Annotated in this window: 41 protein-coding genes and 1 riboswitch (2 of these 42 only partly in view); of the genes, 24 read left to right on the top strand and 17 right to left on the bottom strand. The window is 72.7% G+C overall.

From position 1 onward, the window contains the following. On the top strand, positions 1-941 hold the 3' portion of the coding sequence (locus ACFZAT_RS23185) for a WD40/YVTN/BNR-like repeat-containing protein (RefSeq protein WP_391266461.1). 148 nt of this gene lie to the left of the window's left edge; only the last 941 of its 1,089 coding nucleotides appear in the window; the start codon falls outside the window, past its left edge; it ends in the stop codon at positions 939-941. Between the two features lie 10 nt (positions 942-951). On the opposite strand, the gene ACFZAT_RS23180 is transcribed toward ACFZAT_RS23185, so the two are convergent. After that, positions 952-1,629 carry a uracil-DNA glycosylase gene (locus ACFZAT_RS23180; protein ID WP_391266459.1) on the bottom strand — a complete coding sequence of 226 codons (678 nt, stop codon included), beginning with the start codon at positions 1,627-1,629 and terminating at the stop codon, positions 952-954. Positions 1,630-1,714: 85 nt separating this feature from the next. Here ACFZAT_RS23180 and ACFZAT_RS23175 point away from each other — a divergent pair, with 85 nt between their 5' ends. Both ACFZAT_RS23175 and ACFZAT_RS23170 read left to right on the top strand, forming a co-directional pair. Next, entirely contained in the window at positions 1,715-2,725 is a 1,011-nt protein-coding gene (locus ACFZAT_RS23175; RefSeq protein ID WP_391266456.1) for a BadF/BadG/BcrA/BcrD ATPase family protein, read from the top strand. A 138-nt stretch (positions 2,726-2,863) separates the two neighbouring features. Then, a complete protein-coding gene (locus ACFZAT_RS23170) occupies positions 2,864-3,787 on the top strand; it encodes a sirohydrochlorin chelatase (protein ID WP_391266453.1) in 924 nt (307 codons plus the stop codon). Positions 3,788-3,850: 63 nt separating this feature from the next. Here ACFZAT_RS23170 and ACFZAT_RS23165 read toward each other — a convergent pair whose 3' ends face one another. Continuing rightward, positions 3,851-4,897 carry a beta-propeller fold lactonase family protein gene (locus ACFZAT_RS23165; protein WP_391266451.1) on the bottom strand — a complete coding sequence of 349 codons (1,047 nt, stop codon included), beginning with the start codon at positions 4,895-4,897 and terminating at the stop codon, positions 3,851-3,853. A gap of 118 nt (positions 4,898-5,015) precedes the next feature. Next, positions 5,016-6,509, bottom strand: a complete 1,494-nt coding sequence (locus tag ACFZAT_RS23160; protein ID WP_391266448.1) for an FUSC family protein — start codon at positions 6,507-6,509, stop codon at positions 5,016-5,018. Between the two features lie 330 nt (positions 6,510-6,839). Here ACFZAT_RS23160 and ACFZAT_RS23155 point away from each other — a divergent pair, with 330 nt between their 5' ends. The 3 genes from ACFZAT_RS23155 to ACFZAT_RS23145 all read left to right on the top strand — a co-directional run bounded on the left by ACFZAT_RS23155 (position 6,840) and on the right by ACFZAT_RS23145 (position 9,349). Continuing rightward, positions 6,840-7,430, top strand: a complete 591-nt coding sequence (locus tag ACFZAT_RS23155; protein WP_391266446.1) for a lytic polysaccharide monooxygenase — start codon at positions 6,840-6,842, stop codon at positions 7,428-7,430. Between the two features lie 141 nt (positions 7,431-7,571). Continuing rightward, a complete protein-coding gene (locus ACFZAT_RS23150) occupies positions 7,572-8,045 on the top strand; it encodes an Lrp/AsnC family transcriptional regulator (RefSeq protein ID WP_018106209.1) in 474 nt (157 codons plus the stop codon). 152 nt (positions 8,046-8,197) lie between these two features. After that, the gene (locus tag ACFZAT_RS23145) at positions 8,198-9,349 is read left to right on the top strand and encodes a protein kinase (RefSeq protein ID WP_391266441.1); all 1,152 of its coding nucleotides are present in this window, start codon (positions 8,198-8,200) and stop codon (positions 9,347-9,349) included. On the opposite strand, the gene ACFZAT_RS23140 is transcribed toward ACFZAT_RS23145, so the two are convergent. Together ACFZAT_RS23140 and ACFZAT_RS23135 are read right to left on the bottom strand one after the other, a co-directional pair. Next, positions 9,350-10,342 carry an aldo/keto reductase gene (locus ACFZAT_RS23140; protein WP_391266438.1) on the bottom strand — a complete coding sequence of 331 codons (993 nt, stop codon included), beginning with the start codon at positions 10,340-10,342 and terminating at the stop codon, positions 9,350-9,352. Beyond that, positions 10,339-11,262 carry an aldo/keto reductase gene (locus ACFZAT_RS23135; protein ID WP_391266436.1) on the bottom strand — a complete coding sequence of 308 codons (924 nt, stop codon included), beginning with the start codon at positions 11,260-11,262 and terminating at the stop codon, positions 10,339-10,341. Before ACFZAT_RS23135 ends, ACFZAT_RS23140 begins: the two co-directional genes overlap by 4 nt. Positions 11,263-11,595: 333 nt before the next feature. Between ACFZAT_RS23135 and ACFZAT_RS23130 the strand changes: the two genes are divergently transcribed. Next, on the top strand, positions 11,596-15,078 hold the full coding sequence (locus ACFZAT_RS23130; protein WP_391266630.1) for a M28 family peptidase: 3,483 nt from the start codon (positions 11,596-11,598) through the stop codon (positions 15,076-15,078). A 64-nt stretch (positions 15,079-15,142) separates the two neighbouring features. On the opposite strand, the gene ACFZAT_RS23125 is transcribed toward ACFZAT_RS23130, so the two are convergent. Next, a complete protein-coding gene (locus ACFZAT_RS23125; RefSeq protein ID WP_391266433.1) occupies positions 15,143-16,576 on the bottom strand; it encodes a helix-turn-helix domain-containing protein in 1,434 nt (477 codons plus the stop codon). A gap of 473 nt (positions 16,577-17,049) precedes the next feature. Here ACFZAT_RS23125 and ACFZAT_RS23120 point away from each other — a divergent pair, with 473 nt between their 5' ends. Further along, positions 17,050-19,233 carry a discoidin domain-containing protein gene (locus ACFZAT_RS23120; protein ID WP_391266430.1) on the top strand — a complete coding sequence of 728 codons (2,184 nt, stop codon included), beginning with the start codon at positions 17,050-17,052 and terminating at the stop codon, positions 19,231-19,233. A 78-nt stretch (positions 19,234-19,311) separates the two neighbouring features. Here the strand turns inward: ACFZAT_RS23120 and ACFZAT_RS23115 are convergent, their stop codons facing one another. Then, positions 19,312-21,954, bottom strand: coding sequence for a SpoIIE family protein phosphatase (locus ACFZAT_RS23115; protein WP_391266428.1), 2,643 nt, complete (start codon positions 21,952-21,954; stop codon positions 19,312-19,314). 301 nt (positions 21,955-22,255) lie between these two features. Here ACFZAT_RS23115 and ACFZAT_RS23110 point away from each other — a divergent pair, with 301 nt between their 5' ends. The 3 genes from ACFZAT_RS23110 (at position 22,256) to ACFZAT_RS23100 (ending at position 25,071) form a co-directional block, all read left to right on the top strand. Then, on the top strand, positions 22,256-22,741 hold the full coding sequence (locus tag ACFZAT_RS23110) for an ion channel (protein ID WP_391266426.1): 486 nt from the start codon (positions 22,256-22,258) through the stop codon (positions 22,739-22,741). Positions 22,742-22,884: 143 nt separating this feature from the next. Further along, complete coding sequence (locus tag ACFZAT_RS23105; RefSeq protein WP_391266424.1) at positions 22,885-24,207, top strand: geranylgeranyl reductase family protein; 1,323 nt, start codon at positions 22,885-22,887, stop codon at positions 24,205-24,207. Between the two features lie 66 nt (positions 24,208-24,273). Next, on the top strand, positions 24,274-25,071 hold the full coding sequence (locus tag ACFZAT_RS23100) for an alpha/beta fold hydrolase (protein WP_391266421.1): 798 nt from the start codon (positions 24,274-24,276) through the stop codon (positions 25,069-25,071). Positions 25,072-25,159: 88 nt separating this feature from the next. Here the strand turns inward: ACFZAT_RS23100 and ACFZAT_RS23095 are convergent, their stop codons facing one another. From ACFZAT_RS23095 to ACFZAT_RS23080, 4 genes are all read right to left on the bottom strand, one after another. Further along, on the bottom strand, positions 25,160-27,685 hold the full coding sequence (locus ACFZAT_RS23095) for a SpoIIE family protein phosphatase (RefSeq protein WP_391266419.1): 2,526 nt from the start codon (positions 27,683-27,685) through the stop codon (positions 25,160-25,162). A 142-nt stretch (positions 27,686-27,827) separates the two neighbouring features. Then, positions 27,828-28,010 (bottom strand): Rv0909 family putative TA system antitoxin, encoded by a 183-nt coding sequence (locus tag ACFZAT_RS23090; RefSeq protein WP_391266418.1) that lies wholly within the window; start codon positions 28,008-28,010, stop codon positions 27,828-27,830. 87 nt (positions 28,011-28,097) lie between these two features. After that, positions 28,098-29,624 (bottom strand): esterase, encoded by a 1,527-nt coding sequence (locus ACFZAT_RS23085; protein WP_391266417.1) that lies wholly within the window; start codon positions 29,622-29,624, stop codon positions 28,098-28,100. Between the two features lie 237 nt (positions 29,625-29,861). Beyond that, on the bottom strand, positions 29,862-30,728 hold the full coding sequence (locus ACFZAT_RS23080; protein ID WP_391266415.1) for a transglycosylase SLT domain-containing protein: 867 nt from the start codon (positions 30,726-30,728) through the stop codon (positions 29,862-29,864). Between the two features lie 3 nt (positions 30,729-30,731). Next, positions 30,732-30,916: riboswitch (cyclic di-AMP (ydaO/yuaA leader) on the bottom strand. Positions 30,917-31,339: 423 nt separating this feature from the next. Here ACFZAT_RS23080 and ACFZAT_RS23075 point away from each other — a divergent pair. Genes ACFZAT_RS23075 through ACFZAT_RS23065 form a run of 3 tightly spaced genes read left to right on the top strand, consistent with a single transcriptional unit; the run spans position 31,340 to position 34,551 of the window. Then, positions 31,340-32,176: a 2,3-dihydro-2,3-dihydroxybenzoate dehydrogenase gene (locus tag ACFZAT_RS23075; RefSeq protein ID WP_391266413.1), complete on the top strand. Its 837-nt coding sequence runs from the start codon at positions 31,340-31,342 to the stop codon at positions 32,174-32,176. Between the two features lie 51 nt (positions 32,177-32,227). Further along, positions 32,228-33,886 carry a (2,3-dihydroxybenzoyl)adenylate synthase gene (locus ACFZAT_RS23070; RefSeq protein WP_391266410.1) on the top strand — a complete coding sequence of 553 codons (1,659 nt, stop codon included), beginning with the start codon at positions 32,228-32,230 and terminating at the stop codon, positions 33,884-33,886. A gap of 32 nt (positions 33,887-33,918) precedes the next feature. Then, positions 33,919-34,551, top strand: a complete 633-nt coding sequence (locus tag ACFZAT_RS23065; protein ID WP_391266409.1) for an isochorismatase family protein — start codon at positions 33,919-33,921, stop codon at positions 34,549-34,551. Between the two features lie 12 nt (positions 34,552-34,563). Here the strand turns inward: ACFZAT_RS23065 and ACFZAT_RS23060 are convergent, their stop codons facing one another. Then, positions 34,564-35,025 (bottom strand): MarR family transcriptional regulator, encoded by a 462-nt coding sequence (locus ACFZAT_RS23060; protein WP_391266628.1) that lies wholly within the window; start codon positions 35,023-35,025, stop codon positions 34,564-34,566. 155 nt (positions 35,026-35,180) lie between these two features. Here ACFZAT_RS23060 and ACFZAT_RS23055 point away from each other — a divergent pair, with 155 nt between their 5' ends. The 3 genes from ACFZAT_RS23055 (at position 35,181) to ACFZAT_RS23045 (ending at position 41,943) form a co-directional block, all read left to right on the top strand. Beyond that, positions 35,181-35,990, top strand: coding sequence for an alpha/beta fold hydrolase (locus ACFZAT_RS23055; protein ID WP_391266626.1), 810 nt, complete (start codon positions 35,181-35,183; stop codon positions 35,988-35,990). A gap of 180 nt (positions 35,991-36,170) precedes the next feature. Further along, complete coding sequence (locus ACFZAT_RS23050; RefSeq protein ID WP_391266625.1) at positions 36,171-38,381, top strand: HelD family protein; 2,211 nt, start codon at positions 36,171-36,173, stop codon at positions 38,379-38,381. 280 nt (positions 38,382-38,661) lie between these two features. Further along, positions 38,662-41,943, top strand: a complete 3,282-nt coding sequence (locus tag ACFZAT_RS23045; RefSeq protein ID WP_391266624.1) for a GH92 family glycosyl hydrolase — start codon at positions 38,662-38,664, stop codon at positions 41,941-41,943. Between the two features lie 68 nt (positions 41,944-42,011). On the opposite strand, the gene katG is transcribed toward ACFZAT_RS23045, so the two are convergent. From katG to ACFZAT_RS23025, 4 genes are all read right to left on the bottom strand, one after another. Next, positions 42,012-44,243, bottom strand: coding sequence for a catalase/peroxidase HPI (katG, locus tag ACFZAT_RS23040; protein ID WP_391266406.1), 2,232 nt, complete (start codon positions 44,241-44,243; stop codon positions 42,012-42,014). 309 nt (positions 44,244-44,552) lie between these two features. Then, a complete protein-coding gene (locus ACFZAT_RS23035; RefSeq protein WP_391266405.1) occupies positions 44,553-45,152 on the bottom strand; it encodes a methyltransferase domain-containing protein in 600 nt (199 codons plus the stop codon). A 26-nt stretch (positions 45,153-45,178) separates the two neighbouring features. Further along, positions 45,179-47,401, bottom strand: a complete 2,223-nt coding sequence (locus ACFZAT_RS23030) for a PQQ-binding-like beta-propeller repeat protein (protein WP_391266404.1) — start codon at positions 47,399-47,401, stop codon at positions 45,179-45,181. 171 nt (positions 47,402-47,572) lie between these two features. Then, entirely contained in the window at positions 47,573-48,793 is a 1,221-nt protein-coding gene (locus ACFZAT_RS23025) for a carbohydrate-binding protein (protein WP_391266403.1), read from the bottom strand. Between the two features lie 175 nt (positions 48,794-48,968). Between ACFZAT_RS23025 and ACFZAT_RS23020 the strand changes: the two genes are divergently transcribed. The 3 genes from ACFZAT_RS23020 to ACFZAT_RS23010 are packed head-to-tail and all read left to right on the top strand — an operon-like array spanning position 48,969 to position 51,765. After that, on the top strand, positions 48,969-49,817 hold the full coding sequence (locus ACFZAT_RS23020; protein ID WP_391266402.1) for a hypothetical protein: 849 nt from the start codon (positions 48,969-48,971) through the stop codon (positions 49,815-49,817). Between the two features lie 26 nt (positions 49,818-49,843). Next, positions 49,844-51,076, top strand: a complete 1,233-nt coding sequence (gene fahA / locus ACFZAT_RS23015) for a fumarylacetoacetase (protein ID WP_391266400.1) — start codon at positions 49,844-49,846, stop codon at positions 51,074-51,076. Beyond that, entirely contained in the window at positions 51,073-51,765 is a 693-nt protein-coding gene (locus ACFZAT_RS23010) for a helix-turn-helix domain-containing protein (RefSeq protein WP_391266398.1), read from the top strand. The genes fahA and ACFZAT_RS23010 overlap by 4 nt, the downstream gene beginning before the upstream one ends. Positions 51,766-51,804: 39 nt before the next feature. On the opposite strand, the gene ACFZAT_RS23005 is transcribed toward ACFZAT_RS23010, so the two are convergent. Further along, positions 51,805-52,989, bottom strand: a complete 1,185-nt coding sequence (locus tag ACFZAT_RS23005) for a cellulose binding domain-containing protein (RefSeq protein ID WP_391266397.1) — start codon at positions 52,987-52,989, stop codon at positions 51,805-51,807. 360 nt (positions 52,990-53,349) lie between these two features. On the opposite strand from ACFZAT_RS23005, the gene ACFZAT_RS23000 reads away from it, so the two are divergent. The 4 genes from ACFZAT_RS23000 to uca all read left to right on the top strand — a co-directional run. Beyond that, positions 53,350-54,336, top strand: coding sequence for a polysaccharide deacetylase family protein (locus ACFZAT_RS23000; protein WP_391266396.1), 987 nt, complete (start codon positions 53,350-53,352; stop codon positions 54,334-54,336). A gap of 144 nt (positions 54,337-54,480) precedes the next feature. Further along, positions 54,481-55,215, top strand: a complete 735-nt coding sequence (locus ACFZAT_RS22995; RefSeq protein WP_391266395.1) for an FCD domain-containing protein — start codon at positions 54,481-54,483, stop codon at positions 55,213-55,215. An 82-nt stretch (positions 55,216-55,297) separates the two neighbouring features. Continuing rightward, positions 55,298-56,953: a purine-cytosine permease family protein gene (locus tag ACFZAT_RS22990; RefSeq protein WP_391266394.1), complete on the top strand. Its 1,656-nt coding sequence runs from the start codon at positions 55,298-55,300 to the stop codon at positions 56,951-56,953. 30 nt (positions 56,954-56,983) lie between these two features. Next, positions 56,984-57,671 carry the beginning of an urea carboxylase gene (gene uca, locus ACFZAT_RS22985; protein WP_391266393.1) on the top strand. Its footprint extends 2,894 nt past the window's final position, so the window shows 688 of its 3,582 coding nt (coding positions 1-688); its start codon is at positions 56,984-56,986; its stop codon lies beyond the right edge, outside the window.

Genomic DNA, 57,671 nt, shown 5'->3' with positions numbered 1-57,671 from the left:
TGCTGGTCGGCGGCGACAGCGCGCACTGGGGCCCGTCCGTCTTCCACTCCGACGACCTGGGCGCGAGCTGGGTCGAGCCGAGGACCCCGGCCGTGAAGTTCCCGGAGTTCACCGGGACCTCGCTGGAGCGGGTGTGGCAGTTGCAGCCGGCGGGGTCCGAGGCGCCGGGCGTCGTCTACGCGGGCACGGAGCCGGCCGCGCTCTTCCGGTCCGAGGACGGGGGCGAGTCCTTCGAGCTGGTGCGGCCGCTGTGGGAGCATCCGACGCGTTCGCGCTGGGTGCCCGGCGGGGGCGGCGAGGGGCTGCACACGATCCTGACCGATGAGCGGGACGCGCGCGCCGTGACGGTCGCGGTGTCCACCGCCGGGGTGTTCCGGACCGCCGACGGCGGCGCGAGCTGGACCCCGGCCAACAAGGGGGTCTCGGCGGCCTTCCTGCCCGACCCGGACCCGGAGTTCGGCCAGTGCGTGCACAAGGTCAGCCGGGACGCGGCCGACCCCGACCGCCTCTACCTCCAGAACCACTGGGGCGTCTTCCGCAGCGACGACGCCGGGGGTCACTGGACGGACATCGGCGCGGGCCTGCCCTCGGACTTCGGCTTCGCCGTGGCCGCCCACCCGCACCGCGCGGACACGGCGTACGTCTTCCCGATCAACGCCGATGCCGACCGGGTGCCCGCCGAGCACCGCTGCCGGGTCTTCCGGACCACCGACGCGGGCGCCCACTGGGAGCCGCTGTCGGCCGGCCTGCCGGAGAGCGCGCACTACGGCACGGTGCTGCGCGACGCGCTCTGCACCGACGACGCGGACCCGGCCGGGATCTACTTCGGCAACCGCAACGGCGAGTTGTACGCGAGCGCGGACGACGGGGACAGCTGGGAGCAGCTCGCCTCGCATCTTCCTGACGTGCTGTGCGTACGGGCGGTGGCGGCCGAGGTGTGAGGCGTACGTCCTACGGAAGCCGCCAGTCGACCGGCTCGGCGCCCTGGGCGGCGAGCAGTTCGTTGACGCGGCTGAACGGCCTGGACCCGAAGAAGCCGCGGTCGGCGGACATCGGGGAGGGGTGGGCGGACTCGATGGCCGGCAGGTCGCCGAGCAGCGGCCGCAGATTGCGGGCGTCGCGGCCCCAGAGCACGGACACCAGCGGCTTTCCCCGGGCGGCCAGGGCGCGGATGGCCTGTTCGGTGACCTCCTCCCAGCCCTTGCCGCGGTGGGCGCCGGGTGAGCGGGGTGCGGTGGTCAGCGCCCTGTTGAGCAGCAGCACGCCCTGGCGGGTCCACGGCGTCAGGTCGCCGTTCGACGGCCTGGGCAGCCCCAGGTCGGAGTTGAGCTCCCGGTAGATGTTCTCCAGGCTGCCCGGCAGCCTGCGCACGTCCGGGGAGACCGCGAAGCTCAGTCCGATCGCCATCCCCGGTGTGGGGTACGGGTCCTGACCGACGATCAGGACCCGTACGTCCGCGAAGGGCTGCTGGAACGCGCGCAGCACGTTCGCCCCGGAGGGAAGGTAGGTGCGGCCGGCCGCGACCTCCGCACGCAGGAAATCGCCCATCGCGGCGATGCGCCCCGCCACCGGGGCCAGGGCGTCGGCCCAGCCGGGCTCGACTACTTCGTTCAACGGTCGCGCTGTCACGAAAGATCACCCTACCGGCGCAACGCGGTGCCCCGGGGATAGGGTGCTGCCCGTCCCTCACCTCTTCGCACCCGGGAGCCGGTCCATGACGTCACACGGACAACCGGGCACGTATGTCCTCGGTGTGGATTCGGGCGGCTCGGGGCTGCGGGTGGCACTGGGCACGGCCGAGACGGACACCCCACTGGCCACCGCCTCGTGCGGTGGTCCGGTGCGCACCGGACCACGCGGCATCGATGCCTCCCACCTCCTGGATCAGGTGCTCCCGGCCGTCCACGGCCTGCTCGACGCGCACGCCCCCGGCGGGCGGATCACCGCCGCGGCGGTCGGCGCCGCGGGGATGGCCACGCTGGGCGACGAGTTGCGCGCCGCACTGCCGGACGCCCTGGCGGACGCGCTGGGGGTGCGCCGGATCGCGCTCGCGGCGGACGCGGTGACCGCGTACGCCGGGGCGGTCGGGCAGCGGCCCGGCGCGGTGGTGGCCGCCGGCACCGGGCTGATCGCGCTGGGCACGGACCTGACGGCGTGGCGACGGGCGGACGGCTGGGGGCACCTGCTGGGCGACAGCGGGGGCGGCGCCTGGATCGGGCGGGCCGGGCTCGACGCCGCGATGCGCGCGTACGACGGTCGGCGCGGCGGTTCGGCCGCGCTGCTGACCAGGCTGGAAGCGGTGTTCGGGCCGCCGCAGGAGCTGCCCGGTCTGCTCTACCCACGCGCCGACCGGCCCGCGCTGCTGGCCTCGTTCGCGCCGGAGGTGGCCGCGTGCGCGGACCGCGACCCGGTCGCCGAGGGCATCCTGCGGGAGGCCGCCGCGCATATCGCGGAGGCGGCCTCGGCGGTGTGCCCGGAGCCGAAGGCGGACGAGGACGACTGCGAAGTCGCGCTGACCGGCGGGCTGTTCCGGATGGGCGAGCCGTTGCTCGTACCGCTCCGCGAGGAGCTGGCGCGGCTGCTGCCCCGGGCACGGGCGGTCCCCGGTTCGGGTGATCCCCTGATCGGTGCGCTGCGCATCGCCCAGGCCCTGGACACCGGGGGGCTGAGGCTGCCGCACCATCCGACGCTGCTGCGCGTTCCGGCGTACGGGCCCCGCCCGTAGGGCGACGGGCGCGCGCACGCTGACGACAGATCAGGGCAGTCACCCGGTAAGCCGCTGATCGGATAAAAGCGGACAGAGGCCGCTCGACCGGACCCTCCCCGCGCAGGGAGGCGTCCGAAACCAGTAGCATGCGGCGCCATGAGCACCCCCACTGGGCCCGCTTCCGGCCTGCCTGTACGAATGCCGCGACCTCGCCAGTCCGGACGGCACCGCCGCCCGGAGCCCGTGGTCGCACCCGAGGGCGCTGCCGCGCTCGTTCTCGCCGTTCCCGGTACCCCGTCCTCGACCAGCCGCGGTCTGGCCGAAGAGGTCATCAGCATCGCCCGTTCCGAGCTGCCCGGCCTGAACGCCCTGATCGGTTACGTGGACGGGGACGACGCCGAGTACCCGGCGCTGGCCTCCGTGATCGCGCACTCCGCCGCCGAGCGCACCGCGCGGTACGAGCAGGCGCTGGCCGTGGGCCGTGAGGTCGCCGAGCCCGAGGGCCCGGCCGCCGTGGTGGTCCCGCTGCTCGCGGGTCCGGACAGTGCGCTGGTGCAGCGGATACGTCAGGCGATCACCGACAGCGAGGCTCTGGCGGAGCTGACCGATGTGCTCGGCCCGCACCCGCTGCTGGCCGAGGCGCTGCACGTCCGGCTCTCGGAGGCCGGGCTGGCCCGCGCGGACCGGGCCAGGCTCTTCACGGTGGCGACGGCCGCCGACGGCATCGTGCTCGCCACGGTGGGCGGCGAGGAGGCCGTGCAGGCGGCGGGGATCACGGGCATGCTGCTCGCGGCCCGGCTCGCGGTGCCGGTGATCGCCGCCGCGCTCGACGTGGAGGGTTCGGTCGCCGCCGTCGCCGATCAGCTGAAGGGCTCCGGCTCGCTCCAGCTGGCCGTGGCACCGTACCTGGTGGGTCCCGAGGTGGCGGAGGGCCTGCTGGACGCGGCGGCGAAGGAGGCCGGCTGCGCGAGCGCCGAGCCGCTGGGCGCGTACCCGGCGATCGGCAAGCTGGTCCTCTCGATGTACACCTCGGCCCTGGGGATCGCTCCCCCGGTGGCCCAGGGGGCGCAGGCCCGCTGACCCCTTCGGCACGCATGAGGCCCCGGCCCGGACGGCAGTCCGGCACCGGGGCCTCACCGGTTTTCAGCCGAAGATCACGCAGGAGGCCGCCGGGGCGTCCAGGGTGCCCTGCTGGGCCGGGATGCCCGTCTCCGGGTCCACGGTGAACCAGGCGACGTTCCCGCTGCGCTCATTGGCCGCGTAGAGCCGGCGCCCGGCCGGGTCCAGCGCGAGGTCGCGGGGCCAGTGGCCGCCGCAGCCCACGGTCGTGACCAGGGACGGGTGCTCGCCGGTCGCGTCGAGCGCGAGGACGGAGATGCTGTCGTGGCCCCGGTTGGCCGCCCACACGAACCGGCCGTCGTGGGCGACGACGACCTCGGAGGCGTAGCTCTCGACGGTCACGTCCTCGGGCAGCACCGGGATCTCGCGGACCGGTTCCAGGACGCCCGCCGCGGCGTCCCAGCGGCACACGGTGAGCGTGGGCTCCAGCTCGTTCAGCACGTAGGCGTGGCGGCCCGAGGGGTGGAAGGCCAGGTGGCGCGGCCCGGTGCCGGGGCGCAGGGCCGTCTCGCCGTGCGTGCGCAGCTCGCCGGTGGCCGGGTCGACCGCGCAGACCCGGACCGAGTCGGTGCCGAGGTCGACGCTGAGCACCCAGGTCCCGGAGGGGTCGGGCAGGACCTGGTGGGCGTGCGGGCCCTCCTGGCGGTCCGTGACCGGTCCGCCGCCCTCGTGCGCGAGGACCGCGGCGACGGGGCCGAGCGCGCCGTCCCCGGCGACGGGCAGCACGCTGACGCTGCCCGAGCCGTAGTTCGCGGTGACCAGGTGCCCGGCGGCGAGGGCGAGGTGCGTGGGGCCGTCGCCGTCCACCGCCCGGACCCCGCCGAGCGGACGCGGTTCGTCCGCGCGGACGTCCAGGGCCGCCGCACCGCCCGGCTCGGTCTCGCTGACGGCGTAGAGGACCGTGCCGCCGGGGCCGAGCGCCAGGTAGGAGGGGTCGGGCACGGCGTCCGTGGCGCCCAGGACCGTGAGCGCGCCGGTCTCCGCGTCGACGGCGGCGACGGTGACTCCCCGCCCGCCCGCCGAGGTGAACGACCCGATGAATGCCCGTCCCGCTCCGTTGCTGCTGTCCACCGCTGCTCCTCCCCGCCGGCTGTGCGCGGCGGACGTGCCGTCGTGATCTTCTGCGGCGACGGTAGCAGTGCACCGATGCGGTCTAGACCAAGGGTGGCGGATCGGCAGGCCCCAGGCGTCAGGCCGTGACGAGGGGGGCGCTCGGCGGGCTGTGCAGCGGCGCGGCGAGTTCGGCGAGCGCGCGCTCCAGGCTGTGCAGGTGGGCGAGGGCGGGTTCGGTGACGGCCGGGTGCGCCGGGACGGCGGACGCGACGGCCGTACGCCCGGTCAGGGCCTCGACCGCGTTCTCGACGCGCCAGCAGGCGGCGGCGAGCCTGGCGTCGTGGGACGCCTCCGGGTCGGCGGCCACCGAGGCGAGGCCCCGTACCTCGCGGGCGCACTCGTCCAGCAGGGCCAGCACGTGTCCGGCCCGGGCCCGGCGGGCGCGGAGCGGGCTCAGCGGGTGGACCAGCGGGGCGAGCGAGAGGCGTACGCGGCCGAGGAGGGCCTCCAGCTCGGCGACGCGCGGGGCCGGGTCGGCGGTGGCGGAGCCGGAGAGGCGGGCGGCGGCCTCCTCGGTGCAGGCGTGCACGCAGCGCAGGGCGCGCTGGATCCAGGCGTCGGTCGTGGCGTGTGTGGTGACGGGCAGGACGCAGAGCACCGCGAGCATCGCACCGAGCGCGCCGACGGCGGTCTCACCGAGCCGCAGGGCGAGCAGCCCGGGGTCGAGCACGCCCAGCGAGCCGTAGAGCGCACCGGCCATGACCGTTACGGAGAGCATCATCCAGGTGTAGGAGAGCGCCGCCGTGTAGAAGATCCCGAACACCCCGGCAGCGACGACGAGGGCGGTCGGCACGGGCGCCCCGTGCAGCGGGACGACGACGGCGAGGCCGACCGGGATGCCGATGAGGGTGCCGAGCACCCGGCGGAAGCCGCGTACCACGGTCTCGCCGCGCGAGGCGGTGTTCACGAAGACCCACCAGGTGGCGCCGACGGCCCAGTACCAGCGCTGGTCGGACATCAGCTGCCCGGCCATGAGTGCGACGGCTCCGCCGGTGACCGCCTGGACGGCCTGCCGGGTGGTGACCCTGGCCAGGCCGGTGCCGGCGGGCGGGGCGGGCACGGCGGGGGCGGTCAGCCGGCGTTCGTAGCACCAGAGGCCGAAGCGGACGGCCGCCGCGCACAGCAGGGAAAGGGCGACGGCGGAGTAGAGCTCGGGGAGCTGCCCGGGCAGGGTGTGGAGGAACTGCGTGGTGAAGAAGGCCATGAAGGCGAAGACGCCGAGGGAGTGGCCGCGCGGCCCCCACCGCCTCGCGTAGACCCCGGCCCCCATGACCGCGAGGAACGCGGTGTCACGGGCGAGCGGGTGGTCGTGGAGCAGGGCGGCCAGCGCGAGCACCGGGAAGCCGACGGCGGGCAGCAGCGCGGTGGTGACCGCCTGGCCCCGGACCGTGGGGTCGGTCACGGTGAACAGGGCGAGCAGCGCGGCGAGGCCGCCGGTGATGGCAGCCACGAGCGAGTGGCCGACGAGACCGCACACCACGACGGCGAGTCCGATGCCGAGCACCGCGCGGCAGGCGAAGCGCAGCCGCATCCGGCCGGGGTCCTGGGCCACGAACGCTCTCCTCAGCACTGCTGCTCCCCCACTCCGGTTCACCGGCTCTCCGTTCCCGTCACGTTCAGGCACGAAAAAGGCGCCGCGGAGGTCCGCAGCGCCATCGACGAATACATCAGACCACCCGAAGGGCGGTTGGCTCAAATTGAACTCGATCGACTGAGCCATTGGACCACTCGAAGGCACATCGGGGCTACCAGTCGACTACCAACGGACCAACCTCGCCGAGGACCTCTCACGCAAGGCGCCTTCCTTGGTCTAGACATGTCAAATTGCCATCGCTACGCTCACCCTTGGTCTAGACCGCAGCACTCTCCGGACATCACCCCACATCTCCAGGAGCGACGTATGCGCAAGAGGATCACCTCGTTACTGGCCGGGCTGGCGGTCGCCGGTGCGGCCCTGCTGGCCACCTCGGCCCCCGCTCAGGGCCACGGCTACACCGACTCACCGATCAGCAGGCAGCAGCTCTGCGGCCTCGGCACCGTCAAGCGCTGCGGGCAGATCCAGTGGGAGCCGCCGAGCGTCGAGGGTCCCAAGGGCTTCCCCACCCGCGGCCCGGCCGACGGCCACATCTGCTCGGGCGGCATCGGCCGCTTCTCCGAGCTGGACGACCCGCGTGGCGGCGCCTGGCCCGCAACCAAGGTCACCGCCGGCCAGAACTACACGTTCAACTGGCGGATCGAGGCCCGGCACGCCACGACCGACTTCCGCTACTACATCACCAAGGACGGCTACGACCCCACCAAGCCGCTCACCCGGGCCGACCTGGAGACGCAGCCGTTCCTCACGGTGCCCTTCGGCGGACGGCTGCCCGGCTCGACGGTCAGCCACTCCGGCGTACTGCCGCAGAAGTCCGGCAAGCACCTGATCCTCGGCGTATGGACGATCGCCGACACCGGCAACGCGTTCTACGCCTGCTCCGACGTGCAGTTCTGAACCGTCCGGCCCGTGCCCCGCGCCACCCGCCCGTGCGCGGGGCACATCCGGCCGGACCGGTGAGACGCGGCCCGCCGCGCACGGAGGCCGTTGATACAGTCGCTGGCCCCCGGAGGACGCACCGAAAGAGGCCGGCGAAGCATGGCGGTGGACGCACTCGACACCCGTATCCTGCGGCTGCTCATCGAGCAGCCGCAGACGAGCGTGCGCGAGTACGCACGCATCCTGTCCATCGCCCGGGGCACCCTCCAGGCGCGCATCGACCGGCTGGAGCGGGACGGTGTGATCACCGGGAGCGGCCCCTTCCTCTCCCCCGCCGCGCTCGGCCACCCCGTCCTCGCCTTCGTGCACCTGGAAGTGACCCAGGGCCATCTGGACGAGGTCGGTGACGCGCTCGCCGCCGTGCCCGAGATCATCGAGGCGTTCTCGACCACGGGCGGCGGCGATCTGCTGACCCGGGTGGTCGCGCGGGACAACGGGCACCTGGAGGACGTCATCCAGCGGCTCATCCGGCTGCCCGGCGTGGTCAGGACCCGGACCGAGGTCGCGCTGCGCGAGCGCGTGCCGCACCGGCTGCTTCCGCTGGTCGAATCGCTGGGCGGAACCGCTCGTTGAGGAGGGCCGGTCGTACGGGGTCCGCGCGCCGGATATCCTGATCTTGCCGCGCTCCCCCACCCCGCTCTCGCCCCCGGCGAGGCCGTCGTCGCGGCATTCGAAGCGGTCCTCGGCCAGGCCCGGGCCCGAGCTATCGAGATTGGTGTGCACAGGTGCTGGTTGCTGGTCGGTACCGGCTGATATCCGCCATCGGCCGGGGTGGAATGGGTGAGGTCTGGCGGGCCACCGACGAGGTCCTCGGCCGTGCCGTCGCCGTGAAGCTGCTCCTCGGGGAGCACGCCGACGAGTCGGCCACCGCGCGGTTCCGTCTGGAGGCGCAGACCGCCGCCCGCCTGAGCCACCCTCATCTGGTGGCCGTCTTCGACTTCGGAGCCTGGGAGAACCGGCTCTTCCTCGTGATGGAGCTGGTCGAGGGCCGCAGCCTGGCGGATCTGCTGCTGGCCCAGGAACGGCTCGGCCCCGAACAGGCCGCCCGCATCGCCGGACAGGCCGCCGCCGGGCTGGCCGCCGCGCACCGGCAGGGCATCGTCCACCGCGACATCAAGCCCGGGAACCTCATGCTGGACGGCGAAGGCACCGTCAAGATCGGGGACTTCGGCATCGCGCAGTTCGTGGACGACCCGTCCGCCGCGCTGACCACGACGGGTCACATCGTCGGGACGAGCCTCTACCTCGCCCCGGAGCGGGCCCTCGGCCGCACCGCCGACGCCGCATCCGACATGTACTCGCTCGGCTGCGTCGTCTACCAACTGCTGCTCGGTGAGCCGCCGTTCCGTTCGGACACCGCGACGGCCACCTTGTACCAGCACGTGGACACGCCTCCGGTGCCGCTGCGTCAGCGCGGTGTGGACGTCCCCGCCGCCTTCGACACGTATCTGCTCGGCCTGCTCGCCAAGCAGCCGGAGGACCGGCCCACCGCCCAGGAGGTCGCCGACTGGTTCCACGGCGACGCCTGGCGGGGCCGCCCGGAACCGCTGCCCCCGCACCAACCGGCACCCGCTCCCGCACCCTTCGCCGCCGCACCCGCCGCACCCGCCGCGCTCCCCGGAGCGGACCCCGGTGCGCCGACGACGTACCGGCTCCCGCAGGCACCCGCCGGACCCGGGCAGGGCCAGGGCCAGAGTCAGGGGCACGGCGGGCAGGGCGGGCACGGGCGGCGCGCGGCCGCCAGGCCCGGGAAGGCCCGGCGGCGGACCGCCGGCGAGGCGATCCGGCGCCGGCCCCGGGTGGCCAGTGCGATCGCGGGTGCGATCGCCTTCCTGGCCGCCGTGTTCCTGGGGATGAGCCTGTTCTCCGGGCGGTGACTACCAGCGGCCGTGGACCGTGGCGCGGAAGCGCCGGTCGTAGAGGTCGCGCACCGCGTCCAGCGTGCTCCGCGGGAGCGGGTCGAGCCCGGCGGCCGCCGCGTTGGCCCGCGCCTGCTCCGTCGAACGCGCGCCGGGGATCACGCTGGTGACGCCCGGCTGCTGGATGATCCAGCGCAGCGCCGTCTGCGCCGGGGTCGCGCCCTCGGGGGCGAGCGCGGCGAACTCGGCGGCGGCCGCCACACCGGTGCCGTAGTCGACGCCGGAGAAGGTCTCGCCCTGGTCGAACGCCTCGCCGTTCCGGTTGTACGTGCGGTGGTCGCCGGGCGCGAAGACGGTGTCCGCGGTGTACTTGCCCGACAGCAGCCCGGAGGCCAGCGGGACCCGGGCGATGATGCCGACCCCGGCCTCCCGCGCCGCCGGCAGCACCTCGTCCAGTGGCTTCAGGCGGAACGGGTTGAGGATGATCTGGACGCTCGCGACGCCCGGCCGGGCGATGGCCGTCAGCGCCTCGGCGCAGGTCTCGACGCTGACCGCGTAGGCCGCGATCCGCTGCTCGTCGACGAGGGTGTCCAGCGCGTCGTACACCTCGTCGCAGGAGTAGACAGCGGTGGGCGGGCAGTGCAGCTGCACGAGGTCGAGGGTGTCGACGCCCAGGTTGGCGCGGGAACGGTCGTTCCAGGCGCGGAAGTTGTCCAGGGTGTAGTTCTCCGGGACCTGGTCGGCGCGGCGGCCCATCTTCGTCGCGACGAACACCCCGGCGTCGGGCCGCTCCTTCAGATAGCGGCCGATGAGCTGTTCGCTGCGGCCGTCGCCGTAGACGTCCGCCGTGTCGAAGAAGGTGATCCCCGAGGCGACGGCCGCATCGAGCACCCCGAGGGCGTCCTCCTCGCGGACCTCACCCCAGTCGCCGCCGAGTTGCCAGGTGCCCTGTCCGACAACCGATACGTTACGTCCGGTCCTGCCCAGTTCGCGCTGTTCCATGGGGATCATGCTACGTCCGCCCCGGCGGCCTGCCCGAGCGCGGTGAGGCGCGCCATCTCCTCGTCGGTGAGCCGCAGGGCGCCCGCCGCCACATTGGCCTCCAGGTGGGCGGGGTTGCCGGTGCCCGGGATGGCCAGCACGTGCGGACCCTGCTGGAGGGTCCACGCCAGCCGGACCTGGGCGGGCGAGGCGTCGTGGGCGCGGGCCACGTCGAGCACCGCCTCGTGCTCGGCGTCGCCTGCCCCGGACTCGTGGCCGGCTCCCGCGATGGCGTAGAAGGGGACGAAGGCGATGCCCAGTTCACCGCACAGGCGGAGGACCTCCTGGGCATCGGCGCGCCGCTCGCCGATGCCGTAGCGGTTCTGCACGCAGACGACGGGGGCGATGGCCCGGGCCTCGGTGATCTGCTCCGGCCAGACGTTGGAGAGGCCCAGGTGGCGGATGAGCCCTTCCTCGCGCAGTTCGGCCAGGGCGCCGAAGAGGTCGGAGACCGGGCGGTTGCCGTTCATCCGGAGGTTGACGACGTCGAGGTGGTCCCGGCCGAGCTGACGGATGTTCTCCTGCACCCGGCCGCGCAGCTGCTCGGGGCGGGCCCAGTCGAGCCAGTCGCCGGAGGGGCCGCGGCCCGGGCCCACCTTGGTGGTGATCACCAGGTCGTCCGGGTAGGGGCCGAGCGCCCGGTTGATCAGCTCGTTGGCGGAGCGCAGGGGCGAGAAGTAGAAGGCGGCCGTGTCGATGTGGTTCACGCCCAGCTCGAGGGCGCGGCGCAGCACCGCGACGGCCCGGTCCCGGTCGTGCGGGGTGCGCTCGTCGCTGAACGCCCGGCCGTTCTGGGTAAGCCGCATGGCTCCGAAGCCCATCCGGTTGACGGTCAGATCACCGAGCCGCCAGGTGCCGGCGGCCGCTGCGCCGAGGGAGTGCGAGGTCAAGGCTGGTGCCTTCCTTGTGGGTTGAGCGGGACTACGGGTGGCGTATGAAGGGGGGCCAGAAGTGCTTGTGCGCTTGCCGATTCAGTGATACGCTCGCCTCGACAGTTGCGTGTAGATCACCGTTCTGGTGAGAGTGCAGGATAACGTCCGCCTCCCCGCCTGTCCATCCCCCTTTCTTTCGCGTGCGCTTCCGCGGCGCGCAGGCCCGACTTGACGAGACTTGCCAACTCCCCCGCGGGCGCCCGCAGTTCGTTGACGGGGTCATGACCACATGTGAGTGTTCGGTCGCTCGATCACGGACACCCATGAGGAGCCTCGATGAAACGCAGACCGATGACGGCCGGGACGACCCTGGCCGTCCTCGCCGGAATGCTGGTCGCCGTCAGCGGCCCGTCCGCCTCGGCGGACCCCGCACCGCCGCCCGCCCCCACGGCACTTGCCACCGCCGTCTCGGCCGCCGACAAGGCCGCTGCCAGCGGGCTCGACACTCTGGCCAAGGGGCCGGAGGAGCGCTACGAACGCCGGATCGTCACCCCGTGGATCAACGGCCTCTACTCCGTCGCGTACGAGCGCACCTACCGCGGTCTGCCCGTCGTCGGCGGGGACGCGGTCGTGGTGGCCGACTCCAAGGGCCGGGTGCGCGGTTCGCAGTCGGCGGTGTCGCGGCGCATCAACGTGCCCACCACCGCGACCGTCTCCGCGAAGGCCGCCGAGGCCGCCTCCCGCAAGCGACTGCGTATGGTGGACGAGGTCGAGAGCCACCGGCTGGTCGTACGGGCCACCGGCAAGCGCTCCCGGCTGGCCTGGGAGACCGTGCTCACCGGCCGGACCGCGAAGGCGCCCAGTCGGCTGCACGTGTTCGTGGACGCGGGCACCGGCGCCGTCATCGACAGCTACGACGACGTCCGGGCCGGCACCGGCAACAGCCAGTGGAACGGACCGAATCCGCTCACCATCAACACCACCTCGTCGGGCAGCAGTTACTCGCTCCGCGACCCGAACCGCCCCGGACTGAGCTGTGCCGACTACAGCACCGGCGGCGTGTTCACCAAGTCCACCGACTCCTGGGGCACCGGCAACGCGTCCAGCAAGGAGACCGGCTGCGTCGACGTCATGTGGGCGGCCCAGCACGAGTGGGACATGCTGCGTGACTGGCTCGGGCGCAACGGCCACGACGGCAACGGACGCAGCTGGCCGGTCAAGGTCGGCCTCAACGACGTCAACGCGTACTGGGACGGCTCCACGGTCTCGATCGGCCACAACCAGGCCAACCAGTGGATCGGCGCGATGGACGTCGTGGGCCACGAGTTCGGCCACGGCATCGACCAGTACACCCCGGGCGGCGCCAACAACGAGTCCGGGCTCGGCGAGGCCACCGGCGACATCATGGGCGCGCTGACCGAGGCGTACACCAATGAGCCGGCCCCGTACGACGACCCGGACTACACCGTCGGCGAGAAGATCAACCTCGTCGGCAACGGGCCGATCCGGGTCATGTACAACCCCGGCCAGATCGGCGACCCGAACTGCTACAGCTCCTCCATACCCAGCACCGAGGAGCACGCGGCGGCCGGGCCCCTCAACCACTGGTTCTATCTGCTCGCCGAGGGCTCAAGCCCCGGTGGCGGCAAGCCCTCCAGCCCCACCTGCAACAACTCCTCGGTGACCGGTGTGGGCATCCAGAGCGCCGGCAAGGTGTTCTACGGCGGCATGCTCCTGAAGACCAGCGGCATGACGTACAAGCGCTACCGCACGACCACCCTCACCGCGGCCAAGAACCTCGACGCCACGTGCACGCTGTACAACCGCACGAAGGCTGCGTGGGACGCGGTCAGCGTGCCCGCCCAGAGCGGTGACCCGGCCTGTTCCCCGAGCGGCAACAACGACTTCTCGCTTTCCCTGGACCCGGCGTCCGGCTCGGTGAAGCCCGGCAGTTCGGTGACGTCCACCGTCCGCACGACGATCTCGTCCGGCAGCGCCCAGACGGTGAGCCTGTCCGCGAGCGGCCTGCCCGGCGGGGTGAGCGTCTCCTTCAGCCCGTCCTCGGTGCAGTCCGGCGCCACGTCCACGATGACCGTGTCGACCACCTCGGCCGCGGCCCCCGGCTCGTACACCTTCACCGTCAAGGGCGCCGGCACCCAGGAGCACACCGCCCAGTACACGCTGACCGTCGACGGCGGCGGCGGCAACCCCGGCGGCACCGCGCCCGACATCAGCGTCGCCGACGTGCAAGCGCACCTGACGCAGTTCAACACCATCGCCTCGCAGAACGGTGGCAACCGGCGCGCCGGAAGCAGCGGGTACAACGCCTCGCTCGCCTATGTGAAGGGCAAGCTCCAGGCGGCCGGCTACACCGTGACCGAGCAGACCTGCGCCACCTGCACCTACACCGGCAAGAACCTCGTCGCGGACTGGCCGGGCGGGCCCTCCGACAGCACCGTGATGTTCGGCGCCCACCTCGACAGCGTGTCCGCCGGGCCGGGCATCAACGACAACGGCTCCGGGTCGGCGACCCTGCTGGAGAACGCGCTCGCCCTGGCCCAGCAGAACCCCACCATGACCAAGCACGTCCGGTTCGCCTGGTGGAACGGCGAGGAGCAGGGCCTCCAGGGCTCCAAGTACTACGTGAGCCAGCTGAGTTCGGCGCAGCGCAGCGCCATCACCGCGTACTACAACTTCGACATGGTCGCCTCGGTGAACGGCGGCTACTTCATCAACAACCTCAACTCGGCGGCCTCGGCCCCGATGAAGGAGTACTGGGCGTCCCTGGGACTGGCCCCGGAGGAGAACGTCGAGGGCCAGGGGCGCTCGGACGACTACTCCTTCCAGCAGGGCGGGATCGCCACCTCCGGCTACGCCACCGGTGCCAGTGACACCAAGACGTCGGCACAGGCGGCCAAGTGGGGAGGCACGGCCGGCCGTTCGTACGATCCCTGCTACCACCAGTCGTGCGACACCACCGCCAACATCAACGCCACCGCACTCGACCGCAGCGCCGACGGGGTCGCTTACACGCTGTGGAAGACGGCGGTCGGCTCCACCGCTCCCGCCGACGACTTCTCCGTGTCGGTGAACCCGGTCTCGGGCAGCGTCCAGCCGGGCTCCTCGGTCACCGCGACCGTGTCCACGGCCACCACCGGCGGCTCCGCCCAGAACGTGCGGCTCTCGGCGTCCGGTGCGCCGAGCGGTGTCACCGTCTCCTTCTCGCCCACCTCGGTGCAGTCCGGCTCGTCGGCCACGATGACGGTCTCCGCGAGCGCCCAGACCACTGCGGGTACGTACACCCTCACCGTGACCGGGACCGGCACGGCCACCCACACCACCACCTACTCTCTGGTGGTCGGTGGCGGCGGCAGCTGCCAGCCCCGGCAGGTCGTGACCAACGGCGGCTTCGAGAACGGGACTTCGCCCTGGACGCAGACCGACGGCGTCATCAACAACCGGACCTCCGAGAAGCCCGCGCACAGCGGCTCGTACCAGGCGTGGTTCGGCGGCTGGGGCAGCACCCACAGCGACACCGCCACCCAGTCGCTGACCGTGCCGGCCGGCTGCTCGACATACCGGCTGTCGTTCTATCTGCGCACCGACACCGCCGAGACGCCCGACGGGAACGCGTACGACACGTTCACCGTGAAGCTGGGGTCCCGCACCCTGGCCACGTACTCGAATCTCGACGCCACCAGCGGCTACGTGCTGAAGACCATCGACGTCGCGTCGGCGGCCGGGCAGACCGTGACGCTGGGCTTCACCAGTAAGGAGGACGCCTACCTGCAGACCAGCTTCGTCGTGGACGACGTGGCCCTCGATGTGAGCTGATCCACCGGCGCGCATACGGGGGCGGGGCGTGGTCCACACGCCCCGCCCCTGCCGTTCTCCGCGCTCAGTGGACGACGGCGGCCAGCCGGCGGACGAAGTCCTCGGTCTCCGCGCGCCCGTCGGCGCGGCCGGCCAGTCGTCCGTAGAGTCCGCGCAGCTCCTGGCCGAGCAGGGTCGCCGGGTGCACCTCGGTGCTGTCCAGGACCGGTCCCGCCACCGCCGAAGCGGCGGCAGGTTCGCCCGCGCAGACGTACGCGTCCGCCGTGCGGGCCAGGAACAGCTTGCGGGCCGAGTGCAGGCCCGGCGGCAGCAGCCGGATCGCGCTGCCGGCCGCGTCCAGGGCGCGCAGCGCGTAACGGCGCTCCCCCGTCGCGGCGGCGAGGTCGCGCAGGGCGCCCGCCGCCCCGGACTCCACCCGCAGGCGCACGGAGGCGACGGAGAGCCAGGGCGCCTCCGCCTCGTCCCGCTCACCGGCCCGGTCCATCTGCGACCAGGCCCGGGCGAGGTGGTGCAGGGTGCGGCCGGCGTCACCGCGCACCGCGTGGCCGCGCGCCTGGTACAGATCGCTCATGGCCCCCGCCCAGTGACGGCCCGCCGCGGCCGCGCGGATGGCTTCGCCGTACGCGAGGGCGGAGGGGCCGTCGCCCTCCAGCCGCGCCAGGGTGCTCATGTCGCTGAGCGCCGCGACCCGCACGCCGACGTGGCCGGACATGGCCGCCCACACCAGGGACCGGTCCAGCCAGGCCATCGCCGTCCCGTTACGGCCCCACAGGAGCCTGAGGCAGCCCGCCGACTGCGCGTACTCGGCAGCCAGCGGGGCGAGTTGGCGCTGGTACGGGGCGGCCGGGAGCGCCATCCAGCGGAGCATCGCGTGCAGGGTGCGCTCGACCACCGCGGTCGCTCCGGGCCAGGCGCGCTCCTCGTCGGCGCGCAGGCAGACGGCGAGCAGCGCGGTCAGGGCGTGCACCGTGTCGGTGTCCAGGGCGGGACGACCGACGGCGTCGGGCCCCAGGGCGCAGAACCGCGCGTGCAGGGCGACGGCGTCGGGGAGCGCGGGGACCGTGCAGCCGTCCCGCCCGTGCAGCGGGCAGAACAGGCCGTACGCGGGCAGCCGCCCGGGCAGGACGGTCTCCGGCGGGAGCATCGCCGGGAGTGCGCCGCCGGCGGGCTCGCCGGGCAGCGGGCCCTGCCGGACCGGGTCGGACAGTGGCCCGGGTGCGACGGTCGCCGCCTCCGTGCGCTCCCGCTCCTCGGCCTCCTCGCAGGCGGCGACGAGATCCCCGTCGGCGTTCAGCAGCCGGTCCAGGCGGCGGGCCAGCGGGAGCGGGGTGCGGCGGCTGCCGTGTTCGAGTTTGCTGATGGCGGTGTGGTCGTAGCCGACCCGGGCGCCCACCTGGGCCTGGGTGAGACCGGCCCGCCTGCGCCGGAGACGGAGCCGGGCGCCGAACGCCCGCCAGGCCTGGACGCCCCGGGGGTCTCCCGGTGCGGCGCCCGTCATCCCGGTCACCCCGGTCCTCGTCGTGCCTGGTCAGCGGTGGTTCCCGCGCCTCGCTCACGGCTCATGCCCGGAGGATAGCGAGGGGCCGGGGCCGCTGTCCCCGGGGCGGGAACAACATGTCCGGTAACAGGCGCGGGCGTGGGCGGCGGAGGGGTCCGCGCGTGCGCCCGGCACGCCCGGTGATTGCGGTGGCAACGATCAGCGAAGCCTCCCGCACTCCCCGTACGCGCTCCGTCATCACCTGAACCGACGCCCCGTCAGTTCTCTTGTTCCGGGCGCTGTCAAGATGGCCGCAACACGGACACACGTGAGCTTTCCGTCGTCAACTGTTGTTCTCAAGTCCACCCGAACAAGCCGTCGGTGCACACCTATTGACGTGTCGTGAGCCGGGGGTGAAGTATCCCCCTCGCTGGAGAGAGCGCTCTCCGGCTTCGTGTCGTGCACCCGTTCCGCGACTCAGGAGACAAGCCCCCATGTATGGACCCCCCTCGCTCCGCAGACCCGCGCCTTCGACCGGAAGAAGACGCACCGGCGTACTGGCCGCCGTCGCCGGTCTCGTCGTCTCGCTCCTCGCCTTCGTGCCCTCCACCTCGGCCAGCGCGGCCCCTTCCCTGCTCTCGCAGGGCAAGACGGTGACCACGTCCAGCCAGGAGAGCGCCGGCACCCCCGCCACCGCCGCCGTCGACGGTGACAACGGCACCCGCTGGTCGAGCGCGTTCTCCGACCCGCAGTGGATCAAGGTCGACCTCGGTGCCTCCGCATCGGTCAGCCAGATCGCGCTGCGGTGGGAGGCCGCCTACGCCAAGAGCTACAAGATCGAGTTCTCCACGGACAACAACACGTGGAGCACCGCCTACTCGACCACCACGGGCCCCGGCGGCAACGAGACGCTGAACGTCTCGGGCACCGCCCGCTACGTGCGGCTGACCGGTACCGCCCGCGCAACCGGATACGGCTACTCGCTCTGGGAGTTCCAGGTGTTCGGCACCACCGGCGGTGACGGTGGCCCGCAGCTCCCGGGCGGCGGTGACCTCGGCCCGAACGTCCTGGTCTTCGACCCGTCGACGCCCAACATCCAGGCCAAGGTCGACGAGATCTTCCACCAGCAGGAGTCGGCGCAGTTCGGCAACGGCCGCTACGCGCTGCTGTTCAAGCCGGGCACGTACAACAACATCAACGCGCAGATCGGCTTCTACACGTCGATCGCCGGTCTCGGCCTCAAGCCCGACGACACCACGTTCAACGGTGATGTCACCGTGGACGCGGGCTGGTTCAACGGCAACGCCACGCAGAACTTCTGGCGCTCGGCCGAGAACCTCGCGCTGAACCCGGTCAACGGCACCGACCGCTGGGCCGTGTCCCAGGCCGCGCCGTTCCGCCGGATGCACGTCAAGGGCGGCCTCAACCTCGCCCCGAACGGCTACGGCTGGGCGAGCGGCGGGTACATCGCCGACAGCAAGATCGACGGCCAGGTCGGCCCGTACTCGCAGCAGCAGTGGTACACCCGCGACAGCTCCATCGGCAGCTGGGGCAACGGCGTCTGGAACATGACGTTCTCGGGCGTCGAGGGCGCGCCCGCGCAGAGCTTCCCCAACCCGCCGTACACCACCCTGCAGAACACCCCGGTCTCCCGTGAGAAGCCGTTCCTCTACCTGGACGGCAACGAGTACAAGGTGTTCGTGCCCGCCAAGCGCACCAACGCGCGCGGTGTGTCCTGGAACGGGACCCCGCAGGGCGAGTCGATCCCGCTGAGCAAGTTCTACGTCGTCAAGCCGGGGGCAACCGCCGCCACCATCAACGCGGCCGTCCAGCAGGGCCTGCACCTGCTGTTCACGCCCGGCGTCTACCACGTGAACCAGACGATCAACATCGACCGCGCCAACACCGTCGTGCTGGGCCTCGGCCTCGCCACGATCATCCCGGACAACGGCGTGACCGCCCTCAAGGTCGGTGACGTCGACGGCGTGAAGCTGGCCGGGCTGCTGGTCGACGCCGGTCCGCAGAACTCCCAGGTCCTGGTGCAGGTCGGCCCCGACAACGCCTCCGCGAGCCACGCGGCCAACCCGACCAGCGTCCAGGACGTGTTCGTCCGGGTCGGCGGCGCGGGTGCCGGCAAGGCGACCACGGGCATGGTGATCAACAGCAACGACACGATCATCGACCACACCTGGCTGTGGCGCGCCGACCACGGCGAGGGCATCGGCTGGGAGACCAACCGCTCCGACTACGGCCTCCAGGTCAACGGCGACAACGTCCTGGCCACCGGGCTCTTCGTCGAGCACTTCAACAAGTACGACGTCCGCTGGTCCGGCGAGAACGGCAAGACGATCTTCTTCCAGAACGAGAAGTCCTACGACGCCCCCAACCAGGCAGCGGTTCAGAACGGCAGCGTCAAGGGCTTCGCGGCCTACAAGGTGGACGACTCGGTCAACACCCACGAGGGCTGGGGACTCGGCAGCTACTGCTACTACAACGTCGACCCGAGCATCCGCCAGGACCACGGCTTCGAGGCCCCGGTCAAGGCGGGCGTGAAGTTCCACGACCTGCTCGTCGTCTCGCTCGGCGGCCAGGGCCAGTACAACCACGTCATCAACGACACGGGTTCGCCGACCTCCGGGACCTCGACCGTGCCGTCGAACGTGGTGTCCTTCCCCTGACGGGGACACGCAGGACATGAGGCACCCGAGGTGAAGCGGCGCGGGGCCCGGCGGACTGCCGGGCCCCGCGTCCGTCGTCTACAGGAGACCGGCCGGCGGGGGGCCACCGAGGGTCTGCTCCGACCAGATGACCTTGCCCCGGTCGGTGTACCTGGCCCCCCAGCGCTCCGCGAACTGGGCCACGAGGAAGAGGCCCCGGCCGCCCTCGTCCGTCGTGGTGGCGTAGCGCAGATGCGGGGAGGTGCTGCTGCAGTCCGACACCTCGCAGGTCAGGGCCCTGTCGTACAGCAGCCGGACCGTGATGGGCTCGGAGCCGTAGCGGATGGCGTTGGTGACGAGTTCGCTCAGGATGAGCTCGGTGACGAAACCCTCCTCGTCCAGGCCGCGGTCGGAGAGCCAGCGCATGGCCTGCTTGCGGATTCCGGCGACCGCGGCGGGGTCCGGGGGCACGTCCCACTGGACACGCCGGGACGGGTCCAGGGTGCGGGTCCGGGCGACCAGCAGGGCCACGTCGTCGCCGGGGCGGCTGGGCAGCATGGTCTCCAGCACGTCGTCGCAGGTCTCCTCGGGGGTGCGGTCGCGGTCGGCCAGCGAGCGGCGCAGCAGCTCCATGCCGTCGTCGATGTCCCGGTCGCGGCGCTCCACCAGACCGTCCGTGTACAGGACGAGCCGGCTGCCCTCGGGGACGTCCAGCTCGGTCATCTCGAAGGGCATGCCGCCGATTCCGAGGGGCAGTCCGGCCGGGATCTCCGGAAAGCTGACCGTGCCGTCGGGCAGCACCAGCGCGGGTCCGGGGTGGCCGGCCCGGGCGACCGTGCACCGTCCGGACACGGCGTCGTAGATCGCGTACAGGCAGGTGGCACCGGTGATCGCGCCGCCGCCCGACTCCTCGTCCTGGTCCATCCTGACCACCAGTTCGTCCAGGTGGCCGAGGAGTTCGTCGGGCGCCAGGTCGAGCGTGGAGAAGTTGAGGACCGTCGTGCGCAGCCGGCCCATCGTGGCCGCCGCGTGCAGCCCGTGCCCGACGACGTCGCCGACGACGAGGGCGACCCGGGCTCCGGAGAGCGGGATCACGTCGAACCAGTCGCCGCCCACGCCCGCCTGCGCCGGCAGATAGCGGTAGGCGACGTCGAGGGCGTTCTGCTCGGGCAGGCCGCGCGGGAGGAGGCTGCGCTGAAGGGTGACGGCCATCTCGTGCTCGCGGGTGTAGCGGCGGGCGTTGTCGACGCTGACCGCGGCGCGGGCCACCAGTTCCTCGGCGAAGGAGAGGTCGTCCAGGTCGAAGGCGTCGCCGTTCCGCCCGCGCCAGAAGTTGGCGACGCCCAGGATGACTCCCCGGGCGCGCAGCGGGACGGAGAGCAGCGAGTGGTAGCCGTGCTCCAGGACGCGGGCGGCCTGTTCCGGTTCGGTCTCGCGCCACTGCCGGGAGGAGGCCAGGTCGGAGACGATCCAGGTGTGCCCGACGCCGGTGCCCAGGCCCTCGGCGCTGGTCGGCCGGTAGCCGATGACACGGCCGGACGTGAAGAGCGGGTGGTCGTCGGCGGCGCTGCGGACGGCGGTGCGGCGGAGCTCCAGGGTGTCGCCGGTGGGCGGTCTCGGCTCCCCGCCGCGCAGGACGGCGTCGGCCAGGTCGACCGTCACACAGTCGGCGAAGCCGGGGACGGCGACGTCCGCGAGTTCCTGGGCGGTGGTGGTGACGTCGAGGGTGGTGCCGATGAGGGCGCCCGCCCGGTAGAGGAGCGTCAGCCGTTCGCGTACGGTCTCCGCGCGGCCGGTGAGGGCGCGCAGTTCGGTGGTGTCGCGCAGGGTGGCCACCATGCCGGGCTGGCCGCCGCGCTCCTCGGTGGGGCGGAGGTTGACGGCGAGCAGCCGGTCCCCGGCGGGCCGCAGCTCGTCCGTCGCGACCTGTCCGGAGGCCAGCAGCTCCGCGGTGCCGGAGGCGAGCCCGAGGTCGGTCACCGCACGGCCCTCGGCGTCGGGCGGGAGGTCGAGCAGCCGCCGGGCCTCGTCGTTGGCGAGCAGCAGCCGGTGGTCGGCGCCGATGATGAGGACGCCCTCGCGCACGGCGTGCAGGACGGCGTCGTGGTGTTCGTACATCCGGGTCATCTCGGCCGGGCCGAGGCCGCGCGTCTGGAGGCTGAGGCGGCGGCCGACCAAGGCGGCGCCGGCCGCGGTGAGGGCGAGGGCGGCGATCCCGGCACCGATGGTCAGCGGGATGCTCGGGTACGCGAGCCGGTTGACGGCCTCGACCTTGATGCCGACCGCCACCAGTCCGGCCACGGAGCCGTCCCGGCGCTCGACGGGCACCAGTGAGGTGACGGCTCTGCCCCGGCTCCCCGATATCGTGCGGGTGACCGCTTCGCCCGCGACCGCGTCCTTGTAGGGGCCGGTGATCCTCTTGCCGATGAGGGCGATGTCGCGGTGGGTGTAGCGGATGCCGTTGGTGCCCGCCACGACCACGTTCTCGACGCCGGTGCTCTGCCGGATCTCCTCGGCGCGCGGCTGGAGGACGACCGTGGGGTCCTTGCTGTCGAGTGCCGCCGCCACGCCCGGGGCGTGGGCGAAGGTCTGCGCGACGCTCAGCGACTGGGCGCGCGCCGCGCTCATGCTGTCGCGGCGGCCCTGTACGACGAGGGCGACGACGGCGGCGGCGTCGAGCAGGACCACGATGCCGAGCATGAGGACGAAGAACTGTCCGGCGACGGTGCGAACGCTGAACATCGAGATCAGTCCGCGTCCCCAGGAGGTCCGCCGGCGGGGCGGCTTCGAGGGCGCGGGTGCGTCGCCGCCCGGGCGGCCGCCCTCGTGTCGCTGCGGACGCCGGGCGGAGCGGTGAAATTTCGCCCGGAATCGACCTGTGCCACCCACGTATCCAGGTTTAACACGGATCGTCGCAGGGCGATCGGCGTGCGGGACCGGTCCGTGTTCCCTGGCGGCCCGTGCCGTGCGCGATCGGGTGACGCCCCGGCGACGGGCGCGTGCCCGGGCGCCGGGAGCGCCGCCGGGGCCCGATGATCCGGAAATGGTGCCTGTATTCCTGACCAAGGCGGTCGAGCTGCTGCTCGGCCGGGAGAACCGCTCGCTGCATCTGAAGGCGGCCGGCTGGGCGACGGTGCTGCTCGCCGTGACCATGCTGGCCGGCTCCTGGCTGGTGGTCCTGGCCGAGCGGCACGCGCCGGACGCCACGATCACCTCGTATCCACGGGCGCTGTGGTGGTCGGTGGAGACCGCGACGACCGTCGGTTACGGGGATCTCTTCCCGGTGACGCTGTGGGGGCGGGTCGTGGCCGCCGTCGTGATGGGGGTCGGCATCACGACCTACGGGATGGTCACGGCCGCGCTCGCGACCTGGTTCGTCGGGCACGAGCAGCGTCGCCGTCACCGGCTGGCCGCCGAGGCGGAGCACGCCGCACGCCGGATGCGGGACGACACGGAGCGGGTGCTGCACGAGCGCTTCGACCGCATCGAGCGGCTGCTCGCCGATGCCGGGCGCAGGCCGCCGGGCTGAGCGGCGGGGCGCTCCGGGTGTGAACGGCCCGGGGCGGGGCAGCCCTTTTCCGATCACCCGCCCCGGGGGCCCGGGAAACCGGCAGGATGTCGGTGTACAGGGCCGTCGTCCCGGCGGCGGTGCCGAGCGAGGAGAGGAGCCCCATGCGGGAGACGCGTGCAGAGCAGTCGCCGTCGGACGAGGAGACCGCTCCCGGTGCGGCCGAGGAGGCGCAGGTCATCGTGGTCGGCGCGGGCCCGGCCGGTTCGTCCGCCGCCTACCACCTCGCGAGGGCCGGGGTCGATGTGCTGCTCCTGGAGAAGTCCCGCTTCCCCCGCGAGAAGGTGTGCGGGGACGGCCTGACCCCGCGCGCGGTGCACCAGCTGATCCGCATGGGCGTCGACATCCAGGCTCCCGGCTGGACCCGGTCGCGGGGGATGCGCTGGGTGGCGGGTCCCCGGCAGGTGGAGATCGACTGGCCGGCGCTGGGCGGCTTCCCGGACTTCGGGCTCACCCGCAGCCGGCACGACTTCGACGACATCCTGGCCCGGCACGCCGTGGCGGCGGGTGCCCGGCTGCGTACCGGGGTGAAGGTGAAGGAGCCGGTGACCGACCGGGCGGGGCGGATCACCGGGGTGACGGCGGTGTCCGGGGCGGGCACGGTGGTGCACCGGGCGCCCGTGGTGATCGCCGCCGACGGCGCCTCGGCCCGGATCGCGCTGGCGATGGGTCTTGAGCGGGACGCCAAGCGGCAGATCGCGACGGCCGCCCGGCGCTACTACCGCAGCCCGGAGCGTTCCCGTGAGGACTTCCTGGAGCTCTGGGCCGACCTGCGCTTCCCGGGGAGCGACGCCTATCTGCCCGGGTACGGCTGGATCTTCCCGATGGGGGACGGCCGGGTGAACGTCGGCCTGGGTGCGCTCCCCCACCGCCGGCACGGCAGCGCGGACCTGCGGGCCACGCTGGACCGGTGGCTCGCCCGTACGCCCGAGGAGTGGGGGCTGCGGGAGGAGAACGCGGAGGGGCCCGTGCGCAGCGCCGCCCTGCCGCTGGGCTTCAACCGCCACCCGCTGTACACCCGGGGGCTCCTGCTCGTCGGTGACTCCGGGGGCATGGTCAGTCCGTGGAACGGCGAGGGCATCGGGCAGGCGATGGAGGCGGGCGAGGTGGCCGCCGAGACGACGGCCCTCGCACTGGCGCTGCCGCCGGGACCGAGGCGCGAGCGGGCGCTGCGCCACTACCCGGCCGAGATGAACCGGCGCTGGGGCCGCTACTACCGGCTCGGCAACACGGCCGCCGATCTGATCTTCAGCAGGTCGGGCTTCCAGCCGGTGCTGAACCGGTACGTGATGGGCTCGCCGCCCCTGCTCAACACCCTGGCCCGGCTGCTCACCAACCTCACGGAGCACCCCTCGCGCGACGCGATCGACCATGTCCTGAACACGGCGGTCCGCCTGGTGCCCGCGCCGGGGGCCCGGCGACGCTGATCCCGTACGTGTTCACCGTCCGCGGTGGACGCCCCGCACACCAGATGTGAGAACCGAAGGCGATCCATGCACAAGCGAGAGACCGAAGAGGCAGGCCGGGGAGCGGGCGCGCGCCCGGAGACCTGGCTGCGCCGCTACCACCCCACGGACGCCCGCGCCGAGCTGGTGTGCTTCCCGCACGCGGGCGGCGCGGCGGGGTTCTGGCGCCCGCTGTCCGCCGCCGTGGGGCAGGCGCTGGACGTGCGCGCCGTGCAGTACCCGGGCCGGCAGGACCGCTACCGCGAGGAGCCCCTCGATGATCTGCACCGGCTCGCCGACCTGATCGCCGAGGCCCTGGCGGCCGGCCCCGCCCCGGCCGGGCCGCGCGTGCTCCTCGGGCACAGCATGGGCGCCTCGCTCGCCCACGAGGTGGCGCTGCGGCTGTCCGGTGTCCCGGGCCGGGGGGCGGCGGCGCTGATCGTGTCCGGCCGGCGGGCGCCCTCGCGCCTGGGGTCCGGCGGGCCGGCGACCGATGAGGCGCTGCTCGCCCGGGTCCGCGAGCTCGGCGGCACGGACCCGGCCGTGCTGGCCCATCCGGAACTGCTCGACGTGATCCTGCCCGCGCTGCGCGCCGACTACGCGGCCGTCGCGGGGTACGTGCCGCGCGGCGGTCTCCTGGCGTGCCCGGTCGTCGCCCTCACCGGGGACGGTGACCCGGAGGTGGCGGTGGAGGACGTGGCGCCGTGGCGGGAGGAGACCACGGGCCCGTTCGCGATGCGGGTCCTGGCGGGCGGGCACTTCTTCCTGAACGACCATCTGCCGGCCGTCGCGCAGCTGGCCGTGTCCCTGTCCGCCGCTCCGGCGCGGGGGCCGCTCAGCCGCTGACCCACCGGCCGGAGCTGGGCCGCCGACACGGCGTGAAGGCGCGCCTGACCTGTGCGGACCGCCCCGGCGTTGCGCTGCACGGCGGTTCTCAGTCGTCCTCCCCCGTCCACCGGGCCGCGAGGAGCAGGGCGATGTCGTCGGGCCGGTCCGCGGCCTGGCGGGCGCGGCGGATGACGTGGTCGGCGGTGTCGGTGAGCGGGGCGGCGCCCAGGCCCTGGAGGGTGGAGCGCAGCCGCTCGACCCCCACGTCGATGTCGATGCCCGCCTGCTCGACCAGGCCGTCGGTGTACAGGGCGAGCGTGGCGCCCGGGTCGAGGTGCAGTTCGGTGACGGGGTAGCCGGCCTCGGCGTCGATGCCCAGGACGATGCCGCCCGGGAGGTCCATGACCTCGGCGGTGCCGTCGGGCCGGCGCAGGACGGGCTGGGGGTGCCCGGCGCGCACGGCGTGCGTCCGGCCGGTCGCCGGGTCCGTCACGATGTAGCAGCAGCTCGCGAACTGGCCGGTGTCCAGGTCGATGAGCAGGCGGTTGGTGCCGCTCATGACCTCCTGGGGGTCGTGGCCGCTCAGCGCGAAGGCCCGTACGGCGCTGCGGAGCTGGCCCATGGTCGCTGCGGCGGCCACGCCGTGGCCCTGCACGTCGCCGATGACGAGGGCGAGGCGGCCGTGGGTCTCGATCACGTCGTACCAGTCGCCGCCGACGTCCATGCCCTGGGTGCCGGCGAGATAGCGGCCCTGGGTGTCGATGCCGCGGACGGCGGGCAGCCGGTGCGGCAGCAGGGCGTCCTGGAGGCCGCGGGCGAGGGCGGCCTCGGTGTCGTAGCGCTGGGCCCGTTGGAGGGCCTGGGCGATGAGACCGGCCAGGGCGGTCAGGACCGTGCGCTCCTCCGGGCTGAAGCCGCGCGGCTGGTCGAAGCCGAGGATGCAGGAGCCGACCAGCCGCCCTGAGGCGATGAGCGGGAGGAAGGCGCGGGCGCCGACGTCGGCGTCCATGGGGATGCCCGGGTAGGCGGCGGCCAGGCGCTGCATGGACTCGAAGAAGATGGGGCGCCCGGTGGTGAGCGTTTCCACGCCGGGGATGCGGGCCTCCAGGCCGACCGCGTCGAACCGGTCGAGGAAGCCCTGCGGGAAGCCGGTCTCCCACTCCAGGTAGAGGTGGCCCTCCTTGAGCAGGTAGATCGCCAGTTGCCGGCCGCCGAAGGCGGGGAGCAGTTCCTCGGTGACCACGCGGGAGACCTGCCGGGCGGTGACGGCCTCGGTGAGCGCGATGGCGAGGGCGACCGGCCGGTAGAGGGCGGCGGACCGGTCGGCCGGTGAGCCGAGTCCCAGTCCGGGCGAGACGACGGAGTCCGGGGTGTAGGCGGGCGTGTCGGTGGGCGTGAGGACGGCGGTCAGGCCCTCGTGCCCCGGGTACAGGGAGACCGAGAGCCAGGGGGGCGGTTCGCGGCGGGCGAGGAAGTGGACCGGGGCGTCGGAGATCATCGCGGCCCGGTAGTGGTCCTCGTACGCCGGATTGGCGAACCAGGGCAGCGCCTCCCAGAGCACCCGGCCGACCAGGGCGGTGCGGGGCCGGCCGAGCATGTCCTCGGCGAGCGGGTTGACGTAGGTGATCCGGCCGAAGCGGTCGAGCGAGAAGATGCCGCGCGGCAGCCGGTCGGCGGCCTCGGCGACGACCGGGCCGATGCCCAGGTCCACCAGGAAGCCGGTCAGGTGCCCGCCGGGCCCGACGTCGTCCTGTCGGCGTCCGGAGACCTCCAGCAGGTGGGAGCGCCCGTCCGGGCCGCGCAGCCGCATCCGGCGTACGACGGGGCCGCCGGAGCCCGCCGCCTGTCGGGCCAGCGCCCACAGGCCGTAGACGTCCTCCGGTGCGAGCCGGGCGGCCAGGGCGTCGATGGTGCCGGGGAAGCGTCCGGCCCCGGTGCCGAGGATCGCGGCGAGGTCGTCGTCGGCGTCGACGGCGCCGGTGGCGAGGTTCCAGTCGAAGCGGCCGATGCGCACGGGCGGCGAGGTCTTGGCGGGCAGCTGTACGGGGAGCGGCTCGCCCTCCCACTCGGCCCGCTCGCTCTCCCGCTCGGGCCGGGTGCCGGCGCCCGCGAGGCCGGCCAGTTGGGCGCCCAGGCCGTCGGCGATGTGCTGGAGGCGTTCCCGGTCGGCTGCGGGCACCGGCTCGTCGCCGGTCGCGGCGCGCAGGACGACGAGGACGCCGACCGCTGAGCGGCGGCGCAGCACCGGCACGTACAGGGAGCCGAAGGGGAACGGCAGTCCGGCCATCAGCTGGGGGAAGCGCCGCATGGCGTCCTCCGCGTCGGCGAGATACACCGGGCTGCCGGTGCGGAACGCCTCGGCGACCGGGAACGGCCGGTTCACGTGCATCCGCCACCAGGGGCGGAACAGGGGGCCGGGGAGTCCGGCGAGGACGGCGAGCCGGAGCAGGCCTGGGGTGCGCGAGGGGAGGTAGACCCCGCCGGCCCGGCCGCCGACCGCGTCGATGGCGTGTACGACGGACTGGGCGAGCACCAGGGACAGGTCGTCCGGTGCCCGGCCGTCCTCCGGTCCTGCGGGCGGGCCGTCGCTCGGGCCGATCGGCAGCCGCCCGGCCGCGCCGTGCCAGGTCACACAGCCAGCATGCTCCCGGGCGGCCGGTGCGGCACGTCGGAGGCGCCCCGGCCCGCACGGTCGGCGGGGGCGGCGCGACGCCCGGGAGCGGTGGACACCACAGCTGGGGTGTCCACCGCTCCCTCACGGTCCGGGCAAGCGTTTACCGGCCCTGGTCCGGCCTGTCACCGAACTGGTCATTGGCCTTCTGCTGGGCCGAGTCGACCTGGCCGCTGTACTTGCCGCCGGTCTTCTTGTCGACGTAGTCGCCGCCCTTCTCGACTCCCTGGCGGGCCTGGTCCGGATGCCCCTTGATCATGTCCTTGATCTTGTCGAGCATGCCCATGACTGACCTCCTAGAGACGCTGACCGTTCCAGCATCCACGGCTTGCCGTTCCCTCGCATTCCGGGACATCCGGGTCCGGTCGCGGCCCTACTCGTCGACCGCCTCGCCGAAGCGGGCCTCCGTCCGGGGGGCGCCGAGCGATCCGCCGTCGAAGGTCCACGATCCGGTGGCCGTCACGCCTCCCCGGCCGGCGGGCAGCACCCAGACGACCCCGTTGGACATGTCCTCGCCGGGGGCGGCGGCCAGGAGGCCGAAGCGTCCGTCGCCGTCGGGGTCGATCAGGCGCACCTGGCCGCCCCACTGGTCGCCGGTCTCGGGCACCCCGGGCACGTCCGCGGAGTCCTGGTCCCAGGAGCGGGCCCCGGCCGCCGTCAGCCCCCCGGCCGCTCCACGCAGCACCCAGACGGCCCCCGTGTCGAGCCGGGACGGGTCCGAGCCCGGCGCGCCGACGTCCTCCAGCGGGGCGCCGACGGCCACGTCCGCGTAGCCGTCGCCGTCGGTGTCGGCCACCGACAGGTCGCTGCCCCAGCGGTCGCCCTCTTCGGAGACCCCGGGGACGCCCGGGGAGTCCTGCGTCCACCAGACGGGCTCGGTGCCGGGCCCGGCGGCGCCGACGACCGGGCCGTCCCCGGCGCTGCCGTAGTAGACGCCGACCACGCCGCCGTCCAGGGCGCCCCCGCTGGTGGCGTCGGGGCGGCGCGGTGTCCCCGTGACGAGGTCGTCGTATCCGTCGCCGTTGATGTCACCGGAGGCGACAGCGGGGCCGCCGCGCAGGGAGCGCTCGAAGCGGAGCCCCTGGACCTGGCCGGAGAAGTAGGCGGACCAGCCCTCTCCGTGGTTGGGGCCGGCGGCCGTCCCGGAGACCATGAGGTCGGCGAGGCCGTTGCCGTCGTAGTCGCCCGTGGTCAGCGACTTCGGGTCGATCTCGTGTCCGGGTTCGGCCGGGATCACGCTCTCGCGCTGGGCGGGGGCGAGGGGCGCGGTGTCCTTCTTCGTCGGGGCGGGGTCGTAGCGAAGGAGCATGAGGTCGGACCGGTCGGTCACGGCCAGCTCGTCGCCGGGGATGTCGGGGCTGAAGTGGGCCGCCGCGAGGGCGCTGCCGAATCCCGCCGAGGCGCTGGGCTCGTCGGCCTGCAGCCAGTCGCTGTCCGTGCCGGTGAGGCCCTGCGGCGACCCCCACAGCACGACGGCGCCGCCCGCGTCCGCCACGGGCTCGATGTCCTCGCCCGGGACGCCGATGATCGCGTCGTCGTAGCCGTCGCCGTTCAGGTCGCCGGTGGCCACGGACTGGCCGAAGGCGTCGCCCGCCTCGGCGGCGCCGCGCACCCCGGCGGTGTTCTGGCTGAAGACGGCGGACGGGCTCGTGCCCAGGCCGCTGCGGGAGCCGTACTGGACGGTGACGAAGCCGGCGCCCCACTTGCTGCCGATCGTGGCGCCCGGGGCGCCGATGAGCACGTCTTCGTAGCCGTCGCCGTTGAAGTCGGTGTTGCGGTCGTGCGCCCGGACGGCGCCGGGCGCGGACGGGCCGGCGTAGGCGGAGGGCGCGGCGATGGCCGCGCCCGTCAGCAGGAGGATCGAGGCCGCGAGAACGGCGGCCGAACGGTACGTACGCACAGGTGGCTCCTTGGCTCAAGGATGGCCGGGCGACTTCGGGGGGAGCCGGGAAGAGCCCGCTGTCTTCCTGGACGCCGTGTTCGACACCTCTTGCGGCACAAGGGTTGTACGGCTTCTTCGCGACAGGGGCGGGGCAGGCGAACGGGGCGGAAGGCATGCGAAAGGGGCGGAAGGAAGCGCTTCCGCTTCCTTCCGCCCCTGCTCACGTCCCTGCCCCGGGCGCGGGGCCGGTGTGGATCAGTACGCGCCGAAGACGTTGTCCATCGAGCCGTACGTGGCGGCGGCGTAGTTGCACGCGGCCGTGATGTTGGCGACCGGGTCGTAGATGTCCGTCGACGTACCGGGCACGTGGTAGGCGTCGAAGGTGGGCTGGATCACCTGGAGCAGCCCCTTGGAGGGGGTGCCGTTGACGGCGTTGATGTCCCAGTTGTTGATCGCCATCGGGTTGCCCGAGGACTCGCGCATGATGTTGCGGTAGATGCCGTCGTAGCTGCCGGGGATGCCCTGCTGCCCCATGATCGCCAGGGATTCCTTGATCCAGCCGTCGAGGTCGTCGGTGTACGTGACGGACGCCTGGGTCTCGGCGGGCTTCTCGGCGGCGACCGGGACGGCGGTGCGCTCGGAGCGGTCGGCGCGGTCGGCGCTCTCGGTCCGGGGGGCGGTGTCGCCGTTCTTCTCGGCGGTCTCCGCCTTGAACGCGCTCTTCTTCGCAGGCTTCGGGGCGGCGGCCTCGGGCTTGGCGCCGATGGTGAGCTTCAGGCCCGGGTGAATGAGGTCGGGATTGCTGCCGACCGCACCGCGGTTGTCCTTGTACAGCCGCTCCCAGCCGCCGCTGAGGGAATGCCCCTGGGCGATCTTGTAAAGCGAATCGCCGGACACCACGGAATAGGTGGTGGGCGCCGCCTTGCGCACGGCAATTTCCTTGCCGGCGACGGAAGTCGGGGCCGCAGCCTTTTCGGCGACGACGGTCTTGGCGGGTGCGGCGGAGGCCGATCCGGCCGAGATCAGGGGGAGCGCGAGAACGGCTCCGCCCGCGCTGACGGCGATGAAACCGCGGGTCAGGGACGCGGACTTGGCACGACGGTGCTTACCCGTGATGGGCATGGCGTATTTCCTCTCCGTCGCCTGCGAGGTGAGCTGTCGGGTTCGGACTGGAGATGTCCGGTCGCGCATGGCGACTTCACCCCTAGCCGCCCCGGATTCCGGACCGGCGGCAAACCTGGGTCCCCCGCTCCTGCCGTACGTGAGTGGTCGGGTTCCCGGACGGCGGCAGGATTCGGCGTTCCATCCGGATTGATGACGGGACCGTAAGCGAGAAACGACGGCCGGAACAAGCCCGGAATTGCTGATCACAATTGTTTTGCAAGATCAATCAAAGGAAATGCTCATGATCGCCCGCGCCGGGGGAAGTCAAATTTCTTGGCACGACTGGGAACCGCGAGATCGGATTGCGCGTCAGAAACGGCCGACGTGACGCTGCCCACTGAGTGCAGAATGGCATCATTAGTCCGTTTTGGGAGCATACGACACCATCAGAACCGTCCCGATCGCCTGTAATTGACATTGCGCTGATACGACCACAAAAGGGGCACAGAGTGATCCGAGGGCGGCCTGGATCGCGGGTACCGGCCCCCTCGCTCACGTGATCACTCTATGGTTAGGCTTACCTAAGTATTGCTGCCCCTCGTTCACCGCCCCAGGGAGACCCCACGACCATGGCGCCGCGCTCCGCCCCTTCTTCCCGCCCTTCGGTCACGCCCGCCGACCGCGAACTCACCGGGCGGCTGGCCCTCGTGACGGGAGCCGCACGCGGCATAGGGGAGGCGGTCGTGCGGGCCCTCGTCGCACGCGGCTGCCGGGTCCTGGCGACCGACGCGGCCCCGGAGGGCGTCGACGCCCTCGCCCGGGAGTACGACGGGCGCGTCGTGGCCCGGGCGCTGGACGTCACCGACGCGGCGGCCGTCGAGGCCCTGGTCGCGGAGGCGGAGGACACGCTCGGCGCCCTCGACATCGCGGTCAACGTGGCCGGGATACTGCGCTGTTCACCGGTCACCGAGCTCACCGACGAGGACTGGCGGGCGACGTTCGCCGTCAACACCGACGGGGTCTTCCACGTCTCGCGGTCCGTGGCCGGCCGGATGGCGGACCGGGGCGCGGGCAGCATCGTCACCGTCGCTTCCAACGCCGCCGGCATTCCCCGTACGACCATGGCGGCGTACGCCGCGTCGAAGGCCGCCTCCGTCATGTTCACCAAGTGCCTCGGTCTGGAGCTGGCCCCCCGGGGCGTCCGCTGCAACACGGTCTCGCCCGGCTCCACACTCACCGACATGCAGCGCGGGATGTGGCCGGCCGGCGAGGCGGGCGACGACGGGCCCGCCGCGCGGCGCGTCATAGCCGGGGACCCGGCGAGCTACCGCACGGGCATCCCGCTCGGCCGCATCGCCGAACCGGCCGACATCGCCGAGGCGGTCGCCTTCCTCGTGTCCGACCGGGCCCGCCACATCACCCTGCACGACCTGTACGTCGACGGCGGCGCCACCCTGCGCGCCTGATCCGTCCGCCCGGCGCCCCGAAATCGGCCCTCCCCCGGAGAACCTGGAACGATGACTGCCTCACCGTACGAAGACGCCCCGACCTGGCCCGCGGAGTTCGCCGCCCGTTACCGCGCGGCCGGGCACTGGCGCGGCGAGACCTTCACCGGGATGCTGCGCGAACGGGCCGAGGCCCACGGCGACCGCGTCGCACTGATCGACCCCGCGCCCGCGCGCCGCGCCTGGACGTACCGGGAGCTGGACGAACGCGCGGCCCGGCTGGCGGCCGGCTTCCGGGCGCGCGGGATAGCGAAGGGCGACCGGGTCGTCGTCCAGCTGCCCAACATCGCCGAGTTCGCCGAGGTCGTCTTCGCTCTCTTCCGGATCGGCGCGCTCCCCGTGTACGCGCTGCCCGCCCACCGCGAGACGGAGATCGGCTACTTCTGCTCCTTCGCCGAGGCCGTCGCCTACGTCGTCCCGGACCGGCACGCCGGATTCGACCACCGCACGCTCGCCACCGCCGTACGGAAGCAGGCGCCCACCCTCAAGCACGTGTTCGTCGTCGGCGACCCGGGCGAGCACACCGCCCTCTCCGACGTGCCGTGCGACGCGGCCGGTGAGCCCGAGGGCGGGCCCGAGCCGCACGACCTGGCCTTCCTCCAGCTGTCCGGCGGCACGACGGGGGTGCCCAAGCTCATCCCCCGTACGCACGACGACTACATCTACTCGCTGCGCGGCTCCAACGAGATCTGCGGCGTCGACGCGGACACCCGTTACCTCGTGGTCCTGCCCGCCGCTCACAACTTCCCGATGAGCTCGCCCGGCTGGCTCGGCACGCTGTACGCGGGCGGCACCGTGGTCCTCTGCCCGCGCCCCGACCCGGCCACGGCGTTCCCGGTGATCGAGCGGGAGCACGTCACCATGACGGGCATGGTGCCGCCGCTCGCCCTGGTGTGGACGGACGCCGCCGCTTCGGCGGAGCAGGACCTGTCGAGCCTTGAGCTGATCCTGGTCGGCGGCGCCAAATACAGTGAGACAGCCGCCCGGCGCCTCGAACCGGCGCTCGGCTGCCGGCTGCTGCAGGTCTTCGGCATGGCCGAGGGCCTCGTCAACTACACGCGCCTGGACGACGACTACGAGACCGTCGTCTCCACCCAGGGCCGGCCGATCTCCGAGGACGACGAGATCCGCATCGTGGACGACGCCGGACAGGACGTCCCCGACGGCGAGTTCGGGCATCTGCTGACCCGGGGCCCGTACACGATCCGGGGCTACTGGCGTGCCCCCGAGCACAACAGGACCGCCTTCACCGAGGACGGGTTCTACCGCACGGGCGACATCGTGCGCCGCACCCCGAGCGGCCATCTCGTCGTGGAGGGGCGGGCGAAGGACCAGATCAACCGGGGCGGCGAGAAGGTCGCACCGGAGGAGATCGAGAACATCATCCTGGCCCACCCGTCGGTGCACGACGTCTCGGTGGTCGGGGTGGCCGACCCGTATCTCGGTGAACGCACCCTGGCGTACGTGATTCTGCGCGAGGGCGCCGAATCGCCCGGGGCGCTCGCCGTGAAGCGGCATGTACGCGAACGCGGAATCGCCGCGTACAAGGTGCCCGATCTCGTCGAATTCGTGGACGTCTTCCCGCAGACGGGGATCGGCAAGGTCAGCAAGAAGGGCCTGCGCACGGATTCCGCCGCCGCCTCCGCGTCAACTCCCCCGGCACAGAACTGATTCCGCCCCGCGCGGTCCCGAAAGGCTCCCCCATGTCACTTCCCGTCATCGCCCCCTATCCCCTGCCCGGCACCGACGATCTCCCGGCGAACCGGGTCGGCTGGGCCGTCGACCCGGCGCGCGCCGTGCTGCTCGTCCACGACCTCCAGAACCACTTCCTGCGCGCGTACCGCCCCGGCGAGGAGCCGCTGACCGGCATGCTCGCGAACACCGCCCGGGTGATCGAGGCCGCCCGACGCGCCGGAATCCCGGTGGTGCACTCGGCGCAGCGCGGCGGCCAGACCCCCGAGGAGCGCGGCCTCCAACTGGACTTCTGGGGGCCGGGGATGGCGGATGACCCGGAGGCCCTGGCCGCACCGGACGAGGTGGCGCCCGCGCCGGGCGACACGGTGCTCACCAAGTGGAAGTACAGCGCGTTCGTCCGCACCGAGCTGGAATCCCTCATCCGCGACGACGGCCGCGACCAGCTGGTGATCACCGGGGTGTACGCGCACATCGGCGTGCTGATGAGCGCCGCCGACGCGTGGATGCGCGACATCCAGGCGTTCGTGGTCGCCGACGCGGTCGCGGACTTCTCGCGCGAGGAGCACGACATGGCACTGCGCTGGGCGGCGGGCCGCTGCGCGGTCGTGACGACGACCGAGGACCTCCTGAAGGAGGTCTGAGCCCGCACGCCTTCACGACCGGAGGCGCCCCGCCGCCTCCGGCGTGAGGTGCCGGGCGAGTACGCCGAGCGCCTGGCCGACCTCGCGCAGGGACCCCGGGTCGTCCGTCCCCAGCGCCGCGCTCAGCGCACCGTCGATCCGGGCCGCGCGCACCTCGGCCACCCGCTCCGACGCCTCGGAGGCGGTGCGGATCAACTGCCGCCTGCCGTCCGCCGGATCGGGAGCCGTCACGAAGGACCCGGTCTCCTTCAGCCGGGCCACGGCGCCCGACACCTGGCTCTGCGGCAGACCCGTACGCGCGGCGATCTCGCTCACCGAGGTGTCCTGATGCCCCAGGACGTCGCTCAGTACGACCAGGGCCGCCCGGGTGCCCCCGCGCCGCGCGTCGCCGGCCGGCGACGACGGCTCCGGCAGCGCTTCCTCACCGATCTTCATCAGGGTCCGCCCGAGCAGGAACAGCTGGACCGGGGTCATCGAAGCGCTCATGACTGAACCCTACCTCTATGCATCACTAGCGATGCATCACCCCTAGATACATCTCTATTGATGCATCTAAAAAGATTCAGTACGGTGTGAAGCATCCGCCGGCAGCCCTCCGCGCCGGCCACCCCACCGACCGGGAGACCCCGATGTTCCTCGACACCGATGGCGCCACCCTGTACTACGAGGTCCGGGGCACCGGCCCGCTGCTGCTCCTGTCGCAGAGCGGCGAGGGCGACGCCGGCCGGAGCACCGACCTGGTCGGCCACCTCGCCGACCGGTACACCGTGGTCACGTACGACCGCCGGGGCCTGTCCCGCAGCACCTGCGCCGCATCCGAGCGGGCCGTGACCATGGAGCAGCACGCCGACGACGTGCACCGGCTGCTGACGGAACTCACCGACGAACCCGCCCTGATGCTCGGGTGCAGCATGGGTGCCGCGATCGGGCTCCACCTCGCGGTGGCCCAACCGGGCCGGCTGCGCACCCTCGTGGCGCACGACCCGGTCACCCCCTCCCTGCTCCCCGCAGGCCCGCGCGCCGGACACACGGCGGAACTCGCCCACCTCCAGAGCGTGTACCGGGAGGGCGGTTTGCGGGCCGCCCTCCCGGAGATCGCCCGGGTCCTCGGCATCGACCCGGCCCGCCAGGAGACCGAGCCGGGCCTGACGCCCATGCCGCTCACCCCGGAGCGGGCCGCCAACTTCGGGTTCTTCATCACGCGCGACTTCACGGCCGTCATCGAGGCCGGACTCGACCGGGAGGCGCTGCGCACGTCTCCGGTGCGCATCGTGCCCGCCGGTGGCGCCACCACGGCACCGGACGTCTTCGTCGGACAGTGCGCGCACCGGCTGGCCGGCCTGGTGGGGCGGGAGGTCGTCGCGTTCCCCGGCGGGCACAACGGCAACACCACCCACCCCCGGGCGTACGCCGCGCGGCTGCGCGAGGTCCTGGGATAGAGGCGGCCCCGAGGCTCCCGGGACAAAGAGAAAATCCCCGGTCCGCAATTGCGGACCGGGGATTTTCTCACGTATATTGAGTGGTTCTGTGCGCCCACAGAAAAAGGCCCCGCACTGGGGGCCAACAAGAATCACCATATCCGTCAGGGAGCTGTTTTGTCAACTCGGGAAAGCGCCGAATTGCAGAAGGAACAGGAATACGTCGACCGGCTCCACCACCGCGTCGACGTACTGCGCGGTGACGCCGCCGAGCAGGTCCAGGACGCCCTGACGCCGGTCGGCACCGGCCAGCAGGCCCGGCTCGAACGCGATGTCCTGGTCGCCGAGCGCTCCGGTCTGCTCGCCGCGCTGAACGCGGTGGACGGCTCACTCTGTTTCGGCCGTATCGATCTCACGAACGGCGTCGCGCACCATATCGGCCGCATCGGAATCCGCGAGGACGACACCGAGCACACGCCTTTGCTGATCGACTGGCGCGCCCCGGTCGCCCGTCCCTTCTATCTCGCCACGAATCACACCCCGATGGGTCTGCGCAGGCGCCGCCACCTCACGACCGAGGGGCGCACGGTCACCGAGCTGCACGACGAGATCCTGGACGTCGGGGACCGGGAGCGCACGGGTTTCGAGGACCCCAGCGGCGACACGGTCCTGCTCGCCGCCGTGAACTCGGCGCGGACCGGACGCATGGCGGACATCGTGCGGACCATCCAGGCCGAACAGGACCGCATCATCCGGGCACCGCACCGGGGCGTCCTGGTGGTCGAGGGCGGGCCGGGCACCGGCAAGACGGCCGTCGCCCTGCACCGGGCGGCCTTCCTGCTGTACGAGCAGCGCGAGCTGCTGGCCAAGCGTGCGGTCCTCATCGTGGGCCCGAACCCGGCCTTCCTCGGCTACATCGGCGAGGTGCTCCCCTCGCTCGGTGAGACCGGTGTCCTCCTCGCCACCCAGGCCGAGCTGTTCCCCGGCGTCCACGCGCGCGGCACGGACACCCCCCGGGCGGCGGCGGTGAAGGGCGGCGCGCCCATGGCAGAGGCACTGGAGCTCGCCGTACGGGACCGGCAGCTGCTGCCCGAGCCGGGCGCCCCGCTGATCGTTCCGCACGACGACGGCGACCTGATCCTGGACTGGGAGATCGCCTACGAGGCCCGGCAGGCGGCCCGCGACACCCGGCTGCCGCACAACCTCGCCCGGCCGCACTTCGCGTTCCGGATCATCGACGCGCTGACCGCCCAGCTCACCGAGCGCATCGGTGCCGACCCGTACGGCGGGCCGAACTTCCTGGGACCGGACGACATCGCCCAGCTCGGCAAGGCGGTCGCGGTCAGCCCGGAGGTGCACGCCGCGATCGAGGAGCTGTGGCCGCCCCTCACCCCCGAGGGCTTCCTCGCCGGCTTCCTGGCCGAGCCGGTCCACCTGCCGGAGGCGGACGCCGAGGCCATCCGGCGGGCGCCCGGCGAGGGCGCGTGGACCCCGGCGGACGTGCCGCTGCTGGACGAGGCCGCCGAACTGCTCGGGACGGACGACAGCGCCGAACGGGCGGCGGCCGAGGCGGAGCGCCAGGAGCGGATCGCGTACGCCCAGGGCGTCCTGGAGCTGTCCCGGGGCTCGGAGTCCTTCGAGTTCGAGGACGAGGAGTCGGAGCTGCTGGCCGCGCACGACATCATCGACGCGGAGCGGATGGCCGAGCGCCAGGAGGAGGCCGACCACCGCAGCGCGGCCGAGCGGGCCGCCGCCGACCGGACGTGGGCGTTCGGGCACATCATCGTGGACGAGGCGCAGGAGCTGTCGCCGATGGCGTGGCGGCTGCTGATGCGGCGGTCGCCGACCCGGTCGATGACGCTGGTGGGCGACCCGGCACAGACCTCGGAGGAGGCGGGGGTCGGCTCGTGGCAGGACATCCTGGAGCCGTACGTGGGCGACCGGTACGCGCATGTGCGGCTCGCGGTCAACTACCGTACGCCGGCCGAGGTGATGGAGGTCGCGGCGAAGGTGCTGCGGGCCGAGGACCCGTCGTTCGAGCCCCCGGGGTCGGTGCGCTCCACGGGCGAGGTGCCGTGGGTCCGGGACTCGGGGGCGGATCTGGCGGGTGCGGTGGCGCGGGCGGTCGAGGAGCTGACACCCGCCGAGGGGCGCCTCGCGGTGATCGCGCCGCGCGAACTGCACGAGGAGATCGCGGCGCCGCTGGACGGGGTGGTGCCCGGCGGCGAGCCGGATCTGACCCGCACGGTGGTGCTGCTGGGGCCCCGGCAGGCCAAGGGCCTCGAATTCGACCACGTCCTGGTGGTGGAGCCCGGCCGGTTCGGCACGAGCGACCTGTATGTGGCGCTGACCCGGGCCACCCAGCGGCTGGGCATCCTGCACCGGGAGGCGCTTCCGGCGTCCCTGCGCTGACGGACCCCGGGCAACCGGGGGCGCGGGCCGGGCTGTTGCACGAGGCAGCCCGGCCGGACGGGCGGATTCCGGGGAGCCTTGACACCCCGGACCGGCAGGAGGAGCATCCTCACGTCGCTGACAACGTTGTCGGGGCCTCGCCGTTCCTCCGCGGTCACGGCGCCGGTCCCGCGCCGCGTTGACCGTCCGTCACATCAGAAGGGCAGGAACGGTGCCACAGACGCACAAACGTCGTACGCACACCGCGCTCCGGGCCGTGGGCTCCGTCACGGCAGCCGCCATGGCCGTCGCGGGGCTCGCGGCCGCCACCGCCCCGGCTTCGGCCGCGCCGGGCCGGGACATCGTGAAGAGCCCGGTGTCGTACGTCGATCCCCTCATCGGCACATCCAACGCCGGCAACACCTACCCGGGTGCCGTGCAGCCGTTCGGCATGCTGGCGTGGAGCCCGCAGAATTCGAGGGGCAAGCAGGTCTCGACGCCCGCTCCCGGCGGCTACCAGTACGACGCGAAGAAGATCCGCGGCTTCAGCCTCACCCATCTCAACGGGGTGGGCTGCTCGGGTGCGAACGGCGACATCCCGATCATGCCGTACGTGGGTGACGTGGACTCCTCCCCCACCTCGGACACCACCGACGCGAAGTACGCGAGCGACTTCTCGCACGACGACGAGACGGCCACCCCGGGCTACTACAAGGTGGGCCTGGCCAGCGGTGCTTCGGCGGCGCTGACCACGACCGCCCGTACGGGGTCCGGGGAGTTCGGCTTCCCGGCGGACAAGCCCGCCAGCCTGCTGTTCCGCACCTCCAACTCGGAGACCGGCAGCACGGACGCCACCGTGCGGATCGACAAGGCCGCGCGCACGGTGACCGGGTCGGTCACGGCGGGCAACTTCTGCGGGCCGCAGAGCGCGAACAACCGCAAGGACCTCTACACGCTGTACTTCACGGCCCACTTCGACAAGCCGTTCGCGAAGACCGGCACCTGGAAGGACGGCACGCTCACCCCCGGCTCCACCTCCGCCTCCGGCGGGACGGGCTACAGCTCGTCCGGCAACGCCGTGGAGGGGAAGGGCTCCGGCGGGTACGTCACCTTCGCGGACGGCACCACCGAGGCGCGCGCCAAGGTGGCCGTCTCGTACGTCAGCGCCGCGAACGCCGAGGCCAACCTCCGTAAGGAGAACGGGCCCGGCAAGAGCTTCGGCGCGGTGAAGCGGCAGGCCGCCGCCAACTGGAACGAGGCGCTGAAGGCCGTCGAGATCGGCGGCGGCACCGAAACGCAGCGCACCGCGTTCTACACCGCGCTCTACCACTCCATGCTGGAGCCGACCCTCACCAGCGATGTGGACGGCCGTTACCTCGGCGCCGACCGCAAGCCGCACCGGCTGTCCAAGGGCCAGAAGGCGCAGTACGGCACCTTCTCCGGCTGGGACCAGTACCGGGCGCAGGTGCAGCTGATGGCGCTGCTCAACCCCAAGGCGGGCAGCGACTACGCGCAGTCCCTGTTCAACTACGCGAACCAGCGCGACGGCGAGTGGGACCGCTGGCTGCTGGAGAACGGCAAGACGAGCGTGATGTCGGGCGACCCGTCCGACGCGGCGCTCGCCGGGATCTACGCCTTCGGCGGCCGTGACTTCGACGTGAGGGGCGCGCTGAAGTCGCTGGTGAAGGCGGCGACCGTGCCGACCGCCAACGACTCCGACAGCTCCGGCTGCAACGTCGAGTGCGTGGGCCAGCGCCCCGCCCTGGACAAGTACCTGGAGCTGGGTTACGTACCGGCGGACAACTGCCACTGCTGGGGCGGGGCGGCCGAGACGCTGGAGGACGCGGCGGCCGACTACGGCCTGTCGGAGCTGTCCCGGCGGCTGGGCAACAAGGGTGACGCCAAGAAGTTCCTGGACCGGTCGGGCAACTGGACGAATGTGTTCGACGCCAACGCCACCGAGCACGGCGGGTACATACGCGACCGGAAGTCCGACGGCAGCTGGGCGGGCACCTTCACGCCGGGCACCGGCGCCGGGTTCGTGGAGGGCACCAGCGCCCGGTACACCTGGATGGTCTACTCGGACGTGGCGGGTCTCGCCGGCGCGATGGGCGGAAACGCGCGCGCCACGGAGCGGCTGGACGCGTTCTTCCGTACACCGGACGGGAAGTTCGACTTCTCGGCGAAGGACGCCACGCGTTACGACCCGACGAACGAGCCCGACATCAACGCTCCCTACCTGTACAACTACTTCGGCGCCCCGTACAAGACGCAGGAGACGGTTCGCGCGGAGCTGGACCAGCTGTGGACCGACGGTCCCGGCGGGATTCCGGGCAACGACGACGCGGGGACCATGTCGTCCTGGTACGTCTTCTCCGCGCTCGGCATGTACCCGCAGAACCCCAGCCGCGCCGATCTGGCGCTGACCGCACCGCTGTTCCCGCACGCGGTGGTGCACACCGGGCACGGCAAGCGGATCACCATCGAGGCACCGGCCGCCTCGGCCGACCACACCTACATCCACGGGCTGAAGGTCAACGGCCGTACGTCCACGAGGTCGTGGGTCGGTGACTCGCTCGTGGAGCACGGCGGGCGGCTGGACTTCACGCTCGGCACGACGCCGGACACCTCCTGGGGCAGCGCACCGGCCGACGCGCCGCCGTCCTTCCCCGGCGGCGGGCTGAAGTACTTCACCGGGGCCTCGCCCGACCAGCTGAAGGTCGAGCCGGGCGGCGAGGGCGCGCAGACCGTGGTCAAGGTGCAGAGCCTGGAGACGAAGGCGACCACCGTGCACTGGAAGGCCCAGGCGCCGGACGGGGTCACGGTGACCCCGGCGGCGGGCGACTTCACGGTCCCGGCGAGCGGCGCGGCGCAGGCGGAGCTCACCGTGTCGGCGGCGAAGGACACCGCCGAGGGCTACTACACGGTCCCGGTGACGCTGACCTCGTCGGCGGGCACGGACCTGCCGAAGACGTCGGCGGCGGTGACGGTCGCCGGGAAGAACGGGCTGCTGTGGAACCGCAACAGCAACGGGATCTCGGCGGACGACGAGAACCCGCAGGCCAACTTCGACGGTGAGGGCTGGAGTTACTCGGCCCAGGCGCTCGCGGCGGCCGGAGCGAAGGCCGGCGGCACGGTCTCCTCGGGCGGCTTCGACTTCACCTGGCCGAAGGTGGACGCCGGTGACCCGGACAACATCGAGGTCGTCGGTACGAGCCCCCAGGTGCTGAACGTCCCCTCCGCCGAGGGCGACACGAAGCTGGCGTTCCTCGGGAGCGCCGCCGAGGGCAAGGCGTCGGGCACGGTGACGCTGACGTACACCGACGGCACCACGCAGCAGGCGGAGATCGGCTTCAGCGACTGGACGCTGGGCGGCGGCTCGCAGCAGCCGTCGTACGGGAACACGGTGGCGGTGCACACCGCGTACCGCGATGTGCAGGGCGGCGGAAAGGACCCGGTGGGCACGGAGGTCTTCACGACCGCGCCGATCGCGCTCCAGGCCGGGAAGCGGCTCGCGTCCGTGACGCTGCCGGCCACCACGGACGGCGGGATCATCCACGTCTTCGCGGTGGCCACCGCCTGACCGGATGCGCGCAACGGAAAGGGCCGGTCCCCCCGCTCGGGGGGACCGGCCCTTTCCGTGTCGTCGGATCAGACGAGGTCGAACCGGTCCAGGTTCATGACCTTGTCCCAGGCTGCGACGAAGTCGCGCACGAACTTCTCCTTGGCGTCGTCGCTCGCGTAGACCTCGGCGACGGCGCGCAGTTCGGAGTTCGAGCCGAACACCAGGTCGGCGCGGGTGCCGGTCCAGCGGACCTCACCGGTGACGGCGTCGCGGCCCTCGAAGGCGCTCTGGTCGTCGGCCGTGGACTTCCACGTCGTGCCCATGTCGAGCAGGTTGACGAAGAAGTCGTTGGTGAGGGTCTCCGGCGCGTCGGTGAGCACACCGTGCGCGGTCTGCTGGTGGTTGGCGCCCAGGACGCGCAGACCGCCGACGAGGACCGTCATCTCGGGCGCACTCAGATTGAGCAGGTTCGCCCGGTCGAGCAGCAGGTACTCGGCGGGGAGCCGGTTGCCCTTGCCCAGGTAGTTGCGGAAGCCGTCGGCGACGGGCTCCAGCTCCACGAAGGACTCGACGTCGGTCTGGTCCTGCGAGGCGTCCACCCGGCCCGGGGTGAACGGCACCTCGATCTCCGTACCGGCGTCCTTGGCCGCCTTCTCGACCCCGGCGGCGCCCGCGAGGACGATCAGGTCGGCCAGCGAGACCTGCTTGCCGCCCTGCTGCTCCGCGTTGAAGGACTCCTGGACGGACCGGAGGGTGCCGAGGACGCCCGCGAGGCGGTCCGGGTCGTTGACCTCCCAGCCGCTCTGCGGTTCGAGGCGGATGCGCGCGCCGTTGGCGCCGCCGCGCTTGTCGCTGCCCCGGAAGGACGAGGCGGAGGCCCAGGCGGTGGAGACCAGCTCGGAGACGGACAGACCGGAGGCGAGGACCTTCTCCTTGAGCGCCGCGATGTCGGCGGCGTCGATCAGCTCGTGGGTGCGCTCGGGCAGCGGGTCCTGCCAGATCAGCGTCTCCTGCGGGACCTCGGGGCCGAGGTAGCGGACGACGGGGCCCATGTCGCGGTGGGTCAGCTTGTACCAGGCGCGGGCGAACGCGTCGGCGAACTCCTGCGGGTTCTCGTGGAAGCGCCGCGAGATCTGCTCGTACGCCGGGTCGAAGCGCAGCGAGAGGTCGGTGGTGAGCATGGTCGGGGCGTGGCTCTTCGACGGGTCGTGCGCGTCGGGTACGGTGCCCGCGCCGGCGCCGTCCTTCGGCCGCCACTGGTGGGCGCCGGCGGGGCTCTTGAAGAGCTCCCACTCGTAGCCGAAGAGGATGTTGAAGAAGCTGTTGTCCCAGGCGGTGGGGGTGTCCGTCCAGATGCCTTCGAGGCCGCTGGTGATGGCGTCACCGCCCTTGCCGGTGCCGTACGAGTTCTCCCAGCCGAAGCCCTGGCGCTCCATCGGGGCGGCCTCGGCGTCGGGGCCGACGCTCTCGGAGGGGCCGGCGCCGTGCGTCTTGCCGAAGGTGTGGCCGCCGGCGATCAGGGCGACGGTCTCCTCGTCGTTCATCGCCATGCGGCGGAACGTCTCGCGGATGTCGCGGGCCGCGGCGATCGGGTCCGGGTTGCCGTTGGGGCCCTCCGGGTTGACGTAGATGAGGCCCATCTGCACGGCGCCGAGCGGTTCCTCCAGCTCGCGGTCGCCCGTGTAGCGCTCGTCGCCGAGCCAGGTGGTCTCGGGGCCCCAGTACACGTCCTCGTCGGGCTCCCAGACGTCGGCGCGGCCGCCGCCGAAGCCGAAGGTCTCGAAGCCCATGGTCTCCAGGGCGACGTTCCCGGTGAGGACGAGGAGGTCGGCCCAGGAGATGTTCTGGCCGTACTTCTTCTTGACCGGCCACAGCAGGCGCCGCGCCTTGTCGAGGCTCACGTTGTCCGGCCAGCTGTTGAGCGGAGCGAAGCGCTGCTGCCCGGAGCCCGCGCCCCCGCGGCCGTCACTGATGCGGTACGTGCCGGCGCTGTGCCAGGCCATCCGGATCATGAGGGGGCCGTAGTTGCCGAAGTCGGCGGGCCACCAGTCCTGCGAGGTCGTCAGCACCTCGGCGATGTCCCGCTTGACGGCGGGCAGGTCCAGCGCGTTGAACGCGGCGGCATAGTCGAAGTCCTCGCCGAGCGGGTTGGCCACGGCGGGGTTCTTGGCGAGAATCCGCACGTTGAGCCGCTCCGGCCACCACTGGCGGTTGCCGCCGCCCTGGGTGGGGTGCGGCGCGCGACCGTGCGCGACGGGGCAGCCGCCGGCCTCCTCCGACTTGGGGTCGGTGACGATCGCTTCGTGGTTCTCAGTCATGGAATTCCTTCCGGACGGGGCGGATCTCGGTGCTCTGAGAATGTGGGGGGCTGGCCTGACCGGTCTCGCCCGGAGAGCGTCCTGCCCTGGCTTCGGCCGGAACCGATCCTACGATGGACCTAGTCCAAGTCAATACGAACACGCGATGGAATGGATCAACGGTCGCCGCATATTGCCCCCGGGGAACAATGGTTCGGACCAGGGAGATTGCATGCTCGTACGGTCAGATGGCGGCCACCCGCCCCCTGACCGGCCCACCGCGCCGGGCCCCGCCGTCCCGACGGCCCTGTGCGCGACGCCGGACGGGCCCTAGCCGTCCCCCCGCCGGTGCACGCTCACCGCGTAGCCGCCGTCGTCGTACGGGGCGGCGTCCCAGGTGGCGAAGCGGTCGACGGGGGTGAGACCGGCGGCGGCGCAGTGGGCGTCGTACTCGGTGAGGGTGAGGCCGGGCGGTACGGGGAGGTGGGCCGCGTCCAGGCCGAAACCGGCGACCAGCAGACCGCCCGGGCGCAGCGCTCCGGCGAGGCGGGCGACGACGGCGGCCTCGGTTCCGGGGGCGAGCAGCGCCATCACGTTGCCCGCGGCGACGACGAGGTCGTACTCCGGTTCGACGGAGAGCTCGGCCAGGTCGGTGCGGTACCAGGGGAGCCCGGGCGCCTGCTTGCGCGCGACGGCCAGCATCGAGGCGTCGACGTCCACCCCGGTGCAGTCGTACCCGAGCTCCGCGAGCCGGATCGCGACCCGGCCGGTGCCGCAGCCGGCGTCCAGCACCCGCGCCCCGGCGGGGACCAGGGCGGCGCAGAACCGTGCCTCGCCGTGCATGTCCTTGCCGCTGCGGGCGAGGGCCGCGAAGCGGGCGGCGTAGTCCTCGCCCGAGGTGTCTCCGGTGAGTTCGGTCCAGCGGTTCATGCCGGACACTGTAGACGGGGCCCGGGTCAGCCCGACTTCGGCGGGTCGTGGGCGTCGAAGGCGAAGACGGTGTTCCGGGCGGCCGCCACGACCAGCGCGCGTCCGGCGACGGTCACGCGGGGGCTCGCGCCTTCCTGGCCGGTCAGGCCGTCGGCCCTCGGGTCGGTCGCCCACAGCACCGTGCCGTCGGACGGGGAGAGGGCGACCACGCGGCCGGAGGCGGAGCTGAAGAACAGGGCGCCGTCCCCGGCCACGGGGCCCGACGCACCCTCCACGCTGGTCTGCCGGGACCACTTCTTACGGCCGGTGGCGGGGTCGAACGCGGTGACGCGGCCGGTCTGCCCGCTCAGGTACACGGTGCCGTCCGCCATGCCGGGCGTGCCCTCGTAAGGGGCGGGCAGCGGCGCCTTCGTGACCTTTCCGGAGGCCGGGTCGACCCGGACCACCGCGTCGTAGCCGGCGAGTGCCGGTCCGTCCCGGTGTTCCCGGAGCAGGACGAGCCGGCCTCCGGTGACGCCCACCGGGACGGCGGGGCCGTCGACGGGAATGGCCTCGCCCCAGGTGCCGGAGGACGGGTCGAGGGGGTAGAGGGCCGGGTGGCGCACCTCCGAGGCGTCGAGCTCGGCGTCGGTCGCGCACATGGCGAGCAGCCTGGTGCCGACCGGGACGGGGGCGCAGCGGGAGCCGGCGGGGAAGGGTGCCGTCCGGGCGAGGTCGCCGCTGTGCGCGTCCCGGATCTCGAACGCGGTGTCGGAGGCGTCGACCGTGATCACGTCGCTGCCGGACACCACGGCGTCCCGGGTCCGGCCCGTGACGGCGGTCGACTGGGCGCCGGAGACCGTGGACCACAGCTCCTTGCCGCTGTCGGCGTCGACGGCCACCACCTCGTCGCCGCGCGCCTCGGGGTCGTCCTGGGCGGAGAACCGGTAACCGATCACGGTGTCGTCGGTGGCGCCGGCCAGGTGCATGCCCTGGACGGGGACGCCCGGGCTCTTCACCGTCCAGGCGCGCGAGCCGTCCCGGACGTCGATCCGGGTGGCGACGACCCCGCCGCCTCCGCAGAACACGGCGTCGTCGTGGGCGACGCACCGCAGCTCGTCCGGGATGTCCGCCTGGCCGCCCGGCACGGTCACGCGCCAGGGCGTGAAGCCGTCGGGCAGGGTGCCGGCGGGCGCGGCGACCGTGCGGCTCTTGCCCTCGTCCGGCTCCTCGCCGAAGCCGCCCGCCTGGAGGGCGGCCACTCCCCCGCCGATCGCGGCCACGGCGACCGCAGCCGCGAGCACGGGCCGCCAGCGGCCGCGCAGCCCGCGTCCGCCGGGGGAGCCGGCCGCCTGCGGAGCGGGGGCGCCCGGCGCCGCGGTGTCACGCGTGGCCAGGTGGTGCTGGGTGGCCACGTCCCGGGTGCGGCCGGGGGCGCGCCCGGCGGCCACCGCGCCGCCGAGGTCGGCGGGCAGGTCCCGCAGCAGCTCCAGGAGCTCGTCGGCGGAGGGCCGGCCCCCGGGCTCCTTGCCCAGGCACGGTTCGACGACCGTGCGCAGCGGCGCCGGCACGGTGTCCAGCGAGGGTTCCTCGTGCACCACCTGGTAGGCGGTGAGATAGGGGCTGTCCGCGTCGAACGGGCCATGGCCCGTGGCCGCGTACACCAGGAGGGTCGCCAGCGAGAAGACGTCGGAGCGCGGTCCGACGCCGCGCGGTGCCTGGAGCTGTTCCGGCGACATGAAGGGCGGGGTGCCGATGACGCGTCCGGTCATCGTCAGGGTCTGCTGGTCGGCGGCGCGCGAGATGCCGAAGTCGATGACGCGCGGCCCTTCGGGCGACAGCACGACGTTCGACGGCTTCAGGTCGCGGTGGACGACCCCGACGCGGTGGATGTCGCGGAGCGCCTCGGCGAGCCCGATGGCCAGGCTGCGCAGTCCGGCGCCGTTCAGCGGGCCCTCGGCGGCGATGCGCTCGGCGAGGGTGGGGCCCTCGATGTAGGTGGTCGCCATCCAGGGCTGTTCGGCCTCGGGCGCGGCGTCCACCACGGCGGCGGTGAAGGCCCCGCTGACCCGGCGGGCGGCCGCGACCTCCTGGCGGAAGCGGATGCGGAATTCGCTGTCGCCGGCGAACTGCTGGTGGATCAGCTTGATCGCGACGGGCCGGCCGGAGCTCGTACGGGCCAGGAAGACCGTGCCCATGCCACCTGAACCGAGACGCGCCTCCAGCGGGTAACCGCCGATCTCGGCTGGATCGCCTGCGCGCAGCGACACTCTTCCCGACCTCTCGTCCCCGTGCACCTCTGCCGTCACGGACCGCCCGTCTGTGCTGCACACAAACTAGCCGCAGGGTGGTGGGGCAGAGCAAAGCGGGTGACACGTGCGGGCACGTACGTGGTACGGGCCGCCCCGGCCGGAACCGGGGCGGCCCGTCGGGTCAGCGGGTCAGCAGGGGCCGAGGTCCTGCCAGACGCCCCATTCACCGGTGGAGCCGGGCGTCTCGTTCTGGGTCCACCACTTGGCCTTCCAGGTGTGGCCCCCGTACGAGACGGTGTTGCCGCCGGTGTAGACAGCGCTGCCGCTCCACGCGGCGGCGGCGCAGCTGCCGGTCGGGGGCGGCGTGGTCGGCGGGGTGGTGGTGGGCGGGGTGACGCCCGCGAACTTCACCGAGTACTTGGCGAAGTCCCAGGCCGCCTGCGCCACGCTGCTGCACGTGCCGGACGTCTTGCCGTTGTTGTCCGGCGGGCTGCACTGGCGGTCGCGGTTGAGGGACCAGAAGGTGAAGCGGTCCATGTGGTGGCTGGTGGCGAAGTCCAGGACGGTCTGGAAGTCGGCCTGGGTGAAGTACTCGCCGGTGTCGCTGCGGCCGTTCATGCCGGAGAAGCCCTCGTGGGCGTACGCGGTGGCCTCGTCCCAGCCGAAGGTGGTGCGCAGGATGGCGTTGAAGTTCGTCAGGGCGCCGGTCTGGGCGGCGGCACCGTTGAAGCCGCCGTCGAACGGCATGATGGAGAAGTTGTTGGGCGTGAAGCCCTGCGCCTTGGCCTCGTTGAGCATCTGCTTGCCGAACCAGCCGGTGCCGTCGGCGGTCGCCGCGGTGGTGACGGAGACGTAGAGGCCCGGGTTGTTCTGCTGGAGGATCTTGGCGGCGCCGATCTCGCGGGCGATGGCCGCCGTGTTCTCGTACTCCGGCTCCTCCAGGTCGAAGTCGATGGCCTTCAGCTGGTACTTGGTGATGACCTGCTGGTACGCGGCGGCGGTGGCGGCCGCGTCGGAGCAGGTCTGGCCGAGCTTCGTCCCCCCGTAGCCGCCGATGGACACCGACACGTCGCCGCCCTTGGCGCGGATCGCGCTGATGACGGAGGCGACCGCGGTGTCCGACGAGACCGGCGACGTGCCGTCCCACGTGGGGCTGCAACCGCCGCCGTTGGGGGCCAGGATGAAGGCGAGCTGGAACGCCTTGAGGCCGGTGGCGTCCATGATGGCGCCCGCGTCCGGCGGGTTGTTGTCGTGCGGCATCAGATAGGGCGCGGCGGCGTACCACCGGTTGGAGAGCGCGGTGGCGTCGGCGGACGCACCCGATGCCTGCTGCGCGGCGAAGGCCGCGAGTCCTGCGGTGGCCAGGGCGGCGGTGGCCACGCCGGAGAGCAGAGCGCGAAGACGTCTCATGGAGGCTCCTGTCGGGAGAAGGTGCCGCCAGAATCGGAGGATGACGCATTCACGTCAATGAGTTGGCCTAGACCATTGCGCATTTTTGAAGATCCCACCGCGTCTTCCCGCGTCGTGCGACCGATATCAGAACATCCACTGTCCGCATTACGGGGTCTCGGCTAGGGTGGCGCGCGTGTCCTTCCCACTCGCCTTCCGTCATCTCGTGGACGACGCCGCGGTCTTCCCGCCCGGCCTGGCTCCGCTGCCGCGTGCCGTGACCGAGCACGCCGGACATCTCGCCTCCGGCCACGCCGAACTCGTCGGCCCCTTCGTGATCGGCGCGGACCGGCTCGGCGAACTGGCCGGACTGGCCGGGCCCGGACTGTTCCCCGGCGGCCTGCGGGTGAGCGTGGTGGCCGGGCCTGACGCGCTCCCGGCGGTCCTCGCCGCCTTCGCGGGGACCGACCGGCTCGTGCCAGGGGCCGTGGAGTTCAAACCGGACCCCGCACGGCCGCCCGGCGCCCAGATCGAGGAGCTGGCCGCGCTCGGCCTCCCCGGCACGGTGTACGTGGAGGTGCCGCGCCCCGGTACGCCGGAGTGGGAGCGGGCGCTCGCAGCGGCGGTACGCCACGGCTTCCGGCTGAAGTTCCGCACCGGCGGGACCGAGGCGGCGGCGTTCCCGGACGAGGGCGAGCTGGCGGCCTGGATCCACGGGGCCGTCGCCGCCGGGTCCGCCTTCAAGTGCACGGCCGGGCTGCACCACGCGGTCCGGCACACCGCCGCCGCCACCGGCTTCGAGCACCACGGCTACCTCAACGTGCTTCTGGCGACGGCCCGGGCCCGCGCCGGGGCGCCCCTCTCCGATGTCCGCGCGGCCCTCGCCGAGCGCGACCCGGAGGCGCTGGCCCGTGCCGTGACCGCGCTCCCGGCCGCCGAGGCCGCCGCCGCGCGGGAGGCGTTCGTCTCGTACGGGTCGTGCAGCGTGCTCGAACCGCTGGAGGACCTGACCGCCCTGGGGCTGCTCGGCCCCGCCACCACCTGACCACCCGTCACCGAAGGGCCCCACGCATGACCACCCACCCCGTCACCTGGGCCGAGGGCGCGGCCGGCAGCGCGTACGACGTCGACAACCTCCCGTACGCCGTCTTCTCCACCGAGGACACCGCCCCCCGCGTCGGCGTCCGCATCGGCGACCACGTCCTGGACCTGGGCGCCGCCGCCACCGCCCTGCGCCCCGACTGGGCGCCGCTGCTCGACGCGCCCGCGCTCAACCCGCTGATGGCCGCGGGCGCGACGGTGTGGGCCGACGTCCGTTCCTGGGCCACCGAATTGCTCACCGACACCGCGCACCGCAGCCGGGTCCGCCTCGTACGGCTGGCCGACGTGACGTTGCATCTGCCGTTCGAGGTCGGGGACTACGTCGACTACTACGCGTCCGTGGACCACGCCACCAACGTCGGGCGGATCTTCCGGCCGGACGGGGACGCTCTGATGCCCAACTGGCGGCATCTGCCGGTCGCTTACCACGGCCGCGCGGGGTCCATCGTCGTCTCGGGCACCCCCGTGCACCGTCCCGCCGGGCAGCGCAAGGCGCCCACCGACCCGGCGCCCGCCTTCGGCCCGTCGCTGCGCCTGGACATCGAAGCCGAACTCGGCTTCGTCGTCGGCCGCACCGTCCCGCTCGGGCAGCGCGTCGCGACCTCCGAGTTCACCGAGACCGTGTTCGGCGTCACCGGCGTCAACGACTGGTCCTCGCGCGACATCCAGGCGTGGGAGTACGTCCCGCTCGGCCCCAACCTAGGCAAGTCCTTCGCCACCAGCATCGGCGCCTGGGTCACCCCGCTCGCCGCGCTGGAGCACGCCCGGACCGAACTGCCGGGCCAGGAACCCGCCGTACTGCCGTACCTGCGCGAGGAGGGCCCGTCGGGCTACGACATCGAGGTGGAGGTCGAGGTCAACGGCACGGTGGTGGCGCGCCCGCCGTACGCCTCCATGTACTGGTCGCCCGCGCAGATGCTGGCCCACCTGACGGTCAACGGGGCCTCGCTGCGGGTCGGCGACTTCTACGCCTCGGGCACCATCTCGGGCCCCGGGAAGCACCAGCGCGGCTCGTTCCTCGAACTGTCGTGGGGCGGCAAGGAGACCTGGACGGCGGGCGGCGAGGAGCGCACCTTCCTGGAGGACGGCGACGAGGTCGTCCTGCGCTACTCGGCTCCGGGCGCACGGGGGCGGATCGGCCTGGGCGAGGTCCGTGGCAGGATCCTCCCCACCATCCGGCCGCTCCCCGAAGAGGTGGAATGACACCGCCGAACGACTCCGAGAGCGGCGGCTCGCAGACCCTGGAGCGCGGGCTCGCCCTCCTGGTCGAACTGGGCCGCCACCCGGAGGGTCTGACGACCAGTCAGCTGTCGGCCGCGACGGGGTTCCACCGCTCCATCGCGCACCGTCTGCTCGTCTCGCTCCACCGGACGGGGTTCGCCGCGCGCGACGACGGCGGCCGCTACACCGTGGGCCCGGCCGTGACCGGGCTCCTCGGCGGCAGCGGCCCCAGCCTGCGGACCGTCGCGGAGCCCGTCCTGCACCGCCTCGCCCGCCGGCTGGACGCCACCGCGAGCCTGGTCGAGGCCGTCGGCACCGCCGCCGTCACCACGGTGGTGGCCGAACCGCCGACGGACGGTCCCCTGTTCTGGTACCGCAAGGGCAGCCGCGACCCCCTGGACCACGGCTCCGGCGGCCTGGCCGCCCTGGCCTCCGGCCCCCCGCGCACCACCGAACCGCCCCGCGTACAGGCCATCCGCGAGACCGGTTACGTCATCACCCACAGCGAGGTCAACATCGGTGCCCACGGCATCGCGGCCCCCCTGCCGGGCTGGCCGGTCCGGGCCGCGATCAACGTGGTCACCTCCGACCCCGACCTCGCCGACCGGGCCGTTCCGCACGTCCTGGAGGCGGCCGCCGCGATCGGCTCACTGGGCGACCACCTGGGGTGAACGGCGTACCGGCCACAGCGGCCGGTACGCGCCCGCCCATCAGCAGCCGATCGGCGCGGAGCCGACGGCCACGTCGTCGAACCACAGGGTGTCGTCGCCCACCCCGTAGCTCTCCCAGCCCAGCCGCAGGGCGGTGGGCCGGGGCGGGGCGGTCCGCGAGAGCCACTGGTCGTCCACGTCACGCGTGGGGACGCCGTCGGCGTGCAGACCGGGCACCTGCTCGTCGCCCAGCCAGGTGTCGAGCCCCGGGGCCGAGGTGTCGACCGCGAACCGCAAACACTGCCAGCTGCCCGTGGGAAGGGGCCTGCTCAGCCCCACCCCGGTCGGGCTCTGCGCCGGGAGCGTCGCGTCGTCGCTCTCCCGGTTCCACTGGAGCGCCCCGTTCTGCCCGCCGATCCGCAGGGCCTTGCCGCCCTGGGAGCTGTCGGGCATCGAAACGAAGGCGACGTGCGCCGCCGGAAGCGCCGTGGTGTGCCGCACCCACATGCGTACGTACAGCACGGGGCCGACCGCCGAGAGGTCGGCGGTGGAGGCCACGAAGGCGTGGTTGCAGTATCCGGCCTTCCCGTCCAGCCGCAGCGACCGGGTGCCGCTGTGCGCGGTCCGCGTGTCCACGGCGGCGGTTCCGGTGCCCTGGCAGTCGGGCGCGGTGAACCGCCAGTTCCCGGCGGGGGCCGGGCCGGCCTGGTCCTCGAAGTCGTCGCAGACCACCGCGTCACCGCACTCGGCGGAGGGCGGTGTGGTGGGCGGCGGTGTGGTGGGCGGCGTGGTCGGAGGCGTGGTGTCCTCGCCGCCGCAGGAGACACCGTTGAGCGCGAAGTCACCGGGCGCGGGGCCGCCCGACTGCGAGGTCCCCTGCACACCGAAGGAGACGGTGCCACCCTCGGCCACCGCCCCGTTCCAGGCCGTGGCGACGGCGGTCACGACGTGGCCGGTCTGCGTGACGGTGGCGTTCCAGCCGGAGGTGACGTGCTGGTCGCCCTCGTACGTCCAGGTCAGCCGCCAGTCGCTGAGCGCCGGGCCCTCGTTGGTGACGCTCACCTCGGCGGTGTAGCCGCCGGTCCACTCGTTGGCGGTGTAGTCGACCTGGCACCCGGACGCGGACTCCGCCGCCGCGGCCGGTCCGCCGGCGGGCATGGCCACGAAGAGCGACAGGGCCAGCGCGACGGCGGAACCGGCCGCGGTCCAGGGTCTGCTCAGTAAGCGGCGGGGGTGGACGGTCATGTGCGCCTCCTCGGGCGTGGGGAAGTGTGCGGGAGCGCTCCCATGTATGACAGCGAGTTGACGGCACACTGTCAATACGCCTGGCGGGCCGGGACTTCCGAGAGACCCGAAAGTTTCGCCACGCGATCCCCCGCGGCGACACACCAGCGGCCTCACCCACCCTCGGTTCGGCAGGGCGGACCGTACCGCACCCCCGATGACATGCGGGATCGTGGTCCGGACCCGCCCCAGCACGCGATCGACGCTTTCGAAATACGTGCCGAAACTCTTGACAGCCACCGGAGCGGCCCAAAAACTCCGTGCTCAGGCCCGGCCGTGCCGCCCGTGCGGCCGGAACTCCCCTCACCTGGAGGACAGTTCATGCGTCTGCGCTTCCAACGCCGCCCGGCCGCCCTGGCGGCGGGGCTCGTGCTCGCCGCGGCGAGTTCCCTGGGTCTGACCGCCACGGCGGCCACCCCGGCCCAGGCCGCCGCCTGCAACGGTTACGTGGGCCTGACCTTCGACGACGGCCCGTCCAACGACCACACCCCCGCCCTGCTCAACGCCCTCAAGCAGAACGGCCTGCGGGCGACCATGTTCAACGAGGGCCAGTTCGCCGCCTCGTATCCGGCGCAGGTGAAGGCCCAGGTCGACGCGGGCATGTGGGTCGGCAACCACAGCTACACCCACCCCCACCTCACCCAGCAGAGCCGGGCCCAGATCGACTCGGAGCTCTCCCGGACCCAGCAGGCCGTCGCGGCGGCGGGCGGCGGGACCCCGAAGCTGTTCCGGCCGCCGTACGGGGAGACCAACGCCACGCTCAAGGCCGTCGAAGCCACGTACGGACTCACGGAGGTGATCTGGGACGTCGACTCGCAGGACTGGAACGGGGCGAGCACCGACGCGATCGTCCAGGCCGTGTCGCGCCTCTCCAACGGCCAGGTCATCCTGATGCACGAATGGCCCGCCAACACCCTGGCCGCCATTCCGCGCATCGCCCAGTCGCTCGCCTCCCGGGGCCTGTGCTCCGGCATGATCTCGCCGCAGACCGGGCGGGCGGTCGCCCCCGACGGCAGCAGCGGCGGAGGCGGCGGGAACACCGGCGGCTGCACGGCGACCCTGTCCGCGGGCCAGAGCTGGGGCGACCGCTACAACCTCAACGTCGCGGTCTCCGGCTCCGGCGACTGGACCGTGACGATGAACCTCCCGTCCCCGGAGAAGGTCCTCTCCACCTGGAACATCAGCGCCAGTTACCCCAGCGCCCAGGTGCTGACCGCCAGACCCAACGGCAGCGGCAACAACTTCGGCGTCACCATCCAGTCCAACGGCAACCGGACCTGGCCGACGGTGTCCTGCGCGACGGGCTGACCTTCCCCCTCGCCCCCTGGTGAAGCGCCCCGCGCCGGTGTGCGGGGCGCTTTGCCATGCCCCGGGTCGGCGTGAGCTGCCGGTAACCAGGCGTTCACCCCGCCAGGGCTCCGGTGAAACAACCGGTTCCTAGCGTCTCCGCCCATGGATACGACGCTGTATACACCCCCGGACACAGCGCGGGACGCGGACGCGGAGCCCGCGCCCTCGCTCCGCGAGACGGTGTACGGGCAGTTGCGCGCGGCCGTACTGGACGGCGAGTTCGGGCCGCGCGAGCGGCTGGCCGAGACACGGCTCGCCGCACGCTTCCGCGTCTCTCGGACCCCGGTGCGCGAGGCCCTGGCACGGCTGCTCGCGGACGACCTGATCGAGCGCGGGGACGGTGGCTTCTTCGTCACGATCCCCAATCTGGCCCAGCTGCGCGACCTCTACGAACTCCGGGTCACCCTGGAGCTGCGCGGCATAGCCCGGGCGATCGACGACCCGTCCGTCCGGCATGATCCGGCCGTCCTAGAGGCCGAGCTGGACCGCTGGTACGCGATGCGGGAGCGGCCCCCGGACCCCGATCCCCGCTTCGTCGTCCAGGACGAGCGCTTCCACGCCGAGCTCTCCCGATCCTCCGGGAACCCGGCCCTGACGGACGCCCTCGTGGCCGTGGGCGAGCGCATCCGCCGGGTCCGGATGTACGACTTCCTCACCCCGGACCGGGTCGGCACGACCATCACGGAGCACATCGCGATCATGGAGGCCGTCCGTGACGGACGCCTCGCCGACGGCCACCGCGCCCTGCACGCCCATGTCGGCGACTCCATGGCCGTCGTGCTCGAACGGGCCCGGCGCGCCATGACGCAGATGGCCCTGCACGCCGACCGCATCTGAGACCCCGGCGGCCGACGACGTCCGCCACCGCCCGTCCTCAGCACGGCCTTCCCTCCGCTCACCGCTCCCCGAGAGGCTGCCCATGAGTACGACCGAGTCACGTGCGACGTCCACTCCACCCACCACCACCGAGAGCCGGGCCACGAGCGAGACCCTGGAGGACTACACCCTCCGCTTCGCGCCCCGGAGCTACCGCCGCTGGACCCCCGCGGTCGTGGCCACCACTGCCCTCGGCGGCATCGCCTACATGGCCGACTTCTCGATCGGCGCGGGCATCGGCCTGGCCCACGGCACCGGGAACGCGCTGCTGGCCATCGCGGTGGCCGCCGTCGTCATCTTCGCCACCGGCTTCCCGCTGGCGTACTACGGCGCCCGGTACAACCTCGACCTGGACCTGATCACCCGCGGCTCCGGCTTCGGGTACTACGGCTCGGTCCTCACCAGCGTCATCTTCGCCAGCTTCACCTTCATCTTCTTCGCCCTCGAAGGCTCGATCATGGCGCAGGGTTTGAAACTGGGCCTCGGGCTGCCACTCTGGCTCGGCTACCTCGTCTCGACGCTGATGGTCATTCCGCTGGTGATCTACGGAATGTCGGCGCTCAGCAAGCTCCAGGTCTGGACGACGCCCATCTGGCTGCTGCTCATGGTCGGCCCGCTGGTCTATCTGGTCGCCACCGACCCCGGCACGGTCGACCGGTTCCTCTCGTACGCCGGAACCGGCGGCGAGGGCGGCATCGACACCGCGTCCGTGCTCCTCGGTGCCGGGGTGTGCCTCTCGCTCATCGCGCAGATCGGCGAACAGATCGACTACCTGCGCTTCATGCCGCCGAAGACCGAGGCCAACAGGCGCACCTGGTGGACCGCCGTGGTCATGGCCGGACCCGGCTGGGTGGTGCTCGGCGCGCTCAAGCAGGCCATCGGCGTGTTCCTCGCCGTGTACATCATCGCGGAGGTCGGAGCCGACGCCGCGCCCGAGCCGATCCAGCAGTTCCGGGGCGCCTTCGACGCGATGCTGCCCTCCTGGCTGGTCGTCCCGCTGGCCGTGGTCCTGGTGGTCATCAGCCAGATCAAGATCAACGTCACCAACGCGTACTCCGGCTCGCTCGCCTGGACCAACTCCTTCACCCGGGTCACCCGGCGCTACCCGGGCCGGCTGGTGTTCGTCCTGGTCAACCTCGGCTTCGCGCTCGCGCTGATGGAGGCCGACATGTTCAGCTTCCTCAACGACATCCTCGGCTTCTACTCCAACTGCGCCATCGCCTGGATCGTCACCGTCGCCACCGACATCGGCGTCAACAAGTACCTGCTGCGCATCTCGCCGCTCCGGCCGGAGTTCCGCCGGGGCATGCTGTACGCCGTCAACCCCGTCGGCGTGATCGCCTTCACCGCCGCGTCCGGCCTGTCGATCGCGATGTACTTCCACGCCCTGGGCGACACCCTCCAGCCGTACTCCCCCGTCGCCGCGGCCGTGATCGCCTTCGCGCTGACGCCCCTGGTCGCCTTCGTCACCAAGGGCCGCTACTACCTGCGCCGCACCGACGACGGCCTGGACGAACCGATGCTCGACGCGGACGGCAACCCGAGCGCGGTGACCTACGACTGCCACGTCTGCCACCAGTCGTACGAACGCCCCGACCTCGCCGCCTGCGCCACCCATGACGCGATCGTCTGCTCGCTCTGCCTGAGCACCGACGGCGTGGGCGACCACGTGCTCACCGCACAGCCGCCCCTCGCCTGAACCCCGGCCCCGTACCCAGGAGTTGCCGTCATGTTCGACACCCTGCTCATCGCCAACCGCGGCGAGATCGCCTGCCGGATCATCCGCAGCGCCGAAGCACTCGGCCTGCGTACGGTGGCCGTGTACTCCGACGCCGACCGCGCCGCCCCGCACGTCCGCCTCGCCGACGAGGCCGTGCGCCTCGGCCCCGCCCCCGCCGCCGAGAGCTATCTGCGGGCCGACGCGGTCCTGGAGGCCGCCCTCGCCACCGGGGCCGGGGCGGTGCACCCCGGCTACGGCTTCCTGTCCGAGAACACGGCGTTCGCCGCCTCCGTGGAGAAGGCGGGCCTCGCCTTCGTCGGCCCCACGCCCGCCCAGCTGGAGGTGTTCGGCGCCAAGCACACCGCACGGGCCGCGGCGCTCGCGGCGGGCGTGCCGCTGCTGCCCGGCAGCGGGCTCCTCGCCGACGAGCAGGAGGCCCTGCGCGCGGCGGAGCTGACCGGCTACCCGGTGATGCTCAAGGCGACCGGCGGCGGAGGCGGCATCGGCATGCAGGCGTGTGCCGGACCCGAGGAGCTGCGGGACGCCTTCGCCCGGGTGTCGCGGCTGGCCCGGGGCAGCTTCGCCGACGGCGGGGTCTTCCTGGAGCGTTACGTGGAGCGCGCCCGCCATGTCGAGGTGCAGGTCTTCGGGGACGGGGCCGGCTCCGTCGTGGTGCTCGGCGACCGCGACTGCTCGC

Origin of the sequence: Streptomyces sp. NPDC008163 (genome assembly GCF_042956885.1) — a bacterium.
Classification (GTDB): domain Bacteria; phylum Actinomycetota; class Actinomycetes; order Streptomycetales; family Streptomycetaceae; genus Streptomyces; species Streptomyces drozdowiczii_A.
The sequence above is the reverse complement of the archived record's forward strand: the minus strand, read 5'-3'. Positions and strand labels throughout refer to the sequence as shown.

Excerpts from the sequence above, each read along its gene's own strand:
- ACFZAT_RS23175 (WP_391266456.1), top strand. The coding sequence starts at position 1,715 with ATGACGTCACACGGACAACCGGGCACGTATGTCCTCGGTGTGGATTCG.
- ACFZAT_RS23170 (WP_391266453.1), top strand. The coding sequence starts at position 2,864 with ATGAGCACCCCCACTGGGCCCGCTTCCGGCCTGCCTGTACGAATGCCG.
- ACFZAT_RS23155 (WP_391266446.1), top strand. The coding sequence starts at position 6,840 with ATGCGCAAGAGGATCACCTCGTTACTGGCCGGGCTGGCGGTCGCCGGT.
- ACFZAT_RS23150 (WP_018106209.1), top strand. The coding sequence starts at position 7,572 with ATGGCGGTGGACGCACTCGACACCCGTATCCTGCGGCTGCTCATCGAG.
- ACFZAT_RS23140 (WP_391266438.1), bottom strand. The coding sequence starts at position 10,342 with ATGATCCCCATGGAACAGCGCGAACTGGGCAGGACCGGACGTAACGTA.
- ACFZAT_RS23130 (WP_391266630.1), top strand. The coding sequence starts at position 11,596 with ATGACGGCCGGGACGACCCTGGCCGTCCTCGCCGGAATGCTGGTCGCC.
- ACFZAT_RS23125 (WP_391266433.1), bottom strand. The coding sequence starts at position 16,576 with ATGACGGGCGCCGCACCGGGAGACCCCCGGGGCGTCCAGGCCTGGCGG.
- ACFZAT_RS23120 (WP_391266430.1), top strand. The coding sequence starts at position 17,050 with ATGTATGGACCCCCCTCGCTCCGCAGACCCGCGCCTTCGACCGGAAGA.
- ACFZAT_RS23115 (WP_391266428.1), bottom strand. The coding sequence starts at position 21,954 with ATGTTCAGCGTTCGCACCGTCGCCGGACAGTTCTTCGTCCTCATGCTC.
- ACFZAT_RS23110 (WP_391266426.1), top strand. The coding sequence starts at position 22,256 with ATGGTGCCTGTATTCCTGACCAAGGCGGTCGAGCTGCTGCTCGGCCGG.
- ACFZAT_RS23105 (WP_391266424.1), top strand. The coding sequence starts at position 22,885 with ATGCGGGAGACGCGTGCAGAGCAGTCGCCGTCGGACGAGGAGACCGCT.
- ACFZAT_RS23100 (WP_391266421.1), top strand. The coding sequence starts at position 24,274 with ATGCACAAGCGAGAGACCGAAGAGGCAGGCCGGGGAGCGGGCGCGCGC.
- ACFZAT_RS23090 (WP_391266418.1), bottom strand. The coding sequence starts at position 28,010 with ATGGGCATGCTCGACAAGATCAAGGACATGATCAAGGGGCATCCGGAC.
- ACFZAT_RS23080 (WP_391266415.1), bottom strand. The coding sequence starts at position 30,728 with ATGCCCATCACGGGTAAGCACCGTCGTGCCAAGTCCGCGTCCCTGACC.
- ACFZAT_RS23075 (WP_391266413.1), top strand. The coding sequence starts at position 31,340 with ATGGCGCCGCGCTCCGCCCCTTCTTCCCGCCCTTCGGTCACGCCCGCC.
- ACFZAT_RS23070 (WP_391266410.1), top strand. The coding sequence starts at position 32,228 with ATGACTGCCTCACCGTACGAAGACGCCCCGACCTGGCCCGCGGAGTTC.
- ACFZAT_RS23065 (WP_391266409.1), top strand. The coding sequence starts at position 33,919 with ATGTCACTTCCCGTCATCGCCCCCTATCCCCTGCCCGGCACCGACGAT.
- ACFZAT_RS23060 (WP_391266628.1), bottom strand. The coding sequence starts at position 35,025 with ATGACCCCGGTCCAGCTGTTCCTGCTCGGGCGGACCCTGATGAAGATC.
- ACFZAT_RS23055 (WP_391266626.1), top strand. The coding sequence starts at position 35,181 with ATGTTCCTCGACACCGATGGCGCCACCCTGTACTACGAGGTCCGGGGC.
- ACFZAT_RS23045 (WP_391266624.1), top strand. The coding sequence starts at position 38,662 with ATGGCCGTCGCGGGGCTCGCGGCCGCCACCGCCCCGGCTTCGGCCGCG.
- katG (WP_391266406.1), bottom strand. The coding sequence starts at position 44,243 with ATGACTGAGAACCACGAAGCGATCGTCACCGACCCCAAGTCGGAGGAG.
- ACFZAT_RS23035 (WP_391266405.1), bottom strand. The coding sequence starts at position 45,152 with ATGAACCGCTGGACCGAACTCACCGGAGACACCTCGGGCGAGGACTAC.
- ACFZAT_RS23025 (WP_391266403.1), bottom strand. The coding sequence starts at position 48,793 with ATGAGACGTCTTCGCGCTCTGCTCTCCGGCGTGGCCACCGCCGCCCTG.
- fahA (WP_391266400.1), top strand. The coding sequence starts at position 49,844 with ATGACCACCCACCCCGTCACCTGGGCCGAGGGCGCGGCCGGCAGCGCG.
- ACFZAT_RS23010 (WP_391266398.1), top strand. The coding sequence starts at position 51,073 with ATGACACCGCCGAACGACTCCGAGAGCGGCGGCTCGCAGACCCTGGAG.
- ACFZAT_RS23005 (WP_391266397.1), bottom strand. The coding sequence starts at position 52,989 with ATGACCGTCCACCCCCGCCGCTTACTGAGCAGACCCTGGACCGCGGCC.
- ACFZAT_RS23000 (WP_391266396.1), top strand. The coding sequence starts at position 53,350 with ATGCGTCTGCGCTTCCAACGCCGCCCGGCCGCCCTGGCGGCGGGGCTC.
- ACFZAT_RS22995 (WP_391266395.1), top strand. The coding sequence starts at position 54,481 with ATGGATACGACGCTGTATACACCCCCGGACACAGCGCGGGACGCGGAC.
- ACFZAT_RS22990 (WP_391266394.1), top strand. The coding sequence starts at position 55,298 with ATGAGTACGACCGAGTCACGTGCGACGTCCACTCCACCCACCACCACC.